General features: G+C 62.6%; 50 protein-coding genes (1 of these 50 running past the window's edge). 23 read left to right on the top strand and 27 right to left on the bottom strand.

From position 1 onward, the window contains the following. Positions 1 to 53 precede the first annotated feature (53 nt). The 3 genes from O6760_RS06470 to O6760_RS06460 all read left to right on the top strand — a co-directional run bounded on the left by O6760_RS06470 (position 54) and on the right by O6760_RS06460 (position 2923). Entirely contained in the window at positions 54 to 812 is a 759-nt protein-coding gene (locus O6760_RS06470; protein ID WP_269584669.1) for a DeoR/GlpR family DNA-binding transcription regulator, read from the top strand. Continuing rightward, complete coding sequence (locus O6760_RS06465; RefSeq protein ID WP_269584668.1) at positions 805 to 1995, top strand: MFS transporter; 1191 nt, start codon at positions 805 to 807, stop codon at positions 1993 to 1995. The genes O6760_RS06470 and O6760_RS06465 overlap by 8 nt, the downstream gene beginning before the upstream one ends. Before the next feature lie 151 nt (positions 1996 to 2146). Then, positions 2147 to 2923, top strand: a complete 777-nt coding sequence (locus tag O6760_RS06460; RefSeq protein ID WP_269584667.1) for a Stf0 family sulfotransferase — start codon at positions 2147 to 2149, stop codon at positions 2921 to 2923. A 262-nt stretch (positions 2924 to 3185) separates the two neighbouring features. Here the strand turns inward: O6760_RS06460 and O6760_RS06455 are convergent, their stop codons facing one another. Then, a complete protein-coding gene (locus O6760_RS06455) occupies positions 3186 to 3776 on the bottom strand; it encodes a SagB/ThcOx family dehydrogenase (protein WP_269584666.1) in 591 nt (196 codons plus the stop codon). Between the two features lie 252 nt (positions 3777 to 4028). Here O6760_RS06455 and O6760_RS06450 point away from each other — a divergent pair, with 252 nt between their 5' ends. Further along, entirely contained in the window at positions 4029 to 5363 is a 1335-nt protein-coding gene (locus tag O6760_RS06450; RefSeq protein WP_269584665.1) for a mechanosensitive ion channel family protein, read from the top strand. A 202-nt stretch (positions 5364 to 5565) separates the two neighbouring features. On the opposite strand, the gene uraH is transcribed toward O6760_RS06450, so the two are convergent. Beyond that, positions 5566 to 5919 carry a hydroxyisourate hydrolase gene (gene uraH, locus O6760_RS06445; RefSeq protein ID WP_269584664.1) on the bottom strand — a complete coding sequence of 118 codons (354 nt, stop codon included), beginning with the start codon at positions 5917 to 5919 and terminating at the stop codon, positions 5566 to 5568. A gap of 172 nt (positions 5920 to 6091) precedes the next feature. Here uraH and puuE point away from each other — a divergent pair, with 172 nt between their 5' ends. The 3 genes from puuE to O6760_RS06430 all read left to right on the top strand — a co-directional run bounded on the left by puuE (position 6092) and on the right by O6760_RS06430 (position 9554). Further along, positions 6092 to 7552: an allantoinase PuuE gene (gene puuE / locus O6760_RS06440; protein WP_442969860.1), complete on the top strand. Its 1461-nt coding sequence runs from the start codon at positions 6092 to 6094 to the stop codon at positions 7550 to 7552. Further along, positions 7549 to 8046: an ureidoglycolate lyase gene (locus O6760_RS06435; RefSeq protein WP_269584663.1), complete on the top strand. Its 498-nt coding sequence runs from the start codon at positions 7549 to 7551 to the stop codon at positions 8044 to 8046. Before puuE ends, O6760_RS06435 begins: the two co-directional genes overlap by 4 nt. A gap of 71 nt (positions 8047 to 8117) precedes the next feature. Next, entirely contained in the window at positions 8118 to 9554 is a 1437-nt protein-coding gene (locus O6760_RS06430; protein WP_269584662.1) for a uracil-xanthine permease family protein, read from the top strand. A gap of 248 nt (positions 9555 to 9802) precedes the next feature. On the opposite strand, the gene O6760_RS06425 is transcribed toward O6760_RS06430, so the two are convergent. From O6760_RS06425 to bhcA, 5 genes are all read right to left on the bottom strand, one after another. Further along, positions 9803 to 10786, bottom strand: a complete 984-nt coding sequence (locus tag O6760_RS06425) for a type I glyceraldehyde-3-phosphate dehydrogenase (RefSeq protein ID WP_269584661.1) — start codon at positions 10784 to 10786, stop codon at positions 9803 to 9805. Between the two features lie 219 nt (positions 10787 to 11005). Next, the gene (bhcD, locus tag O6760_RS06420) at positions 11006 to 11971 is read right to left on the bottom strand and encodes an iminosuccinate reductase BhcD (RefSeq protein WP_269584660.1); all 966 of its coding nucleotides are present in this window, start codon (positions 11969 to 11971) and stop codon (positions 11006 to 11008) included. A 303-nt stretch (positions 11972 to 12274) separates the two neighbouring features. Continuing rightward, positions 12275 to 13438, bottom strand: a complete 1164-nt coding sequence (gene bhcC, locus O6760_RS06415) for a 3-hydroxy-D-aspartate aldolase BhcC (protein ID WP_269584659.1) — start codon at positions 13436 to 13438, stop codon at positions 12275 to 12277. Between the two features lie 19 nt (positions 13439 to 13457). Then, positions 13458 to 14429, bottom strand: a complete 972-nt coding sequence (gene bhcB / locus O6760_RS06410; RefSeq protein WP_269584658.1) for a beta-hydroxyaspartate dehydratase BhcB — start codon at positions 14427 to 14429, stop codon at positions 13458 to 13460. After that, positions 14426 to 15616, bottom strand: a complete 1191-nt coding sequence (gene bhcA / locus O6760_RS06405) for an L-aspartate--glyoxylate aminotransferase BhcA (protein WP_269584657.1) — start codon at positions 15614 to 15616, stop codon at positions 14426 to 14428. The genes bhcB and bhcA overlap by 4 nt, the downstream gene beginning before the upstream one ends. A gap of 170 nt (positions 15617 to 15786) precedes the next feature. Here bhcA and bhcR point away from each other — a divergent pair, with 170 nt between their 5' ends. Beyond that, positions 15787 to 16641, top strand: coding sequence for an HTH-type transcriptional regulator BhcR (gene bhcR / locus O6760_RS06400; protein WP_269584656.1), 855 nt, complete (start codon positions 15787 to 15789; stop codon positions 16639 to 16641). Positions 16642 to 16884: 243 nt separating this feature from the next. Here the strand turns inward: bhcR and O6760_RS06395 are convergent, their stop codons facing one another. Then, the gene (locus O6760_RS06395; RefSeq protein WP_269584655.1) at positions 16885 to 17739 is read right to left on the bottom strand and encodes a bifunctional allantoicase/(S)-ureidoglycine aminohydrolase; all 855 of its coding nucleotides are present in this window, start codon (positions 17737 to 17739) and stop codon (positions 16885 to 16887) included. 319 nt (positions 17740 to 18058) lie between these two features. Next, the gene (locus tag O6760_RS06390; protein WP_269584654.1) at positions 18059 to 19774 is read right to left on the bottom strand and encodes a thiamine pyrophosphate-requiring protein; all 1716 of its coding nucleotides are present in this window, start codon (positions 19772 to 19774) and stop codon (positions 18059 to 18061) included. Positions 19775 to 20077: 303 nt separating this feature from the next. Between O6760_RS06390 and O6760_RS06385 the strand changes: the two genes are divergently transcribed. From O6760_RS06385 to O6760_RS06375, 3 genes are read left to right on the top strand one after another with little or no spacing between them, the layout of a single operon-like run. Further along, entirely contained in the window at positions 20078 to 21112 is a 1035-nt protein-coding gene (locus tag O6760_RS06385) for a TRAP transporter substrate-binding protein (protein WP_269584653.1), read from the top strand. Further along, complete coding sequence (locus tag O6760_RS06380) at positions 21112 to 21621, top strand: TRAP transporter small permease (RefSeq protein WP_269584652.1); 510 nt, start codon at positions 21112 to 21114, stop codon at positions 21619 to 21621. The genes O6760_RS06385 and O6760_RS06380 overlap by 1 nt, the downstream gene beginning before the upstream one ends. A 7-nt stretch (positions 21622 to 21628) precedes the next feature. Then, a complete protein-coding gene (locus O6760_RS06375) occupies positions 21629 to 22984 on the top strand; it encodes a TRAP transporter large permease (protein ID WP_269584651.1) in 1356 nt (451 codons plus the stop codon). A 610-nt stretch (positions 22985 to 23594) separates the two neighbouring features. Here the strand turns inward: O6760_RS06375 and O6760_RS06370 are convergent. From O6760_RS06370 to pobA, 7 genes are all read right to left on the bottom strand, one after another. Continuing rightward, positions 23595 to 24908: a lyase family protein gene (locus O6760_RS06370; protein WP_269584650.1), complete on the bottom strand. Its 1314-nt coding sequence runs from the start codon at positions 24906 to 24908 to the stop codon at positions 23595 to 23597. 54 nt (positions 24909 to 24962) lie between these two features. Further along, the gene (locus O6760_RS06365; protein ID WP_269584649.1) at positions 24963 to 25799 is read right to left on the bottom strand and encodes a 3-keto-5-aminohexanoate cleavage protein; all 837 of its coding nucleotides are present in this window, start codon (positions 25797 to 25799) and stop codon (positions 24963 to 24965) included. Positions 25800 to 25993: 194 nt separating this feature from the next. Next, on the bottom strand, positions 25994 to 26614 hold the full coding sequence (gene pcaG / locus O6760_RS06360; protein ID WP_269584648.1) for a protocatechuate 3,4-dioxygenase subunit alpha: 621 nt from the start codon (positions 26612 to 26614) through the stop codon (positions 25994 to 25996). Between the two features lie 3 nt (positions 26615 to 26617). After that, positions 26618 to 27346 (bottom strand): protocatechuate 3,4-dioxygenase subunit beta, encoded by a 729-nt coding sequence (pcaH, locus tag O6760_RS06355; protein WP_269584647.1) that lies wholly within the window; start codon positions 27344 to 27346, stop codon positions 26618 to 26620. A 24-nt stretch (positions 27347 to 27370) separates the two neighbouring features. Then, positions 27371 to 27754, bottom strand: coding sequence for a 4-carboxymuconolactone decarboxylase (gene pcaC, locus O6760_RS06350; RefSeq protein ID WP_269584646.1), 384 nt, complete (start codon positions 27752 to 27754; stop codon positions 27371 to 27373). Continuing rightward, positions 27747 to 28538 (bottom strand): 3-oxoadipate enol-lactonase, encoded by a 792-nt coding sequence (gene pcaD, locus O6760_RS06345; RefSeq protein WP_269584645.1) that lies wholly within the window; start codon positions 28536 to 28538, stop codon positions 27747 to 27749. The genes pcaC and pcaD overlap by 8 nt, the downstream gene beginning before the upstream one ends. Then, entirely contained in the window at positions 28538 to 29707 is a 1170-nt protein-coding gene (gene pobA, locus O6760_RS06340; RefSeq protein ID WP_269584644.1) for a 4-hydroxybenzoate 3-monooxygenase, read from the bottom strand. Before pobA ends, pcaD begins: the two co-directional genes overlap by 1 nt. A gap of 92 nt (positions 29708 to 29799) precedes the next feature. On the opposite strand from pobA, the gene pcaQ reads away from it, so the two are divergent. Beyond that, complete coding sequence (gene pcaQ / locus O6760_RS06335) at positions 29800 to 30720, top strand: pca operon transcription factor PcaQ (protein WP_269584643.1); 921 nt, start codon at positions 29800 to 29802, stop codon at positions 30718 to 30720. On the opposite strand, the gene O6760_RS06330 is transcribed toward pcaQ, so the two are convergent. Further along, positions 30721 to 31674, bottom strand: a complete 954-nt coding sequence (locus tag O6760_RS06330; protein WP_269584642.1) for a glucokinase — start codon at positions 31672 to 31674, stop codon at positions 30721 to 30723. Positions 31675 to 31989: 315 nt separating this feature from the next. Between O6760_RS06330 and O6760_RS06325 the strand changes: the two genes are divergently transcribed. Then, the gene (locus tag O6760_RS06325) at positions 31990 to 33204 is read left to right on the top strand and encodes an ROK family transcriptional regulator (RefSeq protein WP_269584641.1); all 1215 of its coding nucleotides are present in this window, start codon (positions 31990 to 31992) and stop codon (positions 33202 to 33204) included. A 215-nt stretch (positions 33205 to 33419) separates the two neighbouring features. On the opposite strand, the gene O6760_RS06320 is transcribed toward O6760_RS06325, so the two are convergent. From O6760_RS06320 to O6760_RS06285, 8 genes are all read right to left on the bottom strand, one after another. After that, on the bottom strand, positions 33420 to 34475 hold the full coding sequence (locus tag O6760_RS06320; protein ID WP_269584640.1) for a sugar phosphate isomerase/epimerase family protein: 1056 nt from the start codon (positions 34473 to 34475) through the stop codon (positions 33420 to 33422). Positions 34476 to 34559: 84 nt separating this feature from the next. Beyond that, positions 34560 to 35603 carry an L-glyceraldehyde 3-phosphate reductase gene (mgrA, locus tag O6760_RS06315; RefSeq protein WP_269584639.1) on the bottom strand — a complete coding sequence of 348 codons (1044 nt, stop codon included), beginning with the start codon at positions 35601 to 35603 and terminating at the stop codon, positions 34560 to 34562. A gap of 12 nt (positions 35604 to 35615) precedes the next feature. Beyond that, positions 35616 to 36737, bottom strand: a complete 1122-nt coding sequence (locus O6760_RS06310; RefSeq protein WP_269584638.1) for a Gfo/Idh/MocA family protein — start codon at positions 36735 to 36737, stop codon at positions 35616 to 35618. Between the two features lie 9 nt (positions 36738 to 36746). Then, positions 36747 to 37493 carry a sugar phosphate isomerase/epimerase family protein gene (locus tag O6760_RS06305; RefSeq protein WP_269584637.1) on the bottom strand — a complete coding sequence of 249 codons (747 nt, stop codon included), beginning with the start codon at positions 37491 to 37493 and terminating at the stop codon, positions 36747 to 36749. A gap of 33 nt (positions 37494 to 37526) precedes the next feature. After that, the gene (locus O6760_RS06300; RefSeq protein ID WP_269584636.1) at positions 37527 to 38618 is read right to left on the bottom strand and encodes an ABC transporter ATP-binding protein; all 1092 of its coding nucleotides are present in this window, start codon (positions 38616 to 38618) and stop codon (positions 37527 to 37529) included. Between the two features lie 8 nt (positions 38619 to 38626). Next, on the bottom strand, positions 38627 to 39475 hold the full coding sequence (locus O6760_RS06295; RefSeq protein WP_269586221.1) for a carbohydrate ABC transporter permease: 849 nt from the start codon (positions 39473 to 39475) through the stop codon (positions 38627 to 38629). A 70-nt stretch (positions 39476 to 39545) separates the two neighbouring features. Further along, positions 39546 to 40439, bottom strand: a complete 894-nt coding sequence (locus tag O6760_RS06290) for a carbohydrate ABC transporter permease (RefSeq protein ID WP_269584635.1) — start codon at positions 40437 to 40439, stop codon at positions 39546 to 39548. Between the two features lie 79 nt (positions 40440 to 40518). Next, the gene (locus O6760_RS06285; protein WP_269584634.1) at positions 40519 to 41757 is read right to left on the bottom strand and encodes an ABC transporter substrate-binding protein; all 1239 of its coding nucleotides are present in this window, start codon (positions 41755 to 41757) and stop codon (positions 40519 to 40521) included. A 215-nt stretch (positions 41758 to 41972) separates the two neighbouring features. Between O6760_RS06285 and O6760_RS06280 the strand changes: the two genes are divergently transcribed. The 3 genes from O6760_RS06280 to O6760_RS06270 all read left to right on the top strand — a co-directional run bounded on the left by O6760_RS06280 (position 41973) and on the right by O6760_RS06270 (position 47080). Then, a complete protein-coding gene (locus tag O6760_RS06280; protein WP_269584633.1) occupies positions 41973 to 43007 on the top strand; it encodes a LacI family DNA-binding transcriptional regulator in 1035 nt (344 codons plus the stop codon). Between the two features lie 474 nt (positions 43008 to 43481). Further along, complete coding sequence (locus O6760_RS06275) at positions 43482 to 44171, top strand: PstS family phosphate ABC transporter substrate-binding protein (RefSeq protein ID WP_269584632.1); 690 nt, start codon at positions 43482 to 43484, stop codon at positions 44169 to 44171. A gap of 14 nt (positions 44172 to 44185) precedes the next feature. Continuing rightward, positions 44186 to 47080: a bifunctional diguanylate cyclase/phosphodiesterase gene (locus O6760_RS06270; protein WP_269584631.1), complete on the top strand. Its 2895-nt coding sequence runs from the start codon at positions 44186 to 44188 to the stop codon at positions 47078 to 47080. A 17-nt stretch (positions 47081 to 47097) separates the two neighbouring features. Here the strand turns inward: O6760_RS06270 and O6760_RS06265 are convergent, their stop codons facing one another. Together O6760_RS06265 and O6760_RS06260 are read right to left on the bottom strand one after the other, a co-directional pair. Beyond that, a complete protein-coding gene (locus O6760_RS06265; protein WP_269584630.1) occupies positions 47098 to 48117 on the bottom strand; it encodes a 2Fe-2S iron-sulfur cluster-binding protein in 1020 nt (339 codons plus the stop codon). 35 nt (positions 48118 to 48152) lie between these two features. Beyond that, positions 48153 to 49940 carry an ethylbenzene dehydrogenase-related protein gene (locus O6760_RS06260; RefSeq protein ID WP_269584629.1) on the bottom strand — a complete coding sequence of 596 codons (1788 nt, stop codon included), beginning with the start codon at positions 49938 to 49940 and terminating at the stop codon, positions 48153 to 48155. 906 nt (positions 49941 to 50846) lie between these two features. On the opposite strand from O6760_RS06260, the gene O6760_RS06255 reads away from it, so the two are divergent. The 7 genes in view from O6760_RS06255 to O6760_RS06225 are tightly spaced (at most 9 nt apart) and all read left to right on the top strand, a layout consistent with a single transcriptional unit that may run on beyond the window. Further along, on the top strand, positions 50847 to 52214 hold the full coding sequence (locus O6760_RS06255; RefSeq protein ID WP_269584628.1) for a V-type ATP synthase subunit B: 1368 nt from the start codon (positions 50847 to 50849) through the stop codon (positions 52212 to 52214). Next, positions 52214 to 52837, top strand: coding sequence for a V-type ATP synthase subunit D (locus O6760_RS06250; protein ID WP_269584627.1), 624 nt, complete (start codon positions 52214 to 52216; stop codon positions 52835 to 52837). The genes O6760_RS06255 and O6760_RS06250 overlap by 1 nt, the downstream gene beginning before the upstream one ends. Next, a complete protein-coding gene (locus tag O6760_RS06245) occupies positions 52834 to 54627 on the top strand; it encodes a V-type ATP synthase subunit I (RefSeq protein WP_269584626.1) in 1794 nt (597 codons plus the stop codon). Before O6760_RS06250 ends, O6760_RS06245 begins: the two co-directional genes overlap by 4 nt. After that, a complete protein-coding gene (locus O6760_RS06240) occupies positions 54624 to 55073 on the top strand; it encodes an ATP synthase subunit C (protein ID WP_269584625.1) in 450 nt (149 codons plus the stop codon). Before O6760_RS06245 ends, O6760_RS06240 begins: the two co-directional genes overlap by 4 nt. Positions 55074 to 55082: 9 nt before the next feature. Continuing rightward, positions 55083 to 55784 carry a hypothetical protein gene (locus O6760_RS06235; protein ID WP_269584624.1) on the top strand — a complete coding sequence of 234 codons (702 nt, stop codon included), beginning with the start codon at positions 55083 to 55085 and terminating at the stop codon, positions 55782 to 55784. 2 nt (positions 55785 to 55786) lie between these two features. Next, positions 55787 to 56530, top strand: coding sequence for a hypothetical protein (locus tag O6760_RS06230; RefSeq protein WP_269584623.1), 744 nt, complete (start codon positions 55787 to 55789; stop codon positions 56528 to 56530). Continuing rightward, on the top strand, positions 56530 to 57163 hold the beginning of the coding sequence (locus tag O6760_RS06225) for a V-type ATP synthase subunit A (protein WP_269584622.1). It continues 1202 nt past the right edge of the window; only the first 634 of its 1836 coding nucleotides appear in the window; its start codon is at positions 56530 to 56532; its stop codon lies beyond the right edge, outside the window. The genes O6760_RS06230 and O6760_RS06225 overlap by 1 nt, the downstream gene beginning before the upstream one ends.

Here is a 57163-nt window from a genome sequence, read left to right as displayed (position 1 = left end):
GCACTAATATGCAGATTGTTGCATTTCATTGCATGATCATGCAGAGTGCCCAGATGCTTGACCTGAACAATCCCCAAACCCGCCAGAAAGTGCTGCGTGACCGTCTCGACCTCGGGACACCTCTTGTCGCGGCCGCACTCGCGGAAGAACTCGGCATCTCGGTCGATACAATCCGCAGGGATCTCATTGCCATGGAACAGACCGGTCTCGTGCGGCGCGTACGTGGCGGTGCGATCCCGGTCACCCGCTCCACACCGCCTTATGCGGCACGGGCAGAGACACCGGATCCCGGCATCGCGCGGCTTGCGGCGAAGGCCGTGACACTTGTCCCAAGCGAAGCGACGCTCTTTCTTGACGCGGGAACGACCATGAACGCCATTGCGGCGCGTTTGCCGGAGGATTTTTCAGGACTGGTGGTCACACCGGCTCCCTCCGTTGCGCTGGCGGCGCTCAATCGGGGTGCCAGGGTGCAGCTGATCGGGGGAGAGCTTTGCCCCGAAGGAGCGATGGCGACCGGCGGCGCCGCGGAACGGGCCGTAGGTGAATTTGCGGCAGATCTCTGTCTGCTCGGTGCATGCGGATTGTGGCCGGATTTCGGATTGAGCGCGGAAGACGGGGCGGAAGCCGGCATCAAGCGGGCCATGGCAATGGCATCCGCCCGCGCGATTGTCGTGACAACCTCAGCGAAACTGGAACGGCGAGGCCGGCATCGCGTGCTGGAATTGAACGAGATTGACGGCCTCGTCACAAATGGCCCTTCCGGCAAGCTGGACGTATTCCGGGCCGCCGGTGTCGAGGTGACCCGTGTCTGACGCCGCTGCGGACCGCAACACCGCTCACGGGTCCCTTCGGGCGGATGCCGAATGGCGGGCGGTCGTTGCCGCCTTCGCATTCAACGGGCTTTTGTTCGGTGCCTGGGCGGCCAGAGTACCGACATTCAAGGCCCAGTTTGAGCTCTCCCCGGGGACACTCGGTCTCTTGTTGTTGGCGCTTGCCGCCGGTGCGATCGTGTCTTTCCCCTTTGCCGGCAACCTGTCGGAACGCTGGGGGACGGACAGGCTTACCGTGCGCAGTGCCATGGCCTACGGACCCGCGCTCATTGGCATTGCGCTTGCGCCCGACGAATATCTCCTGGGCGGGGGGCTGTTTCTCTTTGGCGCCCTTCACGGTGCCATGGATGTCGCGATGAACGGCTGGGGCGCCCGCGTCGAGACCCGCCTGCGGCGAAGCACGATGTCCGTGTTTCACGCAATGTTCAGTCTCGGGGCCGGCCTCGGTGCGGCAAGCGGCTTTGCTGCCGTGAAACTCGGTTTCGGACCCTTGGCGCATTTCACCGCAATTGCCGTGTTCGGCGGCGGCGCTGCGCTGGTTCTCATGGTTCCGGTTCAGGCAAAGGCACCACCGCCCCACGCGGGCGGCAACTCGAAATCCCTGCCCTCGCTGCCCTCGGGCGCTTTGTGTCTGGTCGGCCTGATTGCCTTTTCGGTGGCGATCGGCGAAGGCGCCATGGCCGACTGGAGCGCGGTTTTTCTTCACGCCGTCATCGATGCGTCGGAGGCCCAGGCGGCACTGGGATACGCGGCGTTCAGCGTCGCGATGGTGCTGACCCGGTTCAGTGGCGGCGTTCTCGTTGAGCGGTTCGGGCCGGTGGTCACGACCCGCCTCAGCGGTGCCACGGCATTTGCAGGTCTGATGATCGTTGTCGTCACGCAGTCATTCTGGATTGCCCTCGCGGGATTCGCCCTTGTGGGCGTGGGATACGCGGTGGTGATGCCCCTTGTGTTTTCCCGCGCTGCCGCCGATCCGGTCATTCGTCCGGGTCCGGCCATCGCGAGTGTCGCGACCCTGAGCTATGGCGGCATGCTGCTCGGCCCGCCGGTCGTGGGCTTCATTGCCCAGCTGTCGAACCTGCGGGTTTCCTTCATGGCCCTTGCGCTGTTGGCCTTGCTCGCGGTTTTGCTGGCAAGCCAGCTGCGGGTGACAGCGCAGCCCTGATCTAAACGCGACAGGCAAAAAGGCGGCGGGTGCCGGTGAACAGCCGCCTGCGGACCATGTGCAAAACGTCTTGTTTCAAGGCGTATAACCCGGTACGGCAAATGCCACCCGGTCGCCGACCTCACATTTTCAACTTTGTTTCGCGATCCTGATGCCCGCCTACCAAGCCTACATCCTGTGTACCTCGCCGCGAAGCGGCAGCACGCTCCTCTGCAAGCTGCTGTCGGCGACCGGCATCGCCGGCCATCCGGATTCCCATTTCCACGAGGCGTCGGTCGACGCCTGGCTTGACGATCTCGGCGTGAAAGCTGAGCAGGCGGAGACCGAACTGCAGAGCCTGCAGAGGATTTTCGCGGCTGCCAACGAAAAAGGCAGCCGGCAGACAGGCATGTTCGGTCTGAGGCTGCAGCGGCACAGTTTTCCGTTTTTCATGGAAAAACTGAAGGCTCTCCATCCGGTGCCAACGACCGATACCGCCCGGCTTGAAGCCGCGTTCGGAAGAACCCTGTTCATTCATCTGACCCGGCAGGACAAGATCGGTCAGGCGGTGTCGTTCGTGAAGGCCCAGCAATCCGGCCTCTGGCACAGGGCGCCGGACGGCACGGAATTGGAACGTCTGTCGGAGCCGCGTGAGCCGCACTATGATGGCGCGGAAATCCGGACCTGTTACGAGCGTTTCACCGGGTTCGACCGGGACTGGCTGGCCTGGTTCGGGCTGGAGGGCATTCGCCCGCTACGGATCACCTACGAGGACCTGTCAGCCGCGCCACGGGACACGCTGCGTCTTGTTCTTGAGAAACTCGGCCTGGATCCGGTGGCCGCGGACGGCGTGACACCTGCTGTCGCCAAGTTGGCCGACGAGGTGAGCGCGGACTGGGCCGCGCGGTTTCGTCGCGAACTGGAGAGTGTCGACGGCAAACCGGCCTAGGTGACGGACTCATAAATGAAGACTAAATGGCATGGAAAATGGCGAAACACCGCCAGGAAGGGTGCGTAGAGCGGGCTTTTTGCCCGGTCAAGCGGGCTGACGACGCGGAGTGAAGCCATTTCCATGTCCTTCGGATTTGACCGAATTGGGCTTCCTCGGCGTCGCGAAAGTCTTGAAAATGAACCACATTTCCTGCGCTTTCACGCCTTGATGAAGACCAATTCGCCTCACACCATTTCATCTTCATTTATGGGTCCGTCCCCTAGTCCGCCGGATGGCCGACGCATTGCAGGATGAGCGGTGCCAGCGGGGCGTCAAGGCCCAGCACCTTTGCGACCGCTTCGTCGTGAAACCCGCCGACCAGAACGGTTCCGAGCCCTTCGGCCACCGCCTGAAGCTGCAGGTTCTGGGCGGCGGCGCCGGCCTCCATATGCACATAGCGTGTCCCGCGGCTGCCATAGGGCGGCTGTTCGGCGAAATGCACGCTCGGACCGGCCATGTCCGCGGCAATCACGATGATGGCCGCGGCATCAGTCACCCACTCCGGCTGGCCGATCGCCGCCTCCCGAAGCACCGCGCGCAGGTCCGTGCCGTGCTGGGGCTCCAGGTCGAGTGTTTCCGGATTGGCGGCATAAAGACCGGGACTGAGGCCGTCCACATCACCCGCCACCACGTAAAGCCGCAAGGGGTAGAGCGCATGAGCCGAGGGCGCGCTGCGTTTGCCCTCATCGCCCGTGATGCCTTGTGCCGCGTGAAGCAGCGCTTCCAGGGCGGAAATCGAGACGGCTTTGCCGGAATACTGCCGGACGGTGCGCCGTCGGGAGAGGGCGTCTTTGAGCGAAAGGTCGGTCAAGGGATGTCCTTCGGCTTGCGGTGGGACACAACCCCTAACAGGTTTGACAAGGCTCTGAAACCGGGCGTCCCCCTTGTCGTTGCGCTCAGGCGAATTGCCGGATTGGCTTGGGCACCTAGTTAAGGCCTTATGAGACGGCTTATCCGGGGAAATTGTGTAAATGCTTGAATCTGTTGCCGGGTTTGCCGATGATTGCAGCAGGCAAGGGCCGGTGGAATCAGTCCCCGGCCTGGTTGAGGACGGCAGGTATCGATGACCCCGGAAAGTCTCATCGCCGAATTCCAGTCCTGGGCGCATGTCGCGCTCAGCTACCTGACCGCGCCCTGGTTCGCTTACCAGGTCGTGATCATCGCCGTCCTGTTTGCCCTGGCCAAGGTCCTCAGCCTGCGCGTCGAACCGCGTCTGGAAGAACGGGCGCGGGAGATCAAGGGCCATCCTGACATTCTGCGCATGGTCATCGCCCTGCTCCGTCGGACCGAATGGATCCTGTTCAACCTGTTCCTGTTCGTCGCGCTGACCATCATGCGTTCCGCCACTTGGCCGAGCCGCAGCCATTTCATCTCCGTGGCGCTGTCGCTGTCGCTCGCCTGGCTGTTCGTCGCCGTGCTGTCCCGGGTGATCCGCAACCGGCTGGTGGCCAGGACGCTCAGCTGGCTGGCCTGGATCTATGTGGCGCTGGTGATCCTTGGCTTCGACGACGAGGCCGGCACCTTCCTCGACAGCCTGGCACTGCCGCTCGGCGAAATGCGCCTGTCCCTGCTTCTGGTCCTGAAAGCAGCGCTGGTGCTGATCGCCACCATCTGGGTCGCCGTGATCGTCGGCCGCTATTTCGAGGAACAGGTCCAGCGCTCGGATGAACTGACCCCGTCGATCCGGGTGCTGGTCGGCAAGGTCGCCAAGTTCGGCCTGGTCGTGCTCGCCGGCATGATCGCACTCTCCTCCGTCGGCATCGATCTGTCCGCCTTTACGGTGTTCTCCGGGGCGATCGGTCTCGGCATTGGCTTCGGCTTGCAGAAGGTGATCTCCAACTTCATTTCCGGCATCATCATCCTGCTCGACAAGTCGATCAAACCGGGTGATACGATCTCGCTGGAGGGCACGTTCGGCTGGATCCGCGAACTGCGGGCCCGGTTCGTTTCCGTGGTGACCAGGGATGGGCGCGAATACCTGATCCCGAACGAGGATTTCATCACCCACCGGGTGATCAACTGGTCCTTTTCCGACGATCTCGTCCGCCTCGACGTCAATTTCGGCGTCTCCTACGACGCCGACCCGCACGAGGTGTCACGGCTGGCCATCGAAGCGGCCTCGAGCGTTGGCAGGGTCGAATCGAACCGCCGCCCGGTGTGCTGGCTGACCGGCTTCGGCGACAGCTCGCTCGACTTCGTCCTGCGCTTCTGGATCCACGACCCGCAGCAGGGCCTCACCAACATCCGCGGCAAGGTGCTGCTGGCCCTGTGGGACACGTTCAAGGAAAACAACATCGCCATCCCGTATCCGCATCGCGAGATCATCATGAAGAAGGAGGTGGGGGAAGCGGTTGCCGGGCTTGGCGACGCGAAACGGAAGTCTCAAGAGGCTGATTGAAAGCCAAACATCGAAAGAAGGGGTCCCCACCCACTACGTCATCCTGAGGAGGGCTATAGGCCCGTCTCGAAGGATCGGCCGCTTGCTCAGCAGTGCTGTTGCGGATCCTTCGAGACGCGCGCGAGCGCGCTCCTCAGGATGACGCCGAGTGTGGCGTGAGCGCCTGTGTTTTGTGTTGGAAGAACCTGAAGAGCGCGCCCCCTCAGCTCCCCCGGTAGGTCGAAAAGCTGAACGGCGAGACCAGCAGCGGCACGTGGTAGTGGGCCTCTTCGGACATGCCGAAGCGCAGCGGCACCGTGTCGAGGAATTTCGGCTCCGGCAGGTCGATGCCGGCGGCGTCGAAATAGGCGCCGACATGGAACACCAGTTCATAGATGCCGGTCCGGAACTCGTCGTTGGGCAGGATCGGGCTGTCGGTGCGCCCGTCATCATTGGTCACGAGGCTGCGGACATAGGTGCGGGTCTCTCCGGTAATTGCATAAAGATCGATCTTGATGCCTTTTCCGGGGCAGCCTTGGGCGGTGTCGAGCACATGGGTCGTCAGGTATCCGGCCATTCGGGCCTCCTTCGCATAGTCGTTTGGCGCATGATGATCCGAGGCGGATGCTACGGGCACCCGTGCTTCTCCGAAAGCACTTTCTAAAAAGACAAGAAAGTCATCGGGATTGTTCTGATTTATAAGAAGACACCATGCCAATGGGCGACTTGGGGCACAGTCCTTGCTAGGGATGAGAACTCATATTCAACCTGTTGGTATCACGAGGAGGTCCGTCTTGAATCGTTATCCCCGGAACATGCGTGGCTATGGGCAGACCCCGCCGGATCCGAAATGGCCGGACGGGGCGAAGGTCGCGGTTCAGTTCGTCCTGAATTACGAGGAGGGCGGCGAGAACTGCGTGCTCCATGGCGACGCCGCCTCCGAGGCGTTCCTGTCCGACATTCCCGGCGCCGCCCAATGGCAGGGCCAGCGCCACTGGAACATGGAAACCATTTATGAATACGGCGCCCGCGCCGGATTCTGGCGCCTGCACCGCCTGTTCACCCGCTCGAACATCCCGCTGACCATCTACGGCGTTGCCACCGCTCTGGCGCGCAGCCCGGAACAGGTCCAGGCGATGAAGGACGCCGGCTGGGAAATCGCCAGCCACGGCCTCAAATGGGTGGAGCACAAGGACATGCCGCAGGAAGAGGAACGCGCGGCGATTGCCGAGGCGATCCGCCTGCATACCGAGGTCGTCGGGACACGCCCGCGTGGCTGGTACACCGGCCGCTGTTCGGAAAACACGGTGCGTCTCGTCGCCGAGGAGGGCGGTTTTGCCTATGTCTCCGACACCTACGACGACGACCTGCCCTACTGGCTGGAAGTCGGCGACCGCGACCAGCTGATCATTCCCTATACGCTCGAAGCCAACGACATGCGATTCGCGACCGCCCCCGGCTGGACCGACGGCGAGGACTTCTTCAACTACCTGAAGAACGCCTTCGACATGCTCTACGAGGAAGGCAGCACGGACACACCGAAAATGATGTCCGTCGGCCTGCATTGCCGTCTCGTCGGCCGACCGGGCAAGATCGCGGCCCTGAAAAGGTTCATCGAGCACATCCGGAAACATGACGGTGTCTGGTGTCCGCGCCGGATCGAGATTGCCGAACATTGGGCAAAGACCCACCCGCCGCAAAGGTTCTCGCGGCCGAGCCGCATGGACAAGACCGAGTTCGTCGAAAAATTCGGCGGCATTTTCGAGCATTCCCCCTGGATCGCGGAACGCGCCTTCGAGCTGGAGCTGGGTCCCGCCCACGACTGCGCCGCCGGGGTGCACAACGCGCTCTGCCGGATGTTCCGCTCCGCCAGCGAAGAGGAGCGTCTTTCCGTCCTGACCGCGCACCCGGATCTCGCCGGCAAGCTGGCCGCCGCCGGCCGCCTGACCGCGGAAAGCACCAGCGAACAGGCCAGCGCCGGTCTCGACCTCTTGACCGACGAGGAACGCGAGACCTTCACAAAGCTCAACACGGACTACGTCGACAAGCACGGCTTTCCGTTCATCATCGCCGTGCGCGACCATGACAAGGCCTCGATCATGGAGGCGTTCCAGCGCCGGGTCGGCAATGACCGGGCCACGGAATTCGAGGAAGCCTGCCGCCAGGTGGAACGGATCGCCTGGTTCCGCCTCAAGGACCTGTTGCCGTGAGCCGGACCATCGCCCCATCGCCCCTCACAGCCGAGGCTTTTGCCGCCTATGGCGACGTGCTGGAAGTCGCAGGTGACCCTGACAAGATCATAAACCAGGGCATGTGCGGCCGGCATCACGACAGGGCAAAGCTGGATTTCGGGACCGGGCGGGCGGGCATCAGCCTGTTCGACGCAAAGGCGCGATCACTGCCTCACGTCGTCGACATGGTCGAGCGACACCCGGACGGCAGCCAGGCGTTCATTCCGCTGGACGGTGTGCCGATGATCGTCGTCGTCGCGGACGACAACACCGGCACGCCGGTCAACCTGAAGGCTTTCATCAGCCAGCCGGGCCAGTCGATCAATCTTCATCGTGGCACCTGGCACGGTGTTCTGGCTCCGCTTGGCAAGGCGGGCCGTTACGCGGTCGTGGACCGCATCGGGGACGGACCCAATCTTGAGGAACATTGGTTCGAGGACCCGTGGACTGTGGAGGCCGCCGCAACGGGATAGGCCTTCCATTTCGGACGATCCCTGCCCGCCAAACGAGGTGGAGACGTCCATCGACCTTCTGAGGAGCAGACATGTCTAACGCATCGATCGGGTCGCCGGAGCAGCTCCGCGATCCCAACTACACGCCGCCTTTGGTGAAGGCGATCCCCCTCGGCATCCAGCACGTCCTGGCGATGTTCGTCTCCAACGTGACCCCGGCCATCATTGTCGCCGGTGCCGCCGGCTTCGGCTTCGGGTCCAATTCGCCCGACTTTCCGGAGCTTCTCTATCTGATCCAGATGTCGATGGTGTTTGCGGGCGTGGCAACGCTCCTGCAGACCCTCACGCTTGGCCCGGTCGGCGCGGCCCTTCCGATTGTCCAGGGCACCTCCTTTGCCTTCCTGCCGATCATGATCCCGCTGGTCGCCGGCAAGGGCGTCGACGGCCTCGCCGCCCTGTTCGGCGGCGTCATCATCGGCGGCATGTTCCACGCCTGCCTTGGCCTTTTCATCGGCAAGATCCGTTTTGCCCTGCCGCCACTGGTGACCGGCCTTGTCGTCACCATGATCGGCCTGGCGCTGGTCAAGGTCGGCATCCAGTACGCCGCCGGCGGTGTGCCCGCCATCGGCACGCCGGAATACGGCTCGCTGCTGAACTGGTCGGCCGCACTGGTCGTGATCGTTGTCACCCTGGGGCTGAAATTCTTCGGCAAGGGCATGATGTCGGTTTCGGCAGTGTTGCTCGGCCTGCTCGCCGGTTACATCTTCGCGCTGGCCACAGGCATGCTGACCTTCGGCGCGATTGCCGGGTCCTGGGACCGGGCGGCCGTCTTTGCCCTGCCGCAACCGTTCAAATACGGCTTCGAATTCTCCTTCGCCGCTGTCATCGGCTTCTGCCTGATGGCCTTCGTGTCCGCGGTTGAAACCGTCGGTGACGTCTCGGGCATCACCAAGGGCGGCGCCGGCCGTGAAGCGACCGACAAGGAAATCGCCGGCGCGACCTATGCCGACGGGATCGGCACGGCCATTGCCGGTTTCTTCGGCGGCTTCCCGAACACTTCCTTCAGCCAGAATGTCGGCCTGATCGCGATGACCGGCGTCATGAGCCGTCACGTGGTCACCATCGGCGCGATCTTCCTGATCGTCTGCGGCCTCATTCCGAAGGTCGGCGCGGTCATCCGCACGGTGCCGATCGAGGTGCTCGGCGGCGGTGTCATCGTGATGTTCGGCATGGTGGTCGCCGCGGGCATTTCCATGCTGTCGGACGTCAACTGGAACCGGCGCAACATGGTGATCTTCGCCATCTCGCTTTCCATCGGTCTCGGCCTGCAGCTGGAACCCGGCGCCCTGCAGCACATGCCGGACACGGCGCGTATTCTGCTGACCAGCGGCCTGTTGCCGGCGGCGGCGATCGCAATTGTGCTCAACCTGATCCTGCCGGACGAGCTGACGGGCGAATCCACCGAGGAGGTTTCCGGTGGCATGTCGGGCCACGGCCGCGGGTCGCTTCCGAAGGAAGAAACCGCGTAAGGCCACCTTGCAACTGAATGACGAGGGGCCGCGCGAGCGGCCCTTTTTTGTTGGTTCCCACCACCACCTCTCAACCATCATTCCGGACACGTGAGGCGCAGCCGAGCGCCGATCCGGAACCCAGACATATTTCCCGCTGAAAGCGCGGCTCATTTTCTTCATTGGTGTTCGCTTCGCGAACGCTGACGCGCTGGATTCCGGATCTGTGTGCAGCGATGCTGCACTTGTCCGGAATGACGGCGGTGGGGTTACCGCCCCGCCATCAACCTCGCCATGTCGATCATGCGCGCCGAAAAGCCCCATTCATTGTCGTACCAGCCGAAGATGCGCACCTGGTGGGCGTTGGCCTCCAGCGTTTCCGGCAGGTGGATCACGAGGGATTCCGGGCGGGTGCGCATGTCGGTGGAAACGACGTGATCCCTGACGAAGCCGATCACCGGATTGTTCTCGAAAATCTCAAGAAGCCGGTCATTGAACGGCGCTTTGACGGGCTGGGCCAGGGTCACGGTGAGGTCGACGGCGGAGACGCTGATCGACGGCACACGCACCGCCGCACCGCTGACCTTGCCGGCAAGCTGCGGCAGCACCGTGCCGACCAGTCTCGTGGCACTGGTGGTGGTCGGCACCATGGAGACGCCGCCCGCGCGGCTGCGCTCCAGCGGTCCGCGCGGCGCGTCCACCATCGGCTGGCTGCCGGTGTAGCAGTGAATGGTGGTCATGTGGCCGCTCTGGATGCCGATGGCATCGTCGAGGCCGCGCAGCAGCGGGGCAAGGGCGTTGGTGGTGCAGGAGCCGTTGGAGACGATCCTGTGGCCGTTCATTTCCTGTTCGTTGGCGCCGAGCACCAGGGTGATGTCGGCGGCCTTGGAGGGGCCGGAAATCAGAACGTTGGTGGCTCCGGCCCTGAGACCACGATCCGCAATGGTGCGCGTGTCGGCCTTGCCGGTACATTCCATCACGACGTCGACACCGGCGAGATCGAGCACTGACAGGTCCGGCTCGGCGGAAAAGACGATCTCGCGTCCGTCAATGGTCAGCGTTCCGTCACCGGCCGTGACCTCGCCCGGCCAGGGGCCGAAGACGCTGTCATACTTGAAGAGATAGGCGCAGGTTTCCAGCGGCGCGATGTCGTTGATCCGCACCACCTCGATCGCGTCTTTTTCAGGAAGGCTGAGCACCTGACGCAGGACGGTCCGGCCGATCCGGCCGAACCCGTTGATCACAATCCGCATTCCAACAACCCAAATCCGTCCATTGAGCATGGCGGCAAGGCACGGCTTTGCACCAGGTTGCAGAAGATCCCCTCTCCCATGGGGAGAGGGTTAGGGTGAGGGGTATAACGGGGCAGTGCCCACGAGGCGTTTGTCCCCTCACCCGGACCTTCGGTCCGACCTCTCCCAATGGGAGAGGTTGTTGGGTGCAAGCCGGAAATGCCGGGCACTCCGCCTGACTCAAAAATCCACGTTGATGGCGACGCCTTTCCGGAGGGCCAGCTCGACGGCGGCCGATGCCACCGCGAGATCCTGAAGGCCGACGCCCGTTCCGTCGAAGAGGGTGATGTCCTCGTCCGAGGTCCGTCCCGGATGGGTAGCATTAATGACGGCGCCGATCTCAATTATATTGTCCTCAGGGACAATTCCGGCGGCGACCGCGTGCTGGCATTCGCCGATGGTCGCGGACTGGGCAACCTCGTCGGTGAAAAGCCTGGCCTTGCCGACCAGCTCCGTCTCGACCTCCTGCTTGCCCTTGGTATCCGTTCCCATGCAGGCGAGATGCGTGCCCGGGCCGACCTGCGCGGCCTTCAGGATCGGTTCGAAGCTTGAGGTGATCGAGATGATCACGTCGGCCTCCGCGCCGAGCCGGTCGAGATCGACGGCCTCGAAGGGCAGGCCGAGGTCACCGGCGGTGTCTTCCAGACGCACCAGCATTTCCGGATGCAGGTTCCAGCCGATCACCTTTTCAAAATTTCGCTGCTCCACGGCGGCCCGCATCTGGAACGCGGACTGGTGGCCGGCACCGATCATGCCGAGCACCCTGGCGTCCTGGCGCGCCAGGTGTTTGATCGAAACGGCGGAGGCCGCGGCCGTCCTGAGCGCCGTCAGCAGATTGCCGCCGACAACCGCCTTGGCTTGTCCGGTATCGGCGTCGAACAGGAACACGGTCGACTGGTGGTTGGTCAGGCCCTTTGCCATGTTGCCCGGCCAGTAGCCGCCGGATTTCAGGCCAAGGGCGAGCGACGAGCGGTCGAAACCGGACTTGAAGCCGTAAAGCGCATCGGCATGGCCGATCGCCTCGCGGATGACCGGAAAATTATAGGCCGCGCCGCTCGCCATGGCGGCAAAGACGCTCTCGACCGCGTCAAAGGCGTCCTGGCGGCCGATCAGGCCGGCGATTTCCTTTTCAGGAACAATGATCATGTGGGTCTCCGATTTGAAGCCTGCAACACACTCCGACGTCATCCTGAGGAGGGCCGAAGGTCCGTCTCGAAGGATCGGCTGCACATTCTGCAGTGGAGGCCGATCCTTCGAGACGGCGCTGGCGCGCCTCCTCAGGATGACGTCGGAGTTCATTGGTGTGACACAGCCCTACCGTCGTCATGCCATGGCTTGTCCATGGCATCCATGCCGTTTCCCGCCGGATCGAACATCTTCGACATGGAAAGGTCACGGCATGGATTGCCGGGTCAAGCCCGGCAATGACGAACAGCAGGGAGCTGTGTATCAGTAAGCCTTGCCGCGGGCCGACACCGGCCAGACCGTCTCGACCTTGCCGTTGCGAACGCCGACATACCAGTCGTGCACATTGGCGGTCGGGTCGCAGTGGCCCGGGACCAGCTTCAGTTTTTCGCCCACTTTCAGGACGCCCTTCGGGTCGGCGATGACGCCGTGCTCGTCCGAGCATTTGACGTATTCGACATCGTCGCGGCCGTAGATGAAAGGCAGGCCGCTGTCGACGGACTGGGCTTTCAGCCCCGCGTCGCAGATCGCCTTGTCGGCCTTGGCGTGGCTCATCACCTGGGTGAGGATGAAGAACGCGTTCTCCCACTCGCCCTGGTCGATCCGCTTGCCGTCCTTGTCGAGGATCCGGCCGTAATCGGCGTCCATGAAGGCGTAGGAGCCGCATTGCAACTCGTTGTAGACGCCGGAATTGGACTCGAAGTAGTAGGAGCCGGTGCCACCGCCCGAGACGAGTTCCGGTTCGAGGCCGGCCGCCTTCAGCGCCTCGACCGCGTCCCTGACCATGGCAATGGCGATGTCGAGTTTGTCCTTGCGGGCCTCATAGCTGTCGAGATGCTGCATGGCGCCCTGATAGGCCTGGATGCCGGTGAATTTCAGGTTTTCGGCGGCATCGACCGCCTTCGCAATCTCGACGACCGCCTCGCTGGTGGTGACGCCGCAGCGGCCGGCGCCGCAATCGATCTCGATGAAGACCTCGATTTCGGTGTCGTTCCTGGCGGCGGCTTCGGACAGCTCGGCGACATTGGCAATGTCATCGACACAGACGATCGTGCGGGCACCGAGTTTCGGCAGCCGGGCCAGCCGGTCGATCTTCTTCGGATCGCGCACCTGGTTGGAGACCAGGATGTCCCTGATGCCGCCGCGGGCGAAGACTTCCGCCTCCGAGACCTTCTGGCAGCAGACGCCGACGGCGCCGCCGAGACGCTCCTGCAGCTTCGCGACATCGACCGACTTGTGCATCTTGCCGTGCACCCGGTGGCGCATGCCGTGGGCTTTGGCGTAGTCGCCCATCTTCCTGATGTTGCGCTCCAGGGCGTCGAGATCGAGCACCAGGCACGGTGTCTGGATATCGGCCTCGTCCATGCCCGGCAGGGCGGGAATGTCGTAGCCGACTTCGAGTTTTTCAAATCCGGTTTGTGCGTTCATTGTTTTTCTCCAGAATGAGTCAAAGCATCCAGGGCAATTTGCCGAGATCGACATTGCCGCCGGTGATGATGACCCCAACGCGTTTGCCCGCGAAGACGTCCCTGTTCTTCAGGATGGTCGCCAGCGGCACGGCAGAGGATGGTTCCATCACGATCTTCATCCGCGCCCAGGTCAGGCGCATGGCGTCGATGATTTCCTGCTCCGAGGCGGTCAGGATGTCGGTGACGTGGTTGGAGACGAAGTGCCAGGTCAGCTCCTTGAGCGGCACTTTCAGTCCATCCGCGACGGTATTCGGCGCGTCGTCGGCGATGATGTGACCGGCGCGGAAGCTGCGCGCGGCATCGTCGGCCTGTTCCGGTTCGGCCGCGTAGATCTTCACTTCCGGCGCCAGGTTCGACAGCGTCAGGCAGGTGCCGGAGACCATACCGCCGCCGCCGATCGGGGCGATCACCGCGTCCAGTCCGTCGGTCTGTTCCATGAGTTCCTTCGAACAGGTGCCCTGCCCGGCGATGACACGCGGGTCATTGTAGGGATGCACGAATTCCGCGCCGGTCTTCTGTTGGACCTCGGCAAAGACAGCCTCGCGGCTGGAGGTCGACGGCTCGCATTCGGTGATGATGCCGCCATAGCCGCGCACCGCGTCCTTCTTCGCCTGCGGGGCCGTCTTCGGCATGACCACGTGGCAGGGAATGCCGCGCCGGCCAGCCGCGTAGGACAGGCTCAGCGCGTGGTTGCCGGAGGAATGCGTGGCAACACCGGCCCTGGCGGTCTCTTCGTCAAGGCCGAAGACCGCGTTGGAGGCGCCGCGCACCTTGAAGGCGCCGGCCTTCTGGAAATTCTCGCACTTGAAAAAGAGCTTGGCACCGGTCAGCTCGTTGAGGAACGAGGAGGTCAGCACCGGCGTGCGGTGGATATGGGGCTTGATGCGCTCATGGGCGACCAGCATGTCCTCGAGCGTCGGGATGTCAGGGGTCAGGGCATCGGTTTTCATGCGGCTTCCTTTGCAGAAACGGCGGGTTCACGGCGGTAGTATTGCTGGGCGGCGGCGACGCCGGAGCCGAGTGTGACGGGCAGGCCGAGATCGGCCATGACCATTTCGGCGGTTGCCAGGCCCGACAGGGTCATGACGTCGGTCAGGCTGCCCAGATGGCCGATGCGGAACACCTTGCCCGCGACCTCCCCGAGGCCGACGCCGAACGCGACACCGTATTTCCCGGCGGCATGGGTGACGACATCGGTGGCGTTGAAGCCTTCGGGCGTGCGGATCGCGCTGACGCTGTCCGAATAGAGGTCCGGAGTCTTGGCGCAGAGCTCCAGGCCCCAGGCGCGGACGGCGGCGCGGACGCCCTCGGCGATGCGGTGATGACGGGCAAAGACGTTCTCCAGCCCTTCGTCGAGCAGCATGTCGCAGCTCTGCTTCAGTCCGTTGAGCAGGCCGACGGCCGGCGTATAGGGATAGGCGTTGCTCGCATAGGCCTTCATCATGTCGCGGACATCGAAGAAGGTGCGCGGCAGTTTCGCGGTCTCGACAGCGGCCTGCGCCTTCGGCGACAGGGCGACGATCGCCAGGCCCGGCGGCAGCATGAAGCCCTTCTGCGAGCCGGTAACGGCGGCATCGACACCCCATTCGTCCATGCGGAAATCCATCGAGGCAATCGAACTGACGCCGTCGACGAACAAGAGCGCCGGGTGATTGGCGGCATTCAGCGCGCGACGGACGGCGGCGATATCTGACTTGACGCCGGTGGCGGTTTCGTTGTGGGTCGCCAGGACCGCCTTGATCTCGTGGCCGGTATCCTTCGCCAGGATCTCCTCGTAGCGGTCCGCCGGCAGGCCGGTGCCCCAGGGCGCCTCGACGACCTCGACCTTCAGGCCGTGACGCTGGCACATGTCGATCCAGCGATGGCTGAACATGCCGTTGCGGGCTGCCAGGATCCTGTCGCCCGGGCTCAGGGTGTTGGTGATCGTGGTCTCCCAGCCGCCGGTGCCGGTGGACGGAAACACGAAGATGTCCGCCGTCTCGGATTTCAGGACCTTTTTGACGCCCGCAAGGGCCGGCTTCAGGATCTCGCCGAAAAGCGGTGACCGGTGGTCCAGGGTCGGCATGTCACAGGCCCGGCGCAGGTGCTCGGGCATGTTTGTGGGCCCGGGGATGAAAACTGGGTTCTGGAAGCTCATGGCCGTTTCCTCATTTGGATTTGAAGAAATGGTACCGGAGAAGGCGAGGTGGCCGCAATTTTTTTAAAATATTTTTTCAGAAACGAAAAAAACTGAAAAATTATTTCTTGTCAGAGGTTTGCGTTTTTCATATCGTGAACTCGTTTTTCAAAAATGGAATTTGGTGTGTCATGGCGAAGCCGAAAAACGAACCCTCGAACGCGCGCCGAGCCCGGGGGCGTCCGCGGGCCTGGGACGACAAGAGCGAACAGAACACCATCAAGTCGCTCGACCGTGCAATGGCGGTCCTGGAGCATCTGAGCACCCAGTCCGGCGTCTCCCTGTCCGCGCTGTCCGAGCAGCTCGGTGAATCGACCGCCACCCTCTACCGGATCCTGTTCACTCTGGAGACACGGGATCTGGTCGAGTTCGACCAGGCCCAGCAGCTCTGGCATATCGGTCCGGGGGCCTTCATCATCGGCGCGCGGTTCCTGCGCCGGACCAGCCTGGTGGAACGGGCAAGGCCGATCCTGCGCAGGCTGATGGAAGAGACCGGCGAGACCTCCAATCTGGGGGTCGCGCAGGCCGACCAGGTGCTGTTCGTCAGCCAGGTGGAGACCCATGAAAACATCCGGGCCTTCTTTCCGCCCGGAACGCTCTCGCCGCTTCATGCGTCGGGTATCGGCAAGGCGCTGCTGGCCTTCATGGAGCCGGGCCAGTGCGACCGCATTCTGACGCAAACGGACCGGGAGCGTTTCACGGAACACACCCTGTGCGATGCCACGCTCCTGAGGGAAAATCTCGAGCTGATCCGGGGACGCGGATACGCCATCGACGAGCAGGAAAAGAATCTCGGGATGCGCTGCATCGCGGCGCCGGTGTTCAATCACTACGGCGAGGCCGTGGCCGGCCTGTCGGTCTCCGGCCCGACCAGCCGTGTCCGGCCGCACAAGATCGACGCGCTTGCCAAAGCGGTCATGGACGCGGCCGCCAGCCTGACCGCCGCGGTCGGCGGGGAGGCCGTGCGGTCAGGGTCGCGGACCTAACGTGGAGCCGGCACACTCACAAACCGCCTTGCCCCACCCACAGACGTCATCCTGAGGAGGACCATCAGGTCCGTCTCGAAGGATGGGCTGCTTGTTCCGGAGCGTGTGGCGGATCCTTCGAGACGCGCGCAGGCGCGCTCCTCAGGATGACGTTCGTGTGTGAAGCGAGGTCACGAAAACCTTGGGTTCAAGTATACTTGCCAGAACTGCGCCGCCGCACGTCTGAAATCCGTCTGCGCCCGCCTAGAACCGGCCGGCGGGCTGCAGTTTCATGTGCCGGTTGACGTCCTTGTAGAGCAGGTAGCGGAATGGCCCAGGGCCGCCGGCATAGCAGGCCTGGGGGCAGAAGGAGCGCAGCCACATGTAGTCGCCGGCTTCCACCTCGACCCAGTCCTGGTTCAGCCGGTAGACCGCCTTGCCTTGAAGAACATAGAGCCCGTGTTCCATCACGTGGGTTTCGGCAAAGGGGATCACCGCGCCGGGCTGGAAGGTGACGATGTTGACATGCATGTCGTGGCGCACGTCTTCCGGGTCGACGAAACGGGTGGTTGCCCACTTGCCCTCGGTGCCGGGCATCGGCCGCGGGACGATCTCGTCTTCATGGGTGACGAACAGCTCCGGCCAGTCGAGGCCGTCGACCGGTTCATAGGCCTTGCGCACCCAGTGAAACCGGACCGGTTCGCTGCTTGTATTCCGGAAAGTCCAGTCTGTCTTCGGCGGCAGGAACGCATAGCTGCCCGGGCGCAAATCGTGGCTCTTGCCGCCCGCGGTCAGGGTCGCCTCGCCTTCGACGACGAACAGCACGCCTTCCGCCATCGGATCGGTCTCCGGCCGGTCGGAACCGCCGCCCGGCTGCACTTCCATGATGTATTGCGAGAAGGTTTCGGCAAATCCGGACAGCGGCCGCGACAGCACCCAGAGCCGGGTCTTGTCCCAGAAGGGCAGGAAGCTGGTGACGATGTCCCGCACCGTGCCTTTCGGGATGACCGCATAGGCTTCCGTAAAGACGGCGCGATCGGTCAGAAGCGTTTCCTGGCCCGGGTGACCGCCCTTGGGCGCATAATAGGAATGGGGCACGGGCAACCTTTCTTGGTTCATCTTGGTTGCCGAAGACTATGACCCGGATTTCGGTCCGGCGCCATGGAGCCGGACCGAAGAGCTCTTTTCGGAAAAACAAGAAAATCACGCCTTGATTTTCAGCTTGTCCCTGTCAATCGACCGGCGCTTCTCAAGCCCGGAGAATTTGTCTTTGCTACGCGAATTTCGTGCAGCCCCACGTTACCTCTCCCAGTGGGAGAGGTCGGACCGCAGGTCCGGGTGAGGGGATAAACTTCTTAAAAGTTAAAAACGTCTGCCCCCTCACCCCAACCCTCTCCCAATGGGAGAGGGGCCGCCAGGCGTTCCTGCGACGTTCTTCTCAAGCTCTCGCAATCGCGATGTTCAGGAGCACCTGGCGCCTTTCTTCCGTGGCGACCTTGATGGCGCGCTCCAGCGTCGCCGGCAGGGCTTCGCCTTCCGTCACGGTTTCGGTATAGGCCCGGCTGGCTTCGGCGGTCCGGGTGAAATCGGGGCTGGGCCGGAGCGAGGTCAGCGGCACGTCATTGGCTCTTGTTGCCAGTCCGTCCTTGTAGGTGCCGATCACCGACTGGCGCACGGCGCCCCATTCCTCGTTGTTCAGCACCAGCGTGATCACGGGAAGCTCGTTGGCCTCCGCAACCATGTGGCAGGCCGTCGGGTTGGCGAACATGTAGCTGCCGTCGCCGATCGTCGCGAAGACCAGCCGGTCCGGCTCCGCCAGCTGAGCGCCGAGGGCGGCAGGAAGCCCCCAGCCGAGCCCCCCGGAATGGGGTTCCTGGAAATAGCTATCGGGCTGGTCGAGGTCGAGCGGCTCGAGCGGGCAGCCGAGTTCATGAAAGACCGTCGCCTTGCGGCCCTTGATCGCCTTGCCGAGACAATGCGCGACCCATTCCTTGCTCATCGGGCTACCCTTGCCGCGTTCGGCGAGCGCGACGACGCTTTGGCGCCTTTCGGCGGAAATTGCGGCGATCTTCTGGCGGCGCGCGTCCAATTCGGCCTCGTTGCGGGGGCGGGACTTCATTTCCGATATCAGGGCCAGCAGCGTGTCCGCGGTTTCCCCGGCGAGGGCGACGTCGGCCTGGAAGTTGCGGATCGGCGTTCGCGAGAACAATGGGTCCGGCCCGAGCTGGATCACCCTGACGTCGTCGCGCAAGGAGATCTTGTCCGGCCACCAGGGGGCGAGGGAATTGATCACCAGCACCACGTCGGCCTCGGCAAGCAGGGCTTCCGGAGCGCAGCCGGCCTGCATCGGGTGCGACAGCGGCACCGAAAGCTGGTTGGCCCAGTAATGGGACAGCGGCAGCGCCCAGTCAGTCAGGAAATCGCCAAGCGCGGCAAAGGCTTCTTCAGAGCCTGCGCCGCGCTGGCTGATGATCAGCGGATTGGAGGCCCCCGCCAGCAGATCCGCCGCGGTCTTGAGATCCGCCGGTGACACTGCTGCCGTTACGGGTGCCTGCTTCGACGGCGTCTGAAGTCCGTTCGGCGGGGTCTGTTCGCACAGAACCTCGCGCGGCAGGCTCAGATACACCGGCCCCTTGGGCGTGGAATTGGCAATCGCCCAGCCCCGGTCGAACAGGTCCGCGATCTGCTCGGGGAAGCGCAGTTCGTAATCCCACTTGGTGACTTCGCGCACCATGGCGGTCTGGTCGAACATCTCCTGGCCCCAGCCGATGGGCACGGTCCTCGCACCGAAGCGGTCCTTTTCCATCACCGGCGTGCGGCCCGACATCATCAGCATGGGGATCTGGTCGCACCAGGCGTTGATGGCGCCGGTGACGCCGTTGGAAAGGCCCACATTGGTGTGCAGCATCACGGCCTGGATCCTGCCCGAGATCTGGTAGTAGCCATGCGCCATGCCGACGGCGACATGTTCATGCGGCACGGTGATCGGCACCGGCAGGTCCAGACCGGTCTGGGTGGCTTCGATCAGGCCTTCGATGATCGGCGGAAAATCGGTGCCCGAGTTGGCGAACACATAATCGACCCCGAGCGCCTTGAGCTTGCCGAACACGGCGCCGCCCGCCGTGATCGTGCCGCCATCCATCCTGTCAGCCATGATGTCCTCCCGGATTTTCGCCTGTCGCAGGCCGGTTTGGACCGCGTCTCGCAGCAGTCGCATCCTGATTGGACGGCACCCTAGACAAAAAATCGTGGCGATTGGAAATGATATTTTTCTTGTCGAATTCGGAAAGTATCCCGGCCGTTATATCAATTTACATTACCAAAACAATTAGTGAAAATGGGGGCGGAGGAACGTCCGAAGACGGCTGCCCATGGTGCTGTTCACGCATTATGGCCAGCGCATTTGGCCATCGCATTTGCGATCCGGAGCCCAAGGAACGTCCCCGGAGGAGGAAACATGAACATCATCAAGACTGCAGTTCTTGCGGCCGCCGCGCTGGCGGCCGGCGCCATCTCCGCATCCGCGGCGGAATATGAATTCAAGCTTCACCACTTGCTGGGCGAGAAGGCCCCGGCCCACACCAAGATGCTGGTGCCGTGGGCGAAACAGGTGGAAGAGAATTCCGGTGGCAAGGTCGCCATCGAGATCTATCCGGCCATGACACTGGGCGGCCGTCCGCCCGAACTGATCAACCAGGTTCGCGATGGCGTGGTCGATCTGGTATGGACCGTGAACGGCTACACGCCGGGCCTGTTCCCGCGCTCCGAAGTCTTCGAGCTGCCGGGCATCCACACCAACGACACCGCGGCCACCAACCTTGCCATGCGCGATCTCTTTGAAACCGACCTGAAGGACGACTACAAGGGCGTGGAAGTCATGTTCCTGCATGTTCATGCGGGCCAGGCCATTCACATGCGCGACACGGAAGTGCATTCGCCGGCCGATCTTGCCGGCAAGAAGATCCGCATTCCGACCCGCACCGGAGCCTGGGTGATCGAGGCGCTTGGCGCATCCCCGGTCGCCATGCCGGTGCCGGAGCTGCCACCGGCGCTTCAGAAGGGTGTGATCGACGGCGCTTTCATTCCGTGGGAAATCATCCCGCCGCTGAAAATCCAGGAGCAGACCGATTACCAGATCGAAGGTGTCGACAAGGAACGCTTCGGCACCACCACCTTCCAGGTTTCCATGAACAAGGCGCGCTGGGACAGCCTGCCGGAGGACATTCAGAAGGCCTTCCGGGATGCGTCCGGGCCTGAATGGGTCGAGGAAGTCGGAAAGATCTGGGCCGCTTCCGACGATTTCGGCATCAATCTGGCGGTCAAGGCCGGCAACACGCACATCACCCTGACAGAAGAGGAAACCGAAGCCTTCCGCCAGGTGCTCGCCCCGGTAACCGACCGCTGGGTGGAGGAAGTCTCTGCCAAGGGCATTGACGGGGCCGCGCTGGTCGAAAAGGCCAAGGCCGCGGTGGCGAGCCACTCGGGCAACTGATGCCACACACTCAAACAGCCAGCAGCTCCGGCTTCACCGGGGCTGCCAGCCGCCTGATCACTTTATGGGCCCTGGCAGGCGGCATCCTGTTGCTTGCCGTGGTCGCGGTGAACATGATCTCCATCGTCGGCTCGGTCTTCGGCAAGCCTTTTCCCGGCGATTTCGAACTCACGGAAATGGGCGTGGCAATCGCGGTGTTCGCCTTCCTGCCCTATTGCCAGCTCGTCGGCGCCAATGTCTCGGCGGATATCTTCACGGCCGGCGCGTCCCGGCGCACGATTGCCTTCTTCACCATGCTCGGCTCGCTGGTCGCGCTCGGCTTTGCCGGGCTGCTGATCTGGCGCATGTATCACGGCATGCTGGACCAGAAGGAATACGACTACACCACGACGATCCTGCAGATCCCGCACTGGATGGCGTTCGTGCCGATCCTGCTGTCCCTGGCCCTGCTGGCCCTCGCGGCTCTCGTGACCCTGATGCGCGACGCGAAAGCGCTGTCGAAAGGATAACAACTATATGACGGACGCACTCGTTCTGGGTCTGGGCGCGCTTGGCGCGCTGGTCATCCTGATCGCGATCCGCATGCCGATCGCCTATGCCATGATCCTGGTCGGCGGCGTCGGCACCATGATGCTGAACGGGCCGGCGCTCGTCTTCAGCCAGCTCAAGACACTGGCCTACGGCCAGTTCTCCATCTACGACCTGTCGGTCGTGCCAATGTTCGTGCTGATGGGCGCAATCGCGTCCAAGACGGGCCTCAGCCAGGCGCTTTTCCGGGGGGCGAACGCCTGGCTCGGCTGGCTGCGCGGCGGCACGGCCATGGCGGCGATCGCGGGCTGCGCCGGCTTCGGCGCGGTCTGCGGCTCGTCGCTGGCAACCGCCTCGACCATGGGCAAGGTCGCGCTGCCGGAGCTGAAGCGCTACCACTATTCCGGAGCCCTTGCGACCGGAACACTGGCCGCCGGTGGCGTCCTGGGGATCCTGATTCCGCCCTCCGTGGTGCTGATCATCTACGCCATCATCGTGGAGGCGAATATCGTCACCATGTTCATGGCCGCCTTTCTTCCGGGCCTCCTCGCGGTTGTCCTGTTCCTCTTGACCATCGCCATCTATGTGGCCATCAAGCCGGAAGCAGGCCCCAAGGGAGGGGTTGCCGACAGGCACGAATTCGTCGAGGCGACGGCCGGCATGATCCCGGTGCTGATCATCTTCGGACTGGTGATCGGCGGCATCTATTTCGGTTTCTTCAACCCGACCCCGGCAGCCGCTGTCGGGGTCTTCCTGGTGCTCCTGTTCGGCCTCGCGCAGCGCAAGCTGTCGGGTCATGACTTCATCCTGGCTCTCAAGGAAACCGCGGGCACGTCGGGCATGATCTACCTGATCATCCTCGGCGCCGAACTCCTGAAGATCTTCATGTCCCGTGTCGGCCTGCCCCAGGAGACAGCCGCCTGGATCGCAGGCTCCGGTCTCGAAGCGATGACGGTGCTGATCCTTCTCCTGATCGCGCTGATCCTGCTGGGCTGCCTGATGGACAGCCTGTCCATGATCCTTCTGGTGATCCCGTTCTTCTGGCCTGTTCTGGTCGAAATCAACGGCGGCATTTACCAGGGCGCGGAGGGGGCCGGTTTCGGCATGAGCACGGAAGACCTGAAGATCTGGTTCGGTGTGCTGGCCCTGATCGTGGTCGAGCTCGGCCTGATCACGCCGCCGGTCGGCATGAATGTCTTCGTCATCTCCTCGCTCGACCGCGAGACGCCGATGATCGAGACCTTCAAGGGGGTTGCCCCGTTCTTCGGCGCGGAAATCCTCCGCGTGATCCTTCTGGTCAGCTTCCCGGCCCTGACCCTGTGGTTGCCGCAGGTTCTGAGGTAGGAAAACGGCGAGTTTTCTTACTCAAAATTGTCATCCCGGGCGGAGCGAAGCGCAGACCCGGGACCCAGGACTCCCGGGCGACCGCAACGGACACAACGTAAAAAGATGAAGAGCCCCGGGTCCCTGTTTTCGCGGAGATGACAAGCCATTGAGGCATAAAACTTCCAAAATTCAGCGTCATCCTGAGGAGGGCCAACGGCCCGTCTCGAAGGATTGGCCACCTGCTCTGGTGCCTGCCGCCGATCCTTCGAGACGCCGCTGAAGCGGCTCCTCAGGATGACGCTTTTGGGTGGGACAAGTCAGGCTGAATTCCGTTCAAAACACCCGATTGTCACCCCGGGCGGAGCGAAGCGAAGACCCGGGACCCAGGACTCCCGGGCAAATCGTTTCTGACGAAGAGCCATGACGATGAGGAGTCCTGGGTTCGCTGAGTTCACGAAACAAGTGCAACACCTGTTAAGGTGTTGCTGCGATGGGACAAATCTACAATCAACTGAGTCTGCGTGAGCGGATCAAGATCGAGCTTCGGCAAGGGGAGATGGGAGTGGGTCCCGGGTCGCGCTGCGCTTGCCCGGGATGACACCGTGCATAAGAAGCAACGCGGGGAGGATTAGGCCCTGGCCCGCTTCGCGAAGATCCGGGCCGACATCTCCCTTGCAGGCGCGATTGCGGACGCCGGGTCGAGGTCGGTTTTCCAGTCGATGCCGAGATCGGTGGAATTGGCCAGTGCCTCTGCGAAGGGCTCGGAGCTCGCCGCGGCTCTTGCGACCAAGTCCTTGGCCTCGCCGCGCGGCACGCCGTGCTTTGCCAGCAGGAAGCTGGCCGCCTCGGCCATGATTTCCGGAGTGTCGGCAAACGTGCCGGCCAAACTCGCATCGTTCGGCTCGAGCGTCTCGGCGAGCGCGAGTGCATGACCCAGCATGGCCCCGGTGGCGATCAGCACCTGCGGCAGGAAATGCCACTCGAGCGGCCAGCGAGAACCGTCCCGTTCTTCGAGCGGGGACGCTGCGGCGGCAAGACCCGCCTGGGCCGCGTTGGCAATCTGTTGAAGCCCCAGGATGGTCTCGGCCTGAACCGGATTGGCCTTTTGCGGCATGGTCGACGAACCGCCGCCGGTTCCGCTGCGCAGCTCGGCGATATCCGAGCGTCCGAGCAGGACAAGATCACCGGCCATCTTGGCAAGTCCGGCACCGAGCTGCTGCAGCCAGGCGCCAAGCGCCAGGACGGGCGTCCGGTTGACATGCCAGGACGGGCTGTCGTGAAGATCAAGCTCCTTCGCGAGCAACGCCGACACGGAAGACCCGTCCGGCGCGATTGCGCTGTTGATGCCCGAGGCACCACCGAACTGGACCTTCAGGACGGTCCGGCGCAGCTCCGGCAGGGCCGTCTCGGCATCGATCAGCGGGTGGGCCCATTGCGCGATCCGGTAGCCGAGCGTGATCGGCGTCGCGACCTGGCTGCGGGTGCGGCCTGCCAGAAGCCGGTCGGCGTGACGGTCGCTCTGCCGCTGCAGGACATCGATCAGCTTGTCGAGCCGCGCCGCGAAAAGGCCGATTGCCGCCCTGGCCTGCAGGATCATGGCCGTGTCGATGACATCCTGGCTGGTCGCGCCCCAATGCAGCCAGTTGCCTGCGTCGCCGCCGACCTGCTTGCGCAGCGCCGCCACGAGGGCCGGCACCGGCACGCCGGCGGAACATGTGCCGGATGCCAGGTCGGCCGGATCGATCCGAACCTCCCTGAGACTCGTCGCAATCGCCTCGCCGGCCTCGGCCGGAATGAGACCGAGCCGGCCCTGCACGATGGCGAGAGCGCGCTCGAACGCGATCATGTGGGCGATGTCGCTGGCGTCATCAAGGAGCCGGACGAACTCCTCGTCCGCGAAAAGACCGGAATAAACGGGGCTGGAAAACAGGGAGACGGGCATGGCTCTCAACAGGTTCGAAGTCGCTCCACATTGAGAGCCATCAAAAGAGGCGGGTCAAGCGGCCTTCAACGGGAGGTCCAGAATATCGCGCGCCTGCCGCCAGGTTGCGACCGGCCGCTCGTATTTCTCGCAGAGATCCGCCGCCCGCTTGACCAGCGCCGCGTTGCTGGGTGCCAGCGTGTTTCGGTCAAGGCGGACATTGTCTTCCAGGCCGGTGCGGGTGTGGCCACCGGAGGAGATGCACCACTCGTTCAGTGTCAGCTGGTGCTGGCCGATCCCGGCCGCACACCATTCCGCGTCAGGCGCAAGCCGCTCAACCGTCCTGATGTAATAGTCGAAGACGTCCCGGTCGACCGGCATGGCGTTTTTTACACCCATGACGAACTGCACGTAGAGCTTGCCCGGAATGCGCCCGTCCCTGTTCATCGCGGCGGCCTGGTGGATGTGGCTGAGATCGAAGGCCTCGATTTCCGGCTTGACGTGATGGGTGCGCATTTCGCTCGCCAGCCAGTCGACCAGATCCGGCGGGTTCTCATAGACCCGGGTGGGAAAATTGTTCGACCCGACCGACAGCGACGCCATGTCGGGTTCCAGCGGAAGCATGCCGCCGCGTGCCTGGCCGGCACCGGACCGGCCACCGGTCGAGAACTGGATAATCATGCCGGGGCAGTGCTTTTCCAGGCCTTCCTTGAGCCGTGCGAATTTCTCCGGATCGGAAGACGGCGTCTCGTCGTCATTGCGCACATGGGCATGGACGATCGAGGCACCGGCCTCGAAGGCTTCCTGCGTGCTTTCCACCTGCTCGTCAACGGTGATCGGCACCGCCGGGTTGTTTTCCTTTTTCGGCAGCGACCCGGTGATCGCGACGCAGATGATGCAGGGCTTGGTCATGGGTTTCTCGTTGTTGGTTTTTCGGCCAAGGCATTGACCGGGACTTCAAAGATTTCTCTGACGTCATCCTGAGGAGGGCCGACAGGCCCGTCTCGAAGGATCTGCGGCTATCACAGAGCCTGTGGCCGATCCTTCGAGACGCCTTGCCGCGCCAGGCTCCTCAGGATGACATCGAAAGTGTGGATGTGCTTGCCTTACACATCAAAGAACACCGTCTCGTCTTCACCCTGCACCTTGATGTCGAAGCGGTAGACCGTCTTGCCGTCGCGCACGGTCTTCTTTGCGATCAGGGTGGCCCGGCGGCGTTCCCATTCGATCAGGTTCAAAACCGGATCCTTGGCGTTGGCCTCGCTCTCGTCCTCGAAATACATGCGCGTGTTGAGACCGATATTGATGCCGCGGGCGACGATCCAGAGATTGAGATGCGGCGCCTGGGTGCCGACATTGCGGCCGGGACAGGGCCCTGGCTTGATCGTGTCGAAGCCCCATTCGCCGGTTTCGAAATCGGTGATCACGCGGCCCCAGCCGCGAAACCCGTCTTCAACGTCTCCGCCGCCTTCCGGATGGGCGTAGTTGCCGTCCGCATTGGCTTGCCAGACTTCCAGCATGACGTCCTTGATGGGTGAGCCCATGCCGTCCATGACGATGCCCTCGACGCGGATTCGTTCGCCGCCGGCGTTGGGACCGGCAATGTCCCAGCCGAGTTCCTGCTTGTAGATGTCGAAGCCGGCGGCGCCCGGCGCAAGGCCGATATGGACGTAGGGGCCGGCTGTCTGCGAGGCCGTTTCGGGCAGGTAATCGAGTTTCTGGGGCATGGCTCAGTTCCCCTCCAGGCGGTTTTCGAACAGGGTCGACCGGCGTCCGCGCAGGACAATGTCGAACTTGTAGGCGATCGTGTCCAGCGGAATGGTGCCATTGAGATCAAGCTTGGCGACCAGCTGCTCGATGGCATCCGGATCCGGAATCGTGTTGACGATCGGGCATTTCGGGATCAGCGGATCGCCCTCGAAATAGCACTGGGTGATCAGGCGCTGGCAGAACGCCGTGCCGAAGATCGACATGTGGATATGGGCGGGCCGCCAGTTGTTGACCCAGTTGCGCCAGGGATAGGCACCCGGTTTGACCGTGCGGAAATAGTAGTAGCCGTTCTCGTCGGTGAGCGTCCGGCCGCAGCCGCCGAAATTCGGATCGATCGGGGCGAGATAGGTGTCTTTCTTGTGGCGGTAACGGCCGCCGGCATTGGCCTGCCAGATTTCCACCAGCGTGTTCGGGATAGGTCTTGCATTTTCATCCAGCACGCGGCCATGCAGGATGATCCTTTCGCCGATCGCGCTTTCGCCCGGCTTGGCGTAGTTGAAGATCAGGTCCTTGTCGAGCGGATCGATGTCGTTGTGGCCGAAGGTCGGCCCGGTGATCTCGGACACCGAATTCTGCAGGCTGATCAGCGAATATTGCGGCGAGCGCGAGACGCTGGTCTTGTAGTCGCGGGTCAGCGCGGGCGGATGGAGCTCGCGGTCGCGTTGGTAGAATTCACCCGGTTTGAGCATGTTCCTCTCCTCCTTAAGGAGTCTTCAGGCCTGATCGGCCTCCATTTCTGCGTAAGTCTGCTTGGCCAGTTTCAGCGCCTGGTTGGCGCGCGGAACGCCCGCGTAGATGGCCACGTGCTGGAAGGCTTCCAGCACGTCCTGCTTGCTGGCCCCGGTGCGGGCCGTTGCCCTGATATGCATCGGGATTTCCTCGAAATTGCCGAGCGCGGCCAGCAGGGCCAGCGTCAGCATGGAACGTTCACGCGTGCTGATGCCGTCGGAGGCCCAGACATTGCCCCAGGCGGTTTCGGTGATCAGCGTCTGGAACGGCTCGTCGATCGGGGACTTGGCTGCTTCGGCGCGGTCGACATGATCGTCACCAAGCACGGATCGGCGGACCTTCATGCCGGTTTCGAAACGGTCAGACATTAAGGCCCTCCTTCAGGAACTTGATGAGATGGCCGGTGAATGCGTCCGGCTGCTCGACACAGGGCAGGTGCCCCGCTTTTTGAATTTCAACATAATGGCTGCCCGGAACCAGCGCCGTCGTCGCCCGCACGATCTCGGGCGGGCTGGCCAGGTCTTCCGTTCCGGCAATCCCGAGAACCGGCAGGCGCAGACCCGCAGTTTTCTCCGTGAGATTGGCGCTGGCGATGGCCTCGCAGCAGCCGATATAGCCTTCTTCCGGGGTCCGGATCAGCATGTTCCGCCAACCGCCGGCTTCGGCGTCCTTGAGAAAGTCGACGCAGAACCAGCGCTCCATGATCGCGTCGGCAATACTCGCTAGCCCGTCGGTGCGGATCTTTGTAATCCGGTCCCGCCACATGGCCGGTTCGCCCATCTTCACCGCCGTATCGGCGAGAACCAGGCCTTCAATGCGTTCCGGCTGTCGGCTGGCCAGCGCCTGGCCGATCATGCCGCCGACGGACAGGCCGACAAAGACGCAGGACTTGATGTTGAGGTGATCCAGGAACTGCTGGGCATCGTCGACGAGATCGTCCATGGAATAGGGCGCCGCCGGACAGGACGACAGGCCGTGGCCGCGTTTGTCAAAGCGGATCAGCCTGAGGTCGAGGTCCGAAAGCCGTTCGACCACCTTGTCCCAGAGCCTGAGATCCGTACCGAGTGAATTGGCGAAGACGATCGGCCGGCCCGACGGATCGCCATCCTCGCACCAGTGAATGTCAGCGGATTGAAGCCGTGCGATCTTCATCAGTAGGGCAGTCCGACATAGTTTTGCGCGAACCATCTCTGCGCAATCTCGTTGTAATGCAGCGACTCGATTTCCGCGCGCTGCATTTTCAGATCGAACTCCGCCTGGTCAGGGAACCGGTGCAGCATGTTGGTGGTTGCCCAGCTGAACCGCTCGGCCTTCCAGATCCGCGCCAGGGCCTTTTCCGAATAGGTGTCGATGCCATGAGTGTCCTTGTCCTGGTAGTACTGCACCAGGCCTTCATAGAGGTAGTGCACGTCGGACGCGGCGGTGTTGAGGCCCTTGGCCCCGGTCGGCGGTACGATGTGGGCGGCATCGCCGCACAGGAACAGCCGTCCCCAGCGCATCGGCTCGCAGACGAAGGAACGCAGCGGTGCGATGGATTTCTCGATCGAGGGTCCGGTGACCAGCTTGTCGGCAATCGCCTCCGGCACCCGGCGCTTCAGTTCTTCCCAGAATTTCTCGTCGGTCCATTCGAAGATGTCATCGTCGAGATTGCACTGGACATAATAGCGCGACAGGTTGTCGTTGCGCATCGAGCAGAGGGCGAAGCCGCGCTCGGAATTGGCATAGATCAGCTCGTCATGGACGGGCGGGGTTTCGGAGAGGACACCAAGCCAGCCGAACGGATAAACCTTCTCGTATTCCTTCAGGACGGTGTCGGGGATGGTCTTGCGGCTGACGCCGTGAAAGCCGTCGCAGCCGGCAACGAAATCGCAGTCGATCCGGCGTGCGCTGCCGTCCACGGTGAAGGTCACATAGGGCGCGTCGCTGTCCGCATCGCGGATCTCGACGTCCTCAACTTCGAAAATCGTCTGGCCGCCCACGCGGTCCCGGGCGTCGTAAAGGTCCCGGGTCACTTCCGTCTGGCCGTAGACGATGACGTTTTCGCCGATCAGCTTCTTAAAGTTGATGTCGAACATCTCGTTTTCGTAGGAGATGCACGTGCCGTGATGGACATAGCATTCCTTGTCCATCCGTTCGGCGACACCCGCCTCGCGCATCATGTTGACAAGGCCTGTTTCCAGAATGCCGGCGCGGATGCGGCCGAGAACATAATCGCGCGTCTTGCGCTCCAGAATGACGGTCTCGATCCCCTTCAAATGCAGAAGCTGGCCGAGCAAAAGGCCCGACGGCCCGCCGCCGACGATAACAACCTGAGTACGCATCCATTCCTCCCTGATTGATTTCATATTGAATGATCAAAAATGGGAAGTAAAATGAGATATGAGGCTTCTTACTTTCCGAAAATGGTAATTAAATGATCGATCGGCGCATCAAGTTCCGCCACATCCAGTGTTTCGTGGAAATCGCCCAGGAACGCAGCCTGAAACTGGCGGCGGACAAGCTCTATCTGACCCAGCCGGCCATCTCCAAGACGCTCAAGGAACTGGAGGAGATCATCGGCGCCAGCCTGATGACCCGCAACCGGGCCGGCATTCAGCTGACCAAGCAGGGCAAAGTGTTTTTGCATTTCGCGCAGATCTCGCTGGCAAGCCTGCAGCAGGGACTCGACGGGGTCGAGAAGGAAGGCGAACACGCGCGGGCGACGCTGAAGGTCGGTGTCCTGCCGAGCGTCGCGGCCAGTTTCATGCCGCCGGTGATCAAGGAATTTGCCGAACTTGCGCCCAATGTCATGGTCCGGATCATGGACGGACCGCATGGATACCTGATCGAACGGTTGAAGCTGGGCGAACTGGACCTTGTGATCGGCCGCCTCGGCCGCCCGGACTCCATGGAGGGGGTCTCCTTCACGCAGCTCTATTCCGAACGGGTCGACCTGATCGTCAGGGCGGGCCATCCGCTCCTGGAAAAGCCCGACATCAAGCGGATCGTCGACTGGCCGGTGCTCTATCCGCCGGAAGGCGCCGCGATCCGGCCCCTGGTCGAACGCTTCATGATCGCCAATGGCGTCGGCGAGATCCCGAACAGGATCGAAACGGTCTCCGGTGCCTTCGGCCGCGTCTACACGCGGCGGACGGACGCCGTCTGGATCATCTCTTCCGGTGTCGTCCAGAACGAGACCGCCGACGGTCACTTGGTGCGCCTGCCCTTCGAGACCGACATCACCAAGGGCCCGGTCGGCCTGATGACCCGTCCGGACACCCAGCCGGGCGCCGAGGAACAGGTGTTCCGACTGGCGGTGCAGACGGTGATTGACGAGCTAGGGCTGAAGTCGTGATCACATCCGTGCCGCGCAGCCGCTGAGGGCGGCGAAATCGTCGTCGAGCAGATGCACCGGAATGCCGGAGACCAGTTGCCGCTGCCGGCCCTTGGCGCGGAAGGCACCCTGGAATTCCGGCTCCGCCAGAAATCGGGACAGGCTGCGCGTGACGCCGCCGGTCAGCACGATGCCGCCGAGGGACAGGAACACCAGCGCCAGGTCACCGATGACCCGGCCGAGAAAGGTCACCCACTGGCGCGCGGCGGCTTCGCAAGCGCTGTCCTCACTCGCATTGGCCCTCGAAGCGATGTTGGCCGGATCAAAATCTTCCGGCGTCAGGCCCTGTTCCAGACAGTGCCATTCATAGATCTCGCGCAGGCCCTGGCCGGACAGGGCCCGTTCAACGGAGGCCCGGCCGCGGCCGCGGGCCAGATATTTCCAAAGACGCAGTTCGGCTTCGGTCTCAACGGCAAGCGTGGCGTGGCCACACTCGCCCGTGCCGACATGAAGTCCGCCATCGCTTTGAAACAGCGCTGCCGCGTTGAAGCCGGTGCCCGCGCCGACCACCAGCCGTGTCGCATTGCCGGGGACGGTTTGCGCGGAGCCGCAGACGGTCTTGAGCCGCTCCGGCGCCACCCGGTCCAGGGAATAGGCCAGCGCCTCGAAATCGTTGAGAAAGGTAACGTCCGCCCCGCCCAGCATCCTGCCGATACAAGTGGCATCAAAGGTCCAGGGATGATTGGTCATGCGGATGGTCTTGCCGTTGATGGGGGCGGCAATCGCGATCACGGCTGATCCGCACGCAGGATTGCCGGCACCTGCCAGGAACGCGTCTATGGCCTCTTCCGGCGTGTCGAAGTCCCGGTTGCGGTAGCGGGTGATCGTTTCCTCCAGGACACGCCCGTACTCCACCAGCGCAAGACGTGTGTTGGTGCCGCCGATATCGGCCGCAAGGCCCTGCCGCGCGGTCATGGGCGAGCCCCCGGGGCGATAGAGACACAGGAATTCCCGGACAGACCGGAGGCGGTTTTCGCCCGTTTGCCGGTTTGCACATTCGTGTCGGCGGAAGGCCGCACCACGGCTTCCGTTCGGCCCGGACAGACCTCCGCGCAGGTGCCGGCCTGCGCCGCCGGGACCATGGCCAGGGCCGCATTGGCGGCCCCCAAAATCAGTTTTCCCAACGTCTTCATGTCGCCCTGCGGGTGGTTCTGGAAGCCGTGTATCCTAGGCGAGAATATTTTATTTTGTCAAATTGATAGAAAAAACAAAATCTGATTGAGTGCGGCCATGAACGACAGCGCGCCGATCCCCGCATCCTTCCGGACAAGCGGCACCAATCTCACCCGCGCCAAGACCCACAATCACCGGGTCGTGCTGGAAGTCATACGGACGCGCGGACCGATCGGGCGCACGGAAATTTCCGAAATCACGTCGCTTTCCAGGCAGACGGTGCAGAACATCGTCGGCGAGCTGCAAAGCCGCGGCGTGGTTGAAATGAAGGCTCAGGAGGCGCGTGGCCGCGGCCATCCGGGCATGACCGTGCAGCTCAAGCCGGACCATGCCTTCAGCCTCGGGTTTCACGTCGACCGGCTGTCGGTCACCGCGACCGCCTGTGACCTTCACGGGCGGATCGTCTGGCAATCCGGCGGCAGTCTCGACGCTGCAACACCGGCCGCGGCCAACGACCGGATCATTGCGCTTGCGGAAGATTTCCGGGTCGCGGAACCGGACCTGGCGCCGCGGCTGCTCGGCGCCGGGCTGGCCGCGCCGGGACCGTTCGATCCGGCGGGCAAGACAGGAACCAGCGCCGACGCGACGGCCTTTTCGGAATTCGGGTCACCGGCCAATCTCGGCAGGCTGCAGGAAACGCTGCGGCTGCCGGTGGTTCTGCAGAACGATGCTTCGGCTGCCGCGCTCGGCGAGCATGTGTATGGTCTCGGACGGCGATATACCAGTTTCGCCTTCATCCAGTTCGGCATGGGGCTCGGTGCCGGGTTGGTCCTGAACGGCGCACTCTATGCCGGTGCTTCCAGGAATGCCGGCGAGATCGGCCATGTCATGGTCGATCCGGACGGCCCCTCCTGCAGCTGCGGCAACCACGGGTGCCTGGAACGGTACCTGTCGCTCAACGCGCTCTGCGAAAAACTGGGGCTGGAACCGACGGCGCATGCCTCGGTGGGCCGGATCGAGGCCTTGTTCGAGGCTGGTGATCCTGCAGTACTCGGCTGGATCGACACGGTTGCTCCCCTGACACGCCAAATGGTCAGCATCGTCGACAGGATGCTCGATCCGGAAGCAATCATTCTCGGTGGCATCATCCGCCCGGACTTCCTGCAGGCAATCCTGGACCGGGCGGCGCCCCTGCCCCGCCGGCTGGACGGCGCTCCTCAATCGGGCCGCATACACATCGGCACATCGGGTGCCAGCGCCGTTGCGCTCGGCGCCACCGCGGTGGCCGTCGATGCGCTCTTCGCCCCGTCCGTGTCGCACCTGTTGCTGTAGCGGCTGGAAGGTGCGTTCAAAGCTCGGAGACGAGCGCGCTTGGTAAGTAACTGGGAGGTCAATCGGCTCAAGGTGTCGCCCCGGACGACCGAAGGGAGATCCGGGGCCTGCTCATTTCCAGAGCAGTTGAGCTGCGAGTGGGCCCCGGAACTTCGCTTCGCTTGCCCGGGGTGACACTGGAACTAACAGCCAGGCTCAGTGGTTTTCAGTAAAGCCTACAATCCCAGCATTTTCCGGATCTGTGCCTGGTCCGTCTCCCCGCCGGCAAAGTCGTCGAAGGCCTTGTCGGTGACCTCGATGATGTGGCTTTCGATGAAGGGCGCGCCTTCGGCGGCGCCCTGTTCCGGGGACTTCAGGCAGCATTCCCATTCCAGGACCGCCCAGCTGTCGTAGCCGTACTGGGCGAGCTTGGAGAAGATGCCGGAAAAATCGACCTGGCCGTCGCCGAGCGACCTGAACCGGCCGGCCCGGTTCACCCAACCCTGGTAGCCGGAATAGACACCCTGGCGGCCATCCGGATTGAATTCCGCATCCTTCACGTGATAGGCGCAGATGCGCTCGTGATAGATGTCGATGAAGGCGAGATAGTCCAGCTGCTGCAGCAGGAAATGCGACGGATCGTAGTTGATCTGGCAGCGTTTGTGGCCACCGAGCGCTTCCAGGAACATCTCGAAGGTGGCACCGTCGAAGACATCCTCGCCCGGATGGATCTCGTAGCCGACATCGACGCCATTGTCCTCGTAGACATCCAGGATCGGTTTCCAGCGGGCCGCGAGTTCCTTGAAGGCTTCCTCGATCAGACCGGCCGGACGCTGCGGCCAGGGATAGAGATAGGGGAAGGCGAGTGACCCGGTGAAGCTGACGGAAGCGGTCAGGCCGAGATTTCGGCTGGCAACCGCCGCCTTCTTCATCTGGTCGACCGCCCATTCCTGCCGGGCCTTGGGATTGCCGTGCACCTCTGGCGGGGCAAAGCCGTCAAAGGCAAGGTCATAGGCCGGATGCACCGCGACGAGCTGGCCCTGCAGGTGGGTGGAGAGTTCGGTGATCTCCACACCGGCATCGGCGCAGATGCCCTTGACCTCGTCGCAATAGGCCTGGCTTTCGGCGGCCTTGTCGAGATCGAACAGCCGCCCGTCGAAGGTCGGGATCTGGATGCCCTTGTAGCCAAGGCCGGCCGCCCAGTTCGCAATGGCGGGCAGCGAATTGAACGGAGCCTCGTCGCCTCCGAATTGCGCCAGGAAAATTGCGGGTCCCTTGATCAGTCCGGCCATGGCCCTCTCCTTCACGATCGGCGCGCTCGGCGCCCTTGCTTGGTCGGACCGGCAGGCGCTGACGAGCCCCGCCGGTCGGTCCTTCTAGCGCGCCGGGCCGTCCCTTTCGGAGGAGGCGGCCCACAGGTTGATATAGGCATCACGCGTTGTGGCTTCGATTTCGGCCAGTTCCGCGTCCGAGAAGTCCAGGTTCCCGACGGTGCCGGCACAGTCCCTGACCTGTTCCGGCCGGCTGGCGCCGATCAGCGCTGTGGTGACCCGCCCCTTCCTGAGAACCCAGGCAATCGCCATCTGGGCGAGGGACTGGCCGCGTTTCTCGGCAATGGCGTTGAGGGCGCGAATGGTGGCGAGGTTGTCTTCGCTCAGGAACTGCTCTTTCAGGGACTTGCCCTGGGTTGCCCGGCTGCCCTCCGGAATGCCCTTCAGGTACTTGTTCGTCAGCATGCCCTGGGCAAGCGGCGAAAAGGCAATCGATCCGATGCCGAGATCGTCCAGCGTGTCGAGCAGGCCGTCCTCCTCCACCCAGCGGTTGATCATCGAGTAGCTCGGCTGGTGAATGAGGCAGGGCGTGCCCAGTTCCTTCAAAATGGCGGCCGCTTCCCGTGTTCGTCTCGAATTGTAGGACGAGATGCCGACATAGAGGGCCCGTCCGGACCGCACGATGTGATCGAGCGCCATCATGGTCTCTTCCAGCGGCGTCTCGGGGTCGAAACGGTGCGAGTAGAAGATATCGACATAGTCGAGACCCATGCGCTTCAGTGACTGGTCACAGGAGGCGATCAGGTATTTCCGGCTGCTGAACTCGCCATACGGGCCCGGCCACATCAGGTAACCGGCCTTGGACGAGATGATCATCTCGTCCCGGTAAGCGGCGAAATCGGTTCTCAGAAGCTCTCCGAAAGCCTGTTCCGCCGCTCCGGGCGCCGGCCCGTAGTTGTTGGCGAGGTCGAAATGGGTGATGCCGAGATCGAAGGCGGTGCGCGCGATCGCACGCTTGCGCTCATGAGGCGTGTCGTCACCGAAATTGTGCCACAGGCCGAGCGAGATTACGGGCAGTTTCAGGCCCGAATTCCCGCACCGGCGGTATTCCATGGCGTCGTATCGCGTGTCCGAGGCTGTCCAGGTCATGAAAGCTCCAGGTCAGGTCAGGAGCGCGCGCGCGGCCTCGGGGTCGAGGGCGGCGGGGCGCTCGCAGGTCGTTCCGATGTCGATGAACCGGCCGCTCTCGCCCGAGCCGAGAATCGCCGTCATCACATCGACAGCATGCAGAGCAAATTCCAAAGAGCAACGGTGCGGCCGGTTTTCCAGGATTGACTGGGCCATGTCGGCAAGACCGGCCGTGCGGTAATTGGCATGGCCGCGATCATTGGCCTTGGAGAACGGGTGCTGCCACGCTTCCGAGACATTCACGAAGCTGCCCTTGTCGGTCATGCGGATCTCGCCGCCGAAGAAATTCGGGTCGGGCACATGCAGCGTGCCGTCCCGGCCGTAGAGCTCCATGTTGGAATGGCCGTGCTGCCACACGTCCCAGCTGGCGCAATAGGTGATCTGCGCGCCCGAATGGAACTGCAGCACCGCGTGGATCGTCGTCGGCGTTTCCACCTTGATCTTTTCCCCGTTGCGCGGCTCGGACGTGATCGTGCGGTATTCCGATCCGGACGAACTCATGGCGCAGACCCGTTTCACCGGACCCAGCAGCTGCACCAGGTTGGAGATGTAATAGGGGCCGAGATCGAGGATCGGGCCGCCACCGGGCTGGAAGAAGAAATCCGGGTTCGGGTGCCACATCTCCATGCCCGGGCTCTGCACGAAACAGGTGCCTGAGGTCACCTTGCCGACGGCGCCGCTGTCGATCAGGTGGCGGGCAAGCTGGTGCGCGCCGCCCAGGAAGGTGTCCGGCGCGGAGCCGATCCTGAGGCCCTTGGGTTCGGCAATGGCCGCAAGGGCCTTGCCTTCCTCGACGCCGAGCACGAAAGGTTTTTCCGAATAGACGTGCTTGCCGGCCTCGAGCACGTTTTTGGAGACCTCGAAATGGGCGGCGGGAACCGTCAGGTTGACGATGATATCGATGTCGTCGGCCCCGAGCAGGCCGTCGACGGTCTCGGCGCGCAGGCCGAACTCTTCCGCGCGGGCCTTCGCCGCGGCTTCGTTGAGATCGGCGCAGGCGCGCACCTCGATGCCCCTGAAGAGCGGAGCGAGGCGCATGTAGGCGGCCGAGATGTTACCGCATCCGAGGATGCCGATGCCAAGTGTTGTCGTCATGTCAGGTCCTCAGAACGTGCGGAAGGCTTCGATGGAGCGGGCGGCGAACCGGTCGACATCGGATGGTTTGTCATGCTCCATGACGAAGAGGTCGACGCCGGCACCCCGGAGCGCGGCCATGATCGCCTTCCAGTCCATGGTGCCCTGGCCGACATCCGCCCAGCCATCTTCGTCCGTGCACTCGCCTTCGGGAGCGATGTCCTTCACATGTGCCGTGGTGATGCGGCTGGCATGGCGGCCGATCCAGTCGATCGGATCCTGTCCGCCGCGTACGATCCAGGCAATGTCCGCCTCCCACTCGATCGACGGCGCGGTCTCCAGCAGGATGTCCATCGGCAGCCGGCCGTCGGCACAGGCCACAAATTCGAAATGGTGATTGTGCCAGCCGAAACGCAGGCCGGCGTCACGGACCTTCGCACCGATGCTTTCCAGGCGGGTGGCGATGTCCTGCCACATGGCGGCGTCCGGTACGCGCTGTTCCGGCGGCACGGCCGGTACGAACAGGCGCTCCATGCCGAGGGTCCTGGCGGTGTCGATCACCTTGGGCAGGTCGGTCTCGAACTGCTCCATGGGAAAGAAATGGCCCGACGGCATGGTGAGACCGTTGGCGTCGAGCAGGGCGCGGAAAGCGGCCGGGTCCTCGTAGTTGCCGCCGAAGCCCTCGACCTGGGTGTAACCCAGGCCTGCGAGCCGGCTGAGCACTCCGTCCCACGGGGTGAAGTCGCGCGCGGAATAAAGCTGGAATGAAACGTCCATGATCGTTGTCCTGAATGTCTGGAATAGACCGGATCAGATCCGGTTCTCGGTTGCCTTGTCGAAAATGTTGGCGTGTGCCGGATCGAAACCGACCTGGATCGTGTCGCCGTGGGAAATGGCGGCCTGACCGTCCATGCGGATCCACAAGGTCCGGTCGCCTGTGGTGATACGCGCGAGCGTGTCGGAACCAAGCGGCTCCACCAGCTCAACCTGGCCGTCCAGCCTGACCGGCGCGGAGGCGGCATCGGCGCCGTTGACAAAGTGTTCTGGACGGATGCCGAACCAGGCCTCGCCGGCGGCCGGTGGCCCGTTCTGAAAGGCATATCCGTCGAGCGGAAAGGCGTGTTCGCCGGTCTTGAACCCGTAGGTGCCGCCGTTTTCTTCCAGCGTACCCTCGAAGAAGTTCATGGTCGGCGAGCCGATGAACTCGGCGACATATTTGCTGGCCGGGCGGTTGTAGATCTCGTTGGGTGAATCCAGCTGCAGGATCCGGCCGCCACGCATGATCGCGATCCGGTCGGCAAGCGTCATCGCCTCGATCTGGTCATGGGTGACGTAGATCATGGTGTTGTCCAGCTTCTGGTGCAGCTGCTTGATCTCGACCCTGAGATCGGCCCGCAGCTTGGCGTCGAGGTTGGACAGCGGCTCGTCGAACAGGAACACGTCGGCGTCGCGCACCAGGGCCCGGCCAATGGCGGCGCGCTGGCGCTGGCCTCCGGACAGCGCCGCGGGCTTGCGTTTCAAAAGCGGCTCGATCTGCAGGATCTTGGCGGCCCGTTCGACCCTTTCCGCGATCTCGGCCTTCGGCAGCCCGGCATTCTTCAGGCCGAAACTCAAGTTGCCGGCGACCGTCATCTGCGGGTAGAGCGCGTAGCTCTGGAACACCATGCCGATGCCCCTTTTCGACGGCTCTTCCCAGGTAACGTTGCGCCCGCCGATGAAGATCTGGCCGCCGCTGATGTCGAGCAGGCCGGCGATGCAGTTCAAAAGCGTGGACTTGCCACACCCGGAAGATCCCAGGAGCACGAGGAACTCGCCCTGGCCGACATCGAGGTTCAGGTCTTTCAGGACGGTGAGGGCGCCGAAGCTCAGGGTCAGGTTTTTTATGGAGATGCTTGATTCCATGGAGGTCCTCAGCCTTTCACAGCGCCGGCCGCGATACCGCGGACAAAGAGTTTTCCGGAGACGAAATAGACGATCAGCGGCACCAGCCCGGTCAGGATGGTCGCGGCCATGTTGACGTTGTATTCCTTCACGCCCTGCACCGAATTGACGATGTTGTTGAGCTGGACCGTCATCGGATAGGTGTCCGGTTTGGTGTAGACGACGCCGAACAGGAAGTCGTTCCAGATCCCGGTGATCTGCAGGATGATCGCGACCACGAAGATCGGCAGGCTCATCGGCAGCATGATGCGGAAATAGATGCCCCAGAACCCGGCTCCATCGACGCGCGCCGCCTTGAAAAGTTCTTCCGGAACGGACACGAAGTAGTTCCGGAACAGGAGCGTCAGGATCGGCATGCCGAAGATCGTATGCACGATGACGAGGCCGGTCAGCGATCCATAGACACCGATTTCCCGGAGCACGATCACGATCGGGTAGATCATCACCTGATAGGGAATGAAGCTGCCGAAGATCAGGATGGTGAAGAACACTTCCGCGCCCTTGAAGCGCCAGTTGGCGAGCGCATAGCCGTTCACCGAGGCGATGGCGATCGACATGATCACGGACGGAACGGTGATGCGCACCGAATTCCAGAACCCGCGGCTGAGCCCGTCGCAATTGAGGCCGGTGCAGGCTTCCGCCCAGGCTTTCACCCAGGGTTCGAAGGTGATTTCCAGGGGGGGCGCGAAGATGTTGCCGAAACGGATTTCGGGCATTCCCTTCAACGAGGTCACCACCATCACGTAGAGCGGCAGCAGGTAATAGACACTGATCACGATCAGCGTGCCGTACAGCATGATGTTGCGCCGGGACAGCATCGGTCGCGGCCGGCGTCCGCTCGGACCGTCCTCGAGCGGGACCGGAGCGGCGGCGGAAGGGTCGGTTGTCTTAAGCACGGCGCTTGCCCCCGAATTCCAGATAGGCCCAGGGAATGACGATGATCGCCACTGTCAGCAGCATCACGGTCGATGCGGCGAAGCCCTGGCCCAGGTTCTGCGATTGGAACATGTAGTCGTAGACGTATTTCGCCGGGACCTCCGAGGCGATGCCCGGCCCTCCGCCGGTCTGGGCGACGATCAGGTCGTAGACCCGGACGATGCCGGAGGTGATGATGACGATGGTGGTGATGAAGACCGGCCGCATCATCGGAATGACGATGAAGAGGTAGGTCTTCCACATCGGAATGCCGTCGACCCGTGCCGCCTTCCAGATGTCCTCGTCGATGCCGCGCAGGCCGGCCAGCATCAGGCACATGACCAGGCCGGTACCCTGCCACAGGCCGGCGATCAGGACGCCGTAGATGACGATGTCGGCGTTGTAGAGCGGATCGAAGCTGAAGCTTTCCCAGCCGAGATCGCGAACCACGCCCTGGATCCCGAAATCCGGGTTCAGCAGCCACTGCCAGACCAGGCCGGTGACGATGAACGACAGGGCGAAGGGATAGAGAAGGATCGTCCGGAAAGTGTCCTCGAAGCGGATTTTCTGGTCGAGCAGCGCCGCCAGCAGAAAGCCGATGATCAGTGAAAAGATCAGCGACAGGCTGCCATAGATGAGCAGGTTCTCGATCGACACCAGCCAGCGGCGGGTTGACCACAGGCGCTCATACTGGTCGAAGCCGACGAAATTCGCCTTCGGCAGCAGCTTGGACTTGGTGAAGGAATAATAGATCGTCCAGGCCGTGCAGCCGACAAAGATCACCAGGGCCGTCATGACCATCGGGATCGAGGCGATCTTGGCATTTAGATTTCGGAACGGCTGAAAAGGACGGGTGCTGTTCGCCATTTGCTGCTTCCCGGCAGAAGAAGGAAGAAAAAAGGACCGTGGAACCCTTTCGGGCCCCACGGTTCTGGAGGAAGAGCGATCAGTCCGCTTGAGCGACGATATCGACGAAGCGCGCCTGGGCGTCCTCAGCCGTAATGCTCTCGTCGTTGAAGAACTCCACGAACAGGTCGTTGAGCTGCGTGTTGGTATCTTCCGTGTTGAGCTGGTTGGTGTCCGGAAGCGTGTTGCCGGCGGCGAGGATCTCCAGCCCCTTCTTCATGCAATCGTTGGCGGCCGCCAAGTCGACGTCGCCGCGGATCGGCAGGGAGCCTTTTTTCAGGTTGAAGGCGACCTGCACTTCCGGCGAGACCATCAGCGAGGCGAGCTCGTCCTGGGCTTTCTGGATTTCCGGGTCGTCGACCACCGGGAAATAGAAGGCGTCTCCGCCCGTCGAAATCACCTCGTGGACACCCAGGCCGGGCAGGCAGGTATAGTCCTCGCCGGCGACCTGGCCGGCGACCTGAAATTCACCCTGGGCCCAGTCGCCCATGATCTGGCCCCCGGCCTTGCCGGTGATCACCAGGTTTGTCGCCTGGTTCCAGTCCTGCACGTTGGAACCCTGCCGCATCCGGCGGGCATCCTCGGCGGCCTTGAAGACGCGTGCGATTTCCGGACCGGCGGCGACTTCGGCATCCTTTTCACCGTAGACCTGCACCAGCGTTTCCGGACCCGCAAGGGTTGCCAGCAGAACGTTGAACAGTCCGGAGTTCTGCCACGGCTGCTGGCCGAGGGCGAGCGGAACGATGCCGGCAGCTTCCAGCTTCGGCGCGGCGGCGACGAACTCGTCCCAGTTGTTCGGAACAGGGACACCCGCTTTCTCGAAGGCGGCGTTGGACAGCCACAGCCACTGCCAGGAATGGATGTTCACCGGCACGCAGTAGATTCGGCCGTCCACGGTGCAGCTGTCGAGCAGGGAGGACGGATTGACGAGGTCCTTCCAGCCTTCGGCTTCCGCGATGTGGGTCAGGTCGCGCATCAGGCCGGCTTCGATCAGCTCTTCGGTCTGGCGGCCATGGTTGAACTGGGTGGCGCCCATCGGGTCGCCGCCGATGATGCGGCTGACCATGACCGGGCGGGCCGTGCCGCCGCCGCCGGCGATGGCACCGTCGACCCAGTTGTGTTCGGTCTTCTCGTTAAAGGCTTTGGCGAATTCGGCAACGGCCGCGGCCTCGCCGCCGGATGTCCACCAATGCGTGACTTCCAGGTCGGCGGCCTGCGCGGCGGTGGCCGCGCACAGGGCAGTGGTTGCTGCAAAAACTGCGCGTAATGCTTTCATCATGTCCTCCCATCGAACTGTTTGTCCGATTGTCCTCGCTATGCGGCCTCCACCGCATGTTTTGTAATCGATTACATTTTGTTGTATTATTCATGTAATCGATTACATTCATCATTCTCGGGAAACGCTTCCGTGTCAACCCGGAATGTCGATACCCTCGCGAAGGCTTGCGGGATCCGGCCAGAAAGCAATGACAATCAGAAGCTTGGGAGACAGGCTTGGTTCAAAAAACGGCGCGTATTCGGGATGTCGCCAGGGAGGCGGGCGTCTCCACAGCGACGGTCAGCCGTGCGCTGAGCAATCCCGAGCTGTTGTCCGAAGCGACGCGGGAACAGGTTTTCGCCGCCATCCGGGCCACCGGTTACCGGGTCAACAGGGCCGCGCGCAACTTGAGGACCCGCCAGGCCAGGGCAATTCTTGTTCTCGTGCCCAATCTCGGCAATCCGTTCTTTTCCCAGATCCTGGCCGGTATCAGCGAGGCCTTCGGCGACCGGGACTATTCCGTGCTGATCGCGGACACCAAGGATCGCGCGGCGGCCGGAAAGCGCAGTGTCGACTATTTCCTGGATTCCCAGATCGACGGCATGATCTGCCTGGACGGGTCGTTGACGCAAAATGAACTCCAGCTCTTCGAGGAAAACGGGGTTTCCGACCGGATCGTCTTTGCCTGTGAATGGGTCCACGGTGTGAACCTGCCTTCCGTGCGCAGTGACAACGTCCGGGGTGCGCAGCTCGCGGTGCGCCACCTGTATGAGCTCGGCCATCGCAAGATCGCCCATGTTACGGGTCCCCAGGACAACGTCCTGACCCACGCCAGGCGCAAAGGCATGCTTCTCGAGCGGGAGCGGCTCGGTCTTCCGGTGTACGGGGAATGGATCATACGAGGCGATTTTTCCCTGGAGTCCGGGCGTTTGGCGGGCGAGCGTATTCTGGTCATGCGGGACCGGCCAACGGCCGTCTTCTGCGCTTCGGATCAGGTGGCCTTTGGCCTGATCTCCGTTCTGACCGCCAATGGGGTCCGGGTGCCTCAGGATATTTCCGTTGTCGGCTTCGACGATATCGAACTGTCCGAATATTATGTGCCGGCCCTGACAACCATTCGCCAGGACAGGCGGGCTCTTGGATCTCAGGCGTCCTCCCTGCTGTTGACTTGCATCGATGCCGGAGAAGACACGACCGGTCTTGGGCGGGATCCCGTCATGGTCGATGTCGAACTGGTCGTGCGCGGCAGTGCGGCGCCCGTATCAGAATAACGGCAGCGAACGAGGCCCTGCACGCAATGATCTTCCGTTCGGGAACGGCGCAGCTATTCAGAGAGATTGGCTGCCATCTCGCAAGAAACATTAAAGTAAATACGTATAAGTCAACATTGCTACGAGATAGATTTGGCTGGTCGAATGATCTCCGGATGAATTCACGGGCAAGTAGGCAAGAAAATTCTCGTAGGCAAATATTTCCTATGTCGAAAGTATCATTCAATTTGAGAGATTGTTCAGTTCTATTTCGTATTTCAAATTCGAATACACATTTATCGTAATTAATCGCAGTGATTTAGCGTTTAATTAACTTGAATGCGGCATTCTAGATAGTACACACAGATATCGGTGGTAAATATGCGCAGTTTGGCCTTCGGCTTGGCATTGTCACTTTGCTCACTCTTCATCCAGACTGGATCCGGTTCGGCACAAACCAGTCTCACGGTTGTCGGGACCGGAGACGGGCTTGAAATGCTTCGGGAAATCGGGCGCGGATTTTCCGCGGTTTATCCTGACGTGGAGCTGGATATTCCTCCTAGCATCGGCTCCGGCGGTGGCATTGCCGCTGTTGGTTCCGGTGCGGAGCGCATGGGCAGGGTTGCCCGGCCCCTGTCCGAAAGCGAGGTCGAATACGGGTTGGAATACCAGCCGATCGCGAGGATTCCGAGCGCCATTTTCACCCATCCTTCTGCCGGCGTTGATGCCCTCACCAGTGAAGAGCTTGTCGGGCTCTATTCGGGCGAGATTACCAACTGGTCCGAGCTGGGCGGTGCGGACCTCCGTGTCCGGCTGGTCAGGCGGGAAGACACGGACAGCACTCTTCAGGTGCTCCGGGGGACGATGCCGGGCTGGCAGGACCTTGAATTCTCTCCCCGAAGCAAGACGGCGCTCACGACGCAGGACGCCATCGAGACGGCACGCGATGTCGAGGGTGCCATCGCTTTCGGTCCTTATTCGGGCCTGCTTGAAGAGGGGCTCACCATTCAGAAGATCGACGGGTTTCATCCGACGGATGACGGCTATCCGAGCGCCGTGACGCTGGCTCTGATCTACAAGAACGGAACGCTGGAACCGGACATGGAGGCTTTTCTCAATTACAGCCTGTCAGGTCAGGCTCGGGAATTGATACGCAATTACGGTGGCGTCCCCGTCAGTAACTAGCGAACAAGATCAGTATGTTTCGTCACTCGTCCCTCCTCTGGCACTACACCTATGGCGCCGTTTTCACGGCCATCTGCGCTTTTGCCGGTCTCATCGGACTGGTGGCCTATCAGCTTGAAGGCAGCATGGCCCGTCAGGAGGCGGAACTCCTGCAGCTGTCCCATGCCCGTTTGCTGGAGACGCTGACAGCGGATGTGAAGCTGGCCGGTACCCGCCTGGAGTTCCTGTTTCAGGACAGGCTCCGACGGGTCAATGCCATCTCGGAACGCGTGGACACCGCAAAGGCCGTTGAATCGCGCAACAACGTTGCCATGTCGGAATTGCTGGGACCTGCAGCGAAGCTCGCGGATGTGGACGGACTGGTCGTTCTGGACGAAAAGGGACGGGTGATCGGTGCCTCGTCCTATTCCGCCGATCTGGTTGCGCTCAACAGCAGAATTCGCAGCTCCGGTTTCTTCGGCAGGATCTCGGCGTCCCTGAAGGACAGCTATCCGGGCGGGAAACAGACCTTCTCCACCATTCTTCCGCGCAACGAGACCAGCATCTTTGTACCCGGTGACACGGTCAACGCGGTCTCGCAGGTGATCTTCACGCCGGTGTTCGACGACTTCGGCTATGTCATCGGCGGGTTGCTGGCACAGCGCTGGTTGCGGGTCGAAGAACCCATGCTCGTGGACCTTGCCGAAATCAATTCGTTCGAACTGGCCCTTGTCTTCGACAACAGGATCATTTCCCGGGCCAATTTCTATGGCGACCTGTCCGATCTGGAGCAATCGCCGACAGCACCCAACATTACCCACAACGGAGCCCGGATAATCGAATGCGGCGTGCCGGTGCCACCGGTGAGCATCTGTGCCCTTTTACCCATCGAGGCGCTGACCGCGACCCAGGCCGAATTGACGCGGATCGGCATTGAGGAAGAAGCCAAGTTGCTCAGGTGGCTGTTCCTGTTCGGACTGCTGGCGCTCGCGGCCTTTGCAACAGTGTCCTATCTCCTGTCACGGCGGATCACGCGTCCGCTGACAAAGATCACCCGCGTCCTGACCGGCATTGCAGCCGGCGATTTCGAAAGCCGCGTGGTCGGTACCGAACGGCTTGATGAGGTCGGTGACATTGCCCGCTCGGTGGTTTCCCTGCAGCGCTCGGTCAAGGAACGTGACGCGCTGCGCGAGCGCGTGCACGAGAAAAACACCATCCTGCGCTCTCAGGAAACGCAATTGCGCGAGCAGAACATCCTGTTCGACGCTGCCCTCAACAACATGTCACATGGGCTGTGCATGTTCGACCGGGACGGTTGCCTCATTGTTTCCAACCAGAGATTTGCCGAACTGTTTGAACTTGACCGCGGCAGGGTGAAACCGGGCATGACGGAAACGGAGGTCGGTGCGCTTCAGCAAGTCGAGATGCTGGAGCCGGAAGAGATGCCCCGCCAGGACAGGCACATTGGTCCGCAACGAGGCGCTGCCACCGGCACGCAAAGCACCAAGATGGAGAGGACCCGCTCCGACCGGATCGTTCTGACCACGCGCCAGCCTTTGGCCGACGGAGGCTGGGTTGCCATTTCCGAGGACATCACCGAGCGGCAGGAGGCGCGTGACCGGCTGGCCTTCCTCGCTCGCCACGACCTGCTCACCCAGCTTCCCAACCGCATCGAGTTCCGGGACCAGATGGAAATCCTGCTTTCCCGCCAGCAGGACGAAGGCGGAGAATTTGCGATCCTCTGTCTGGACCTGGACGAGTTCAAGATGGTGAACGACTCGCTCGGACATCCGATCGGGGACGAGTTGTTGCGACAGGTTGCCGACCGGCTCAGGGACATGTGCGGCGACCAGGACCTGGTGGTCCGGCTGGGCGGCGACGAATTTGCCATTTTGACGAAGTTGCCGGTCGGTTCCCAGGAGGTGGAGGATCTCGCGGAACAGGTCATCTGGAAGCTGTCGCAGCCGTTCTATATTGCCGATCATGAAATCGTCATCGGTGTGAGCATCGGCATTTCGGTGGCCAGGGGCGACGGCATTGCCGGCGATGACCTGTTCAAGCAGGCGGATCTCGCGCTTTACCGGGCCAAGGAAGACGGCCGCAACACCTACAGGTTCTTCCAGGTGGACATGGGCACGGCCGTGAACGACCGCCGGGAATTGATCACCGACCTCAGAGCGGCGGTTGCAAACGAGGCGCTGGAACTTTTCTTCCAGCCGCAATACGAGCTCAAGGACTACAGGATTTCGGGCTTCGAGGCGCTGGTGCGCTGGAACCATCCCAAGCGGGGGATGGTGCCGCCGGGAGACTTCATACCGATTGCCGAGGACACCGGACTGATCCTGCAACTCGGTGAATGGGTGCTCAACGAAGCCTGCCGGGTCGCCGCCGGCTGGCCGGACGACCTGCGGGTCGCGGTCAACCTGTCACCGCGGCAGCTGCGCGGGCACGCCTTCGGCCCGGTCCTGATCAAGGCGCTGGCCAATTCAGGCCTGAGTGCGGACCGGCTTGAACTGGAAGTGACGGAAACGGTGCTCTTGACCGATTCCGAAGAGGTTCTGGATGCCTTGCACCAGGCCAAGACCCTCGGCGTGAAAGTGTCGATGGACGATTTCGGAACGGGCTATTCCTCGCTGAGCTATCTGCGCCGTTTCCCGTTCGACAAGATCAAGACCGACCAGTCCTTCGTGCGGTCGATGGCCTATTCGGACGATTCGATATCGATCGTGAAGGCCGTCATCGAACTGGCCAGGAATCTCGATATGACCACGACCGCCGAAGGCGTCGAGACCCGGGAACTTCTCGACATGCTTGCCGAAATCGGCTGCACCGACGCGCAGGGCTACTACCTGGGGCGGCCGATGCCGGTCGCCAGTGTCCAGGAACTGATCTACTCGAGCCGGCAAAGCCTGGCAACGGCGGCCCAGTAGGGCAGGCGTCGGGATTGTCAGCCCGCGGTCGTCGCCGACGAGAAGGGGGCCCTTGCCTTGCGCAGCAGGCTGCCGGCCAGCGCCGCGAGCCCCTTGTCCTCTTCCGCCACGTAGAAAGGATCCGCGTGGAAGGTCGCGCCCGCCGCGCGCGCGATCGTACGCATCGCTTCCACATGGGCGGGAGCCCCCGCCGAATAGATCACGTGATCGGAGGTCAGTGGTCCGGCCAGTTCATGGGGCCGCTCGGTCAGGACAGTGTCGTTGTCGCCGTCGCTCGCGGTCAGCGTGATCGGGACGTTGCGGGCTTGCAGCCAGCGGACCGCATCGCGCATATAGAGCCCCTCCCGGGTTCGCGCCCCGGCGATGACACGGATCTCACGCCCGGGCTGACCCATGCTGGCGGCCACTGCGATCGACCAGATCGGCGCAAAGCCCGTCCCGGTGGATGTCAGCAGGATCGGCTGGGGCTGCCGGCGCAGGAAGGCATTGCCGAACGGGCCGCGCAGCTTGACGGAATGACCGACGCCGATCTCCTTGCCCAGTTTCGAGGACACCACACTGTCCGGATAGACCTTGATGTGGAACACGATGACATCCTGTTCGGCATCCAGGTTGAGCGGCGTGGTCGGGCTGTAGTCACGCGGGGGAAAGCCGGCGAAGGTCGCCCGCAGATATTGGCCCGCCAGCCAGGTCACGGGACGGCCGGTCCGGATTCGGACTTCCAGGTAGTCGTCCTTGATCCGGCGGATGCTCTCGACGGTGCCCTTCGTGGTCTTCACGATCGGCACCGGATCGTAGGAAATCTCGGCGTCTCCCTCCAGGACGGCGAGGCAGCCGAGCACGGTGTCCTTCTCCCGCGTGCCCAGGTCGTCGATCTCGCCGCTCAGCACCCGCACCCGGCAGGTTTCGCATTGGCCGGAGCAGCAGTCATGCGGGATCACGAGACGGCCGCCAAGGCCGGCATCGATCAACGTGTCGCCGACATTCGCCTTGATCTTCTGGCCGTTGATTGTGACCGTGCAAGTGCTTTTCGACATGGGCGCGTGTCCGTGATCTTTTTGCGTTGAAAGGCTCAGTTGAAGGTCAGGCGCACGGGGCGCGAGTGGCGGGTGTGCCGGGTCTGATTGTGGTCGAAGACCGACAGCCAGACATAGAGGCCGTCCACCATGGCAAGGTCCTGATTGTGCCCGGTATCCATGTCCCGGATCACTTCGAGCGTCCAGTATCCGTCCTGCCACTTCGAGCCGGCCTTGAGGTCGGCGCGGCTGCCGGAATATTCGCCCTGGATCAGCACGCCCGGAATGACCGTACCGACCGGGATCTCAGCATCCTTTTCAGCTGAATAGGGCACGCTCTCGTCCTCGAACATCCACCACTGCGAGCCTTCGTCCTCCATGGCTTTCACGGAAAGACTGATCGTGCCCATCTTGGCCGCCGTGGCCTTGTAATCCTTCGGCAGGCGTTTGGCATCGACGCTGCTCAGATAGTCCGAGCCCGACTTCTTGTGGTAGTTGTAGACATAGAACGAGGTGCCCTCGTCGGCATTGTAGCCTGCGCTGTAACGGGCCTTGCCCGCGACATGCGCCTCGCTCGGTGCGGTCGGGGTGCTGAAATGCATGTCGTCCACCCGGCCCAGCATGCCGCCGCGCGACGCCTTCCACTGCCAGACGTCCACCATGCTGCCATCTGTCGTGTAGTGCAGCCCCCGGCCGTGAAACGCCGCCGGTTTGTCGCTGAGCGGTTTCGGTCCCATATGGGTCGCGCCGCCACCGCCATAGACATCCGTGGTCGAGAAAGCGACCGAAAACTTGTCCTCGTAAAAGGCGGTTTCGTCGGAAAGGTCGGCACGGTTGTTGAGCATGTGCCATCCGTCCTCCCGCTTGATCAGCGGGTGCCGTTTCAACGAGCGGGTGGCGTCTTCCCAGCGGAAGGCAAAGACAATCTTGTCGCCGACCTGGACCGCGCGCACTTCCACGGTCGACGCGCCGGTGCCGGAGAGGTTCGATCCCTGGTGCGTCTCGACGAGGACCGGCCGTGCATCCTGCCAGACCGCGTCGTCGAGAGACCCGTCCAGGTCCGGAAGGGTGTCGGCCCTCGCGACGACAAGATCGTCCCTTGTTCCGAAATCCAGCGTGACCGCACCGGCCATCACCACCGCGCCGAGCGTCAGTGCGATGGCGAGCGGATGGGCGGCCATGCCCGGAAATCTCCGCAATTTCTGCGGCCGGAATAGGCGCAGCAGTTGCTGCAGACCGCCATAGGCGTAATGCAGGATCACATGGGCAATCATATAGGTCAGCACCACCAGCGCGGCGGTGTAATGTACCGTTACCCAGATGCCGCCATGGCCGAGATAGAGCCAGACACCGGTGGCCGTAAGGGTCAGAACGGACGCAAACAGGATCCAGTAGGCGATGACATTGACCGCGGACAGGCGCAGCTTCGTGCTTGCCGGCAGGGTCAGGACCACCATCTTCTTGGACGAGATTCGTCGTTTCAGACGTGCCAGGGACATGTAGGCGGCATAGGAAAAGATCAGCGCCAGCACGAAGATCGCCGACAGGTAGTGCCATGTCCAGATTTCACCCTGGGGCAGGATCGGCTCGAACAGTTTGGAGAACCAGGCGCCCTCCGCGTCGGTGGACAGTCTCAGGCCTGTCACAAGGCTGGTGACAATGGCCACCACCAGGGTCCAGTGCAGCAGGATGGTGCCGATGTCGCTGCGGACCGGTGGCGTCCGGTCGTCCGGCCGAGCACCGGCATTGGGGCGGCGGGCGTCCCGCTTGTGTGCATGCGCGTCTTCAGAGGATTTTGGAGGCGAGGTCAGTTCGAGTGCATGGTCAGTCACTTGGTCCGTCAACTTTACCTCTCCTCATCGGTTTCGCGATCCGGTTTTCAAAACAAGGAACGCAACCGGGTGTTCATAGCTTGCTGGAAAGCGCAGCCAAAAAATACCATTTTTACTAAAATGTGAAGCAAAATTGCGAAATACAACTAGGTTTAAACCTATCCTTGCGCATTAGTGCATGCATTAAAACCTTACGTAAGGGAATCAATTAAGGATAAGCGGGAGAAATATTTAAAAAAATCATGTGATTTTAAACAGTGTCGAGTCTCGCAATTTGTTGTCCGGGGAAATAGTCTCTCAAACGGTGCTCGAAAGCTGAGGCACGACTTTGGTTGGATGACACAACCGCAGGAGTCAAACTGTTCCCGCCAAGGGACGGATCTGGAAAGGCAGACTATTTGAAAGGTGCGCAAACTGTTGGGAAAACGAAGGAATTCAAGATGGACCGCCGAAGCTCAACATGCCTGGTTCCGGGACGATAACGGCCATGGAATCGCCGGTGCGCGGGGCTGGTGATCAGAAGAAGGTCACTTAAATCCCGGGTTGTGGCAAAGTCGGGTTTCGTCAGAAGGCAGTATTGCACCGGTTGTCCAGGTGGACGGATACGAGTCGCGTTCGGGTATGGCAATCGGCAGTCGATGAACGACACGCGTCTTTGTGCATCGCACCCTGTTCCGGCGGCTCCTTCCCGGCAAAAACGTACGACTCGATGACCCTTGATTCAGGTCATACGCATGTAACGGTTTCTCATTTAACCTCTTTCCAGTTCATGGAGCTCGGGTGGGCGTGTCCGTCACGACGGTTGTGCAGGAGCGAGAAACCCGCCTAAGATACCAGTTCCGAGCGGCCGCGAGGGGCTGACCTTGTGGCTGTAGAGCGGCGTTCGATTTGGAAATTGCCATTGCCAAGGGGGCATTGATGCTGGTCTCCCACACTAGAATTGTCGACATCGTCGGAGATATCATCCGCATTCAGGCATCCGCGTCGAGGTCCGACTCTGAAGGGCGGCCCTGCCTGGGTGACCTTGCGCTGGTCGATGCCGGTGACGGCACGACATCACTCGCCCAGGTCATCAACATCGACCACGACATGGTGTCGCTACAGGTCAATTCGGGCACCAAGGGCCTTGCCAACAACGCTTCGGTCCGCTTTCTCGGCGAAGCGGCCAAGGTGACTTACTCCGATAACATCCTGGGCCGGGTCTTCGACGGTGCCGGCCATCCGATCGACAGGGGGCCGGACCTGTCCAGCGACCCGACCGTGCCCATCGGCGGCCCTTCCGCCAATCCGATGAAACGGGTGCTGGCCTCGCGCATGATCCGCACCGACGTGCCGATGATCGACATTTTCAATTGCCTGGTGGAGAGCCAGAAGATCCCGATCTTCTCGGTCTCCGGCGAGCCCTACAATCCCTTCCTTGCGCGCATCGGAATCCAGGCCGATGCCGACATCGTCGTTTTCGGCGGGCTGGGCCTGATCTTCGACGACTATGCCTTCTTCCGGAAACAGTTCGAGGATGCGGGCGTCTTTCCGCGCACGGTGATGTTCATCAACCAGGCTTCCGACCCGGTGGTCGAGCGCCTTCAGGTCCCGGACATGGCACTTGCCGTGGCGGAAAAATTCGCTGTCGAGGAGGGCAAGCGGGTGCTGGTCCTGCTCACCGACATGACTGCCTTCGCCGATGCCATGAAGGAGGTCTCGATCGCCATGGAACGGGTGCCCGCCAACCGCGGCTATCCGGGCGATCTCTATTCGCAGCTGGCGCGCCGCTACGAAAAGGCCTGTGACTTCAAGGGCTCGGGCTCCGTCACGATCCTGACCGTGACCACCATGCCCGGCAATGACGTCACCCACCCGGTCCCCGACAACACCGGCTACATCACCGAGGGCCAGTTCTACCTGCACTCCGGCGTGCTCGACCCGTTCGGCTCGCTGTCGCGGCTGAAGCAGCATGTGATCGGCAAGGTCACCCGGGAGGACCACAACCAGATCATGAACACCATGATCCGGTTCTACTCCGGTGCGCGCGATGCGGAGCAGAAGCAGTCGATGGCCTTCGAACTGTCGGATTATGACCAGCAGCTCCTGAAATTCGGTGCCCTGTTCCGCGAACGCTTCATGGATATCGAGGTGTCGAAACCGCTGGAAGAGGCGCTCGACCTGTGCTGGCAGACCCTGGCGGAGTGTTTCGAGCCGGAACAGCTGCTGATGAAACAGGGGCTGATCGACAAGTATTTCCCGAAGAAGCCTCCGGCCGCCAAGCCCTCGGATGAGGAAGCGGCCTGATGGCGAAACTTGCTCTCAACAAGTCCTCGCTGGCCAGGCAAGGCGCACAGTTGGCGGAATACAGGCGTTTCCTGCCGTCGCTCGAGCTCAAGCGCCTGCAGATCATGGCCGAACGGGCCAAGGCCAGGGAGACCGCGGCGCGGCTCGACCGGGAGTATGAAGAACGCTTCGCCGAACTGGCCCATTCGTTGCCGATGCTGGCCAACAGGCAGGTGCCGCTTGAGGACCTTGTCCGTCTGAAGGAGGCGATCCGGGGAGAACAGAATCTGTCCGGCACCAGGCTGCCGACGCTCGAGGCCGTCGAAGTCGGAACGGAGCCCTATTCGCTGCTGGCGCGTCCGCACTGGGTGGATGCCTATGTCGCCGGCATGCGGGAACTTCTGCGCCTCAACCTGGAACGCGAGGTTGCCCATGAGCGGATCGCGCGGCTGATCGAGGCCGAGGCGGTGATTTCGCGAAGGGTCAACCTGTTCGAGAAGGTCCTCATCCCGCAGGCGGAGCGCAACATCAGGAAGATCCGCATGGCGCTGGCCGATGCCGAGCGGGACGCGGTGGTGCGTGCGAAGATCTCCAAGAGAAAGACCGCCGCCCGCGGCGCCGAGAGTAGGGTGGCCGAGATATGAGCATTGTCCCGCTGGTCAAGGTCAACCTGGTCGGTGTCCTCGATGACAAGGACAGGGTGCTGGAAGCCGCCCAGGAGTTCGGCGCCCTGCATCTCATTCCGCTGACATCCGCGCAGAAGGAACTGGAGGCCGTGCCGGCCGGCCGCGGGCGCGAGGCGGCCGAGGCCTTGCGCTGGCTGGTCGACAGCCCGGCGCAGCGCCGTCCCGTGACCCACCCCGAAGGTTTCGAGCTGGAAGAGGTGATCACGCAGGCACTGGACAACAAGAAGGCGCTGAAGGCCTGTGAGGACCGGCTCGCCCGGCTGGACAAGCGGATCCAGGACGTCGAACCCTGGGGCGAATTCAGTTTTTCCGACCTGGCCGAGATCGGCGATCACCGGCTGTGGTTCTACGTGGTGCCGAATGGCAAGCTCAAAGCGGTCGATCCGGCGGACAAGGTCCTGGAAATCGTTCACCGGGACAGGTACCGAAGCTATATCGTTCTGCTGTCGCCGGAAGAGCCTCCGGTCGACGCCATGCCCGTGCCGCGCATCCATGTCGGCGCCGAGGCCCTGTCAACGCTGAAGCACCAATACGAGGATGCGGCTGTCGAACTCGAAGAACTCGAGCTGGCCCGCCAGGTCCTGACCAAGTGGCGCTACATGCTCGCGCAGAACCTGGCGGCAGCACGCGATCATTCCGCCCGCCACCGGGCCTCGCTGGAGACGGCCGATATCGAGCGTGTCTTCGTGCTGCAGGCCTGGGCCCGCGCCGACCAGATGAGCCAAATCCAGGCACTCGCTTCGGATCTCGGTGTGGCGGTCGTTGCCGAAGAGGTCTCCGACGAGGACAGGCCGCCGACCTTGCTCGACAACAGCCGCCCGATGGAGGCCGGCGAGGACCTGGTCGAATTCTATCAGACACCGGGTTACCGGGACTGGGACCCCTCGGCGATCGTCTATGTGTCCTTCGTGGTCTTCTTCGGCATGATCATGACGGATGCCGGCTACGGCCTGCTCCTTCTTCTTCTGCTGTTTGTGTTCCGCAAGCGCTTTGCCGGATCGGCGCTGGCCCGCCGCATGTTCCGCATGTCCGTCTGGCTGATGGTCTCGACGTTCGCTTTCGGTGTCGCCACGGGCAGCTATTTCGGCGTCACGCCGCCGGAGGGCAGTTTCCTGGGACAGCTCAAGGTGCTGCATCTGAAGGATGTCGACACCATGATGAAGATCACGCTCACCATCGGCGTGGTTCATATCGTGCTCGCCAACCTGATGCGGGCCCGGCACGAGACGACGCCGAGCGGCCGGTTCCAGCCGATCGGCTGGTGCTTGGTGGCGCTGGGAGGGCTGGCAACCTTCCTCGGTCAAGGCACGGTGATCGCTTCCGCTGCGCCGGCAAGTGTGGTCGCCGGCCTGCTGACGGTCGGCTTCTTCGGCAGCGACCGGAAGGTGGATTCACTGAAATCCGGCGGTCTCAGGGTGTTTGACGGCCTGGCTTCGCTCGCCCGGATCGTCAACATCTTCTCCGATGTGCTGAGCTACATGCGCCTGTTCGCACTGGGGCTGGCCGCGGCGTCGCTCGCCGAGACCATCAATTCGCTGTCCGGCCAGCTCAATCATGCGGTGCCGGGTGTCGGTATCCTGATCGCCGTCTCGGTTCTGGCCATCGGCCACGCCATCAATATCGGGCTGGGGCTGATTGCCGGCTGCGTGCATGGGCTGCGCCTGAATGTCATAGAATTTTTCAATTGGGGTTTGAAGGACGAGGGCACACCCTTCCGTCCGTTCAAGAAAGAGGAGACACGCCTGTGAACGAATTCGTTGTGGCTCTCGGCTGGTTCGGACTCTATGCGCCGGTCGCGCTCGGCGCCATCGGCAGCGCCTGGGGCTGCGCCCTCGGCGGCAGCGCCGCGATCGGCGCCATGCTGGACAGCGACGGCGGTTACGGCCGCTTCATCGGCGTGTCGCTGATGCCGTCGTCCCAGGTGATCTACGGCATCGTGATCATGTTCTCGCTGCAGCAGGCCCAGATCGACGCTGCCAATGGCGCGGCCCTGTTCGGCATCGGGCTCCTGTCCGGCGTCACCATGCTGTTCACCGGCATCCGCCAGGGTGAGGTGCTGGCCTCCGCCATTCATGCCTCCAAGGCCAAACCGGAAATCTTCGGCATTTCGCTGGCTCCGGCCGCGGTGCTGGAAGGCTTTTCCGTGTTCGCGCTGGTGTTCGCACTGGTCCTGGCCGGTTCCATTCCAAGCTAGGAGGCTGACATGTCCAAGCACGACCCCTCCAAGGATCTGGAAAATGCCGCGGGCGCCGGTGTCCAGGCACTGATCGAGCGCCTGAAGTCCGAAGGCGTGGCCGCCGGCCAATCCGAAGCGGATGCCATTCTCGCCAAGGCCAGGACCAAGGCGGAAGAGATCGTTTCGGCGGCACAGAAAAAGGCGGACGACCTTCTGGCCGAGGCGCGGGCAGAGGCCGCGAAGGAAAAGGCGGCGACGGAAGACGGGCTCAAGGTCGCGGCGCGGGATCTCGTCCTGAATTTGCGCAACGAACTCGGCGACCGGATCCAGCAGGAGGCCAGCCGGCTTGTGGCAACGTCGCTCGCCGACGAACAGTTCCTGCAGAAGCTCATTCTGGCCATGGCCGCCAATGCAAGGGACAATGCCTCGGTCAGCGACACCGAACCCATGGAAATCGTGCTGCCTGAGAAGGTCGTCACCTTCGAGGAGCTGAAGCAGTCTCCGGAAGCGGTCGAGCCGGGCACGTTGACCCATTTCGTCATTGCCCTTGCGGGTCAGGTGCTGCGCGACGGTGTCACCTTTTCCACGGCGCCCGGCCTTGACGGCATCAAGGTGAAGCTGACCGACAGGAATGTCTCCATCGATCTCACGGAAGAGGCGATCGCAACCCTGTTGAAGCGCCATCTGCAGCCGCGCCTCAGGGCCGTTATGGAAGGGGTCCTGCGCTGACCATGAGCCGGCCGCACCAATATATCGCCCTGGTGACCAGCCTGCCCCATCTCGGTAAGCTGTTTTCCCGCAGGGAGGTGCCGATTTCCGAGTACCGGCTGACGCAGCGGCTTCGAATGCTGGAGCCGGAGCATGCCCGGCTGCTCAAGGAAATCGTCGACATCACCGCCTGGTCGGGCGTTGCAAAATTCAGCCGGGACGAGGAGGTTATCCAGCAGGCTGGCCGCGTTGTCGCGGATCTGAAGGACTACCCGGACCTACAGCATCTGGTCGGCGCGCGCATGGAGACGCGCACGCTCATCGCGGCCCTGCGCCGGCGGCGGGACGGCCAGGACGTCGCGGGGGATATTCAGACCTGGGGCTACGGCCGCTGGTGCAGCCGGATCAAGGCCAACTGGAGCGACCCGGCTTTCGGTCTGGGCCATTTCATGCCCTGGGTCGGCGAAGCGCACAGGCTGATGCAGGCAGGCGACCAGATTGCCATGGAGCGGCTGGCGCTCACGCAGGTGTTCAACCAGTTGGACCATTACAATTCCCTGCACGAATTCGATTTCGAAGCCGTCGCCATCTACGTCCTGCGCTGGGTCATCGTCGAACGCTGGTCCCGCTACAACAGCGACGATGCCGCTGCGCGGCTCCGGGAGCTGGTCGCAGCCGCACTGGGCGACGAGACGGACCCGCGGACACCCGCCGCACCGCGCGACCTGTTTCCCGACACATCTTCTGCCCTAGACGGAGCCCTTTGATGACGAGCCATGTCCAGTTGCCGGAGCCGACCGCGGAAATCGTCGCCGTTCAGGACGACCTCGTGACGCTGTCTCCTTTAAGCGACGCGCCGCTGATCAAGAACGAGGTTGTCTACATCATTCCGCACGGCCCGGAACGGGACGGCAAGCCGCGCGAATACCTGAAGGCGGAAGTCCTGCGTGTGCGCGGCAGAACGGCGGAGGCCCAGGTGTTTGAGAGCACCTCCGGTGTCCGGGTCGGAGACAAGGTGATCCAGAGCGGCGAGATGCTGTCTGTTGCCCTCGGGCCGGGATTGCTCAGCACGGTTTTCGACGGGTTGCAGAACCCGCTTGCGGACATTGCGGCGGAACACGGGTTTTTCCTGCCGCGCGGTGTCCTGACCAATGCACTCGACCAGAAGCGCAAATGGTCCTTCGAACCCAGGGTGACGTCCGGTGCGTCCGTCAAGGCGGGCGAGACACTGGGCACGGTGCCGGAAGGCCGGTTCGAACACAGGATCATGGCGCCGTTTTCGCTGACCGGGTCCTGGACGGTCGACCGGATCCGGGAGGGCAGTTTCACGATCAACGAGGTCGTGGCGACGCTCAGGAACGATCGCGGCGAAACCCGCGACCTGACCATGGTGCAGCACT

This window comes from Roseibium sp. Sym1, assembly GCF_027359675.1.
Classification (GTDB): Bacteria; Pseudomonadota; Alphaproteobacteria; order Rhizobiales; family Stappiaceae; genus Roseibium.
Note: the sequence above shows the minus strand (reverse complement) of the source record. Positions and strands in the feature narration are given on the sequence as shown.

What these genes read in the sequence shown, in the direction of transcription:
- puuE (WP_442969860.1), top strand. Translation starts at nt 6,092, where the DNA reads ATGAGAACTCATATTCAACCTGTTGGTATCACGAGGAGGTCCGTCTTG.
- pcaC (WP_269584646.1), bottom strand. Translation starts at nt 27,754, where the DNA reads ATGTCTGACCGTTTCGAAACCGGCATGAAGGTCCGCCGATCCGTGCTT.
- O6760_RS06290 (WP_269584635.1), bottom strand. Translation starts at nt 40,439, where the DNA reads ATGGCGAACAGCACCCGTCCTTTTCAGCCGTTCCGAAATCTAAATGCC.
- O6760_RS06285 (WP_269584634.1), bottom strand. Translation starts at nt 41,757, where the DNA reads ATGATGAAAGCATTACGCGCAGTTTTTGCAGCAACCACTGCCCTGTGC.
- O6760_RS06470 (WP_269584669.1), top strand. Translation starts at nt 54, where the DNA reads ATGCTTGACCTGAACAATCCCCAAACCCGCCAGAAAGTGCTGCGTGAC.
- O6760_RS06300 (WP_269584636.1), bottom strand. Translation starts at nt 38,618, where the DNA reads ATGGAATCAAGCATCTCCATAAAAAACCTGACCCTGAGCTTCGGCGCC.
- O6760_RS06370 (WP_269584650.1), bottom strand. Translation starts at nt 24,908, where the DNA reads ATGCCCGTCTCCCTGTTTTCCAGCCCCGTTTATTCCGGTCTTTTCGCG.
- O6760_RS06460 (WP_269584667.1), top strand. Translation starts at nt 2,147, where the DNA reads ATGCCCGCCTACCAAGCCTACATCCTGTGTACCTCGCCGCGAAGCGGC.
- O6760_RS06325 (WP_269584641.1), top strand. Translation starts at nt 31,990, where the DNA reads ATGAACGACAGCGCGCCGATCCCCGCATCCTTCCGGACAAGCGGCACC.
- O6760_RS06295 (WP_269586221.1), bottom strand. Translation starts at nt 39,475, where the DNA reads ATGCTGTCCCGGCGCAACATCATGCTGTACGGCACGCTGATCGTGATC.
- O6760_RS06255 (WP_269584628.1), top strand. Translation starts at nt 50,847, where the DNA reads ATGCTGGTCTCCCACACTAGAATTGTCGACATCGTCGGAGATATCATC.
- O6760_RS06310 (WP_269584638.1), bottom strand. Translation starts at nt 36,737, where the DNA reads ATGACGACAACACTTGGCATCGGCATCCTCGGATGCGGTAACATCTCG.
- O6760_RS06230 (WP_269584623.1), top strand. Translation starts at nt 55,787, where the DNA reads ATGAGCCGGCCGCACCAATATATCGCCCTGGTGACCAGCCTGCCCCAT.
- O6760_RS06450 (WP_269584665.1), top strand. Translation starts at nt 4,029, where the DNA reads ATGACCCCGGAAAGTCTCATCGCCGAATTCCAGTCCTGGGCGCATGTC.
- O6760_RS06245 (WP_269584626.1), top strand. Translation starts at nt 52,834, where the DNA reads ATGAGCATTGTCCCGCTGGTCAAGGTCAACCTGGTCGGTGTCCTCGAT.
- pcaQ (WP_269584643.1), top strand. Translation starts at nt 29,800, where the DNA reads ATGATCGATCGGCGCATCAAGTTCCGCCACATCCAGTGTTTCGTGGAA.
- O6760_RS06265 (WP_269584630.1), bottom strand. Translation starts at nt 48,117, where the DNA reads ATGTCGAAAAGCACTTGCACGGTCACAATCAACGGCCAGAAGATCAAG.
- uraH (WP_269584664.1), bottom strand. Translation starts at nt 5,919, where the DNA reads ATGGCCGGATACCTGACGACCCATGTGCTCGACACCGCCCAAGGCTGC.
- O6760_RS06430 (WP_269584662.1), top strand. Translation starts at nt 8,118, where the DNA reads ATGTCTAACGCATCGATCGGGTCGCCGGAGCAGCTCCGCGATCCCAAC.
- O6760_RS06380 (WP_269584652.1), top strand. Translation starts at nt 21,112, where the DNA reads ATGCCACACACTCAAACAGCCAGCAGCTCCGGCTTCACCGGGGCTGCC.
- O6760_RS06275 (WP_269584632.1), top strand. Translation starts at nt 43,482, where the DNA reads ATGCTTCGGGAAATCGGGCGCGGATTTTCCGCGGTTTATCCTGACGTG.
- O6760_RS06235 (WP_269584624.1), top strand. Translation starts at nt 55,083, where the DNA reads ATGTCCAAGCACGACCCCTCCAAGGATCTGGAAAATGCCGCGGGCGCC.
- bhcD (WP_269584660.1), bottom strand. Translation starts at nt 11,971, where the DNA reads ATGATCATTGTTCCTGAAAAGGAAATCGCCGGCCTGATCGGCCGCCAG.
- O6760_RS06365 (WP_269584649.1), bottom strand. Translation starts at nt 25,799, where the DNA reads ATGACCAAGCCCTGCATCATCTGCGTCGCGATCACCGGGTCGCTGCCG.
- mgrA (WP_269584639.1), bottom strand. Translation starts at nt 35,603, where the DNA reads ATGACCTGGACAGCCTCGGACACGCGATACGACGCCATGGAATACCGC.
- O6760_RS06330 (WP_269584642.1), bottom strand. Translation starts at nt 31,674, where the DNA reads ATGACCGCGCGGCAGGGCCTTGCGGCCGATATCGGCGGCACCAACACA.
- bhcA (WP_269584657.1), bottom strand. Translation starts at nt 15,616, where the DNA reads ATGAGCTTCCAGAACCCAGTTTTCATCCCCGGGCCCACAAACATGCCC.
- pobA (WP_269584644.1), bottom strand. Translation starts at nt 29,707, where the DNA reads ATGCGTACTCAGGTTGTTATCGTCGGCGGCGGGCCGTCGGGCCTTTTG.
- O6760_RS06320 (WP_269584640.1), bottom strand. Translation starts at nt 34,475, where the DNA reads ATGGCCGGACTGATCAAGGGACCCGCAATTTTCCTGGCGCAATTCGGA.
- O6760_RS06385 (WP_269584653.1), top strand. Translation starts at nt 20,078, where the DNA reads ATGAACATCATCAAGACTGCAGTTCTTGCGGCCGCCGCGCTGGCGGCC.
- pcaG (WP_269584648.1), bottom strand. Translation starts at nt 26,614, where the DNA reads ATGCCCCAGAAACTCGATTACCTGCCCGAAACGGCCTCGCAGACAGCC.
- bhcB (WP_269584658.1), bottom strand. Translation starts at nt 14,429, where the DNA reads ATGAAAACCGATGCCCTGACCCCTGACATCCCGACGCTCGAGGACATG.
- O6760_RS06270 (WP_269584631.1), top strand. Translation starts at nt 44,186, where the DNA reads ATGTTTCGTCACTCGTCCCTCCTCTGGCACTACACCTATGGCGCCGTT.
- pcaD (WP_269584645.1), bottom strand. Translation starts at nt 28,538, where the DNA reads ATGAAGATCGCACGGCTTCAATCCGCTGACATTCACTGGTGCGAGGAT.
- bhcC (WP_269584659.1), bottom strand. Translation starts at nt 13,438, where the DNA reads ATGAACGCACAAACCGGATTTGAAAAACTCGAAGTCGGCTACGACATT.
- O6760_RS06395 (WP_269584655.1), bottom strand. Translation starts at nt 17,739, where the DNA reads ATGAACCAAGAAAGGTTGCCCGTGCCCCATTCCTATTATGCGCCCAAG.
- O6760_RS06390 (WP_269584654.1), bottom strand. Translation starts at nt 19,774, where the DNA reads ATGGCTGACAGGATGGATGGCGGCACGATCACGGCGGGCGGCGCCGTG.
- O6760_RS06425 (WP_269584661.1), bottom strand. Translation starts at nt 10,786, where the DNA reads ATGCGGATTGTGATCAACGGGTTCGGCCGGATCGGCCGGACCGTCCTG.
- O6760_RS06375 (WP_269584651.1), top strand. Translation starts at nt 21,629, where the DNA reads ATGACGGACGCACTCGTTCTGGGTCTGGGCGCGCTTGGCGCGCTGGTC.
- O6760_RS06305 (WP_269584637.1), bottom strand. Translation starts at nt 37,493, where the DNA reads ATGGACGTTTCATTCCAGCTTTATTCCGCGCGCGACTTCACCCCGTGG.
- O6760_RS06250 (WP_269584627.1), top strand. Translation starts at nt 52,214, where the DNA reads ATGGCGAAACTTGCTCTCAACAAGTCCTCGCTGGCCAGGCAAGGCGCA.
- pcaH (WP_269584647.1), bottom strand. Translation starts at nt 27,346, where the DNA reads ATGCTCAAACCGGGTGAATTCTACCAACGCGACCGCGAGCTCCATCCG.
- bhcR (WP_269584656.1), top strand. Translation starts at nt 15,787, where the DNA reads ATGGCGAAGCCGAAAAACGAACCCTCGAACGCGCGCCGAGCCCGGGGG.